Source organism: Streptomyces sp. NPDC004838 (assembly GCF_053600955.1).
On sequence record NZ_JBSGAW010000006.1, the window covers coordinates 57,672 to 112,976 of the forward strand.

A 55,305-nucleotide genomic window follows, 5' to 3' on the forward strand; every position below is an offset into this window, starting at 1 on the left:
CGACGCGACCCGCCGCGGCGGCACGCTGTGCCTGGTCGGAGTGGGCGCCAAGACGGAGTTCCCCCGGATCAACCTCTCCGAGCTGGTCATGCACGAGAAGAAGCTGCTGCCGTCGTTCTACGGCGGGACGGACGTCCTGAAGAACTTCGCGCAGATCATCGAGCTGTGGCGGGCCGGTGAGATCGACCTGGAGAAGATGATCACCCACCGGGTGCCGCTGGCGGAGGCGAACGAGGCGGTGCGCCAGATGCACACGGGCGAGGCCCTGCGGACGGTCCTCACCATCGGCTGAGCCGCCCCGGCGGGTTCGCACGGCGCACGCGGTGCTCCGCGCGAGCCCGCTCGCCGGGCGCGGTTCGGGAGCACCGCCGTGCCCGGCACAGCCGTGCTCCCGAACCGGGCCCGGACGAACGCAGACGCCTCCGGCCCGCACCGGGCCGGGGGCGTGCGCGGGACGGGCGTCGCGCGTCAGCCCCGTACGGGGCGGCGGGCCGTGCGCGGCCGGTACTCGACGACGGTCAGCGCGAGGGAGACGTACCGTTCCACCAGTTCGTCCACGGTGAGCGGGCCGTCCGGCCGGTACCACTGGGCGATCGCGTTGCACATCGCGATCACGGCGCGGCGCGCGTCGTCGGGATAGGGCGTGAGGAAGATCCCCTCCTTGACGCCCTGATCGACGACCTCACGGAACTGCGACGAGCCGCGCGCCTCGTTCTCGCGGTAGCGCGCGAGATGCTCCGGCTCCAGGCTGCGCCCCTCCGTGAGCACGATGCTGCTCTTGACCGGATGTCCGGTCCGGAACCGCACGGTCGCGGCGACCAGCGCCTCCAGGCGCTCGGCCGGATCCTCGCCGGCGGCTTCGAGCGCGGCGTCACAGGCGCTGAAGTAGGCGTCGAGCCCCTCGTCGAGGATGGCGACGAGCAGGTCCTGCTTCCCCTTGTAGTAGTAGTAGAGGGCGGACAGACTGACGCCGGCCCGCTGGGCGATGTCCCGGATCGATGTCGCTCCGTACCCCTGCTCGGAGAACTCGGCACGCGCAGCCTCGATGATGGCTTTGTGGCCGGCTGGTCGACTGGGCATCCTTCTCCGATCTCCTGCGGTCCGCCGACCCGCTCGCGGCGACTGAACGTTCGAACAGCATGATCTGCACACTCATACGGTCGGCAGCGACATCCTAGCGGCACCGGTCCCGTGATTGCTCCGATCAGGAGCCCGATACAGAACGAACGATCACTAGGGCTAGTGGTCGAGGCGAATAGGCTGGGCGTTATGCCCCTTATTACCCTTCGATCAGGGCTTCTCCGGCCGGACCCCTTGTGGCGCACACATCACTTAGCTAACGTTCGCTCAATTCCTCTCCCACGCGCTCAGCGATCGTCTGGAGACTCCCCATGCCCCGCACTCTCACCGACGGCCCGGCCGCGCCCCGCGAAACCCACACCGACGCGGTTCCGCCGAAGGGCAAGGCCGCCCTCGTCGTCGCTCTGCTGTTCTGCTTCATGCTCATCAACTACGCCGACAAGGTCGTCATCGGGCTCGCAGGCGTCGACCTGATCAAGGAACTCGGCCTCACCAAGGAGCAGTTCGGTGTCGTGCAGAGCAGCTTCTTCTGGCTGCTCGCCGTCGGAGCCGTCCTCGGCGGCATGCTGATCGGCCGCATCAAGGCCCGCTACCTGCTCGCGGGCACCGCCGTTCTCTGGGCCATCAGCCTCGCCCCCCTGCTCGGCAGTGTGAGCTTCGGCCTGCTGATCGCCTGCCGGGTGCTCCTCGGCTTCGCCGAGGGCCCTGCCACCGCGATGGCCACCGCCGTCACCCACAGCTGGTACGCGCCCGAGAAGCGGGCCATCCCCACCTCCGTCGTCGTGGCCGGCGCGGGCGTCGGCCCGCTGCTCGCCGCCCCTCTCCTGACCTGGGTGATGCTGCGCCACGACTGGCACGCGGCCTTCGGCGTACTGCTCGTGGTCGGCATCGCCTGGGTCCTGGCGTGGCTCTTCGCGGGCGGCGAGGGCCCGGTGCGGGCGGGGCACGCGCGGAGCGCGGCCGGCAGCCCGCTTCCGGAGTCCGCCCCGTACCGCACGCTCCTGGGCACCGGGACGATCGTCGGCCTGCTCGTCCTCTTCTTCACCACGTACTGGAGCGTCGCGGTCAAGGTCAGCTGGCTTCCCCTCTATCTGCGCGAGGGCCTCGGCTACACGGCGAGCGAGTCCGGAAAGCTGGTGGCGCTGCCGTACGCAGCCGCCGCCGTCTTCCAGATCCTGGTGGGCGTCGTCTCGGCGATGCTCTCCCGGCGCGGGGCGAGCAGCAGAGCGGCCCGCACCCTGTTCGCGTCCGCGCTGGCGGGCGCCGGAGGACTCAGCACCGTCGCCTTCTCACTGATGGACCGCGGGGTGGCGCAGATGCTGCTGATCGTGGTGGGCGCCTCACTGACGAGCGCCGGGTACGGCGTCGCCTTCGCCGCCGTCTCGGACGTCGTTCCCGCGCGGCAGCGCGGCGGGGTGATGGGCGTGATCGTCGCCGTGTACAGCCTGGGCGGAATCATCGCCCCGCTGGTCCTCGGCGGGCTGATCGACTCGGCCCCCAGCCCGGGCGAGGGCTACTCCCAGGGCTTCCTGGTGATCGGCCTCATCGTGGTCGCCGGAGCCATCGTCTCCGCGCTGCTCACCAACCCGGAGCGGGACGCGCTCAAGGTGGCGTCGCACGGCCGCCCCACCGCCGGGGAGGCCGACGCACGCTGACCGCGCGGTCGCGGGACGGCCTCCGGCTCAGTCGCGCACCGCGCGGGAGGGCTGCCCCGCCCCGGCGCGTACCGCTCCAGTGGCCCGCGCCCGACCGGTCCGGTCGCCGTCTTCCCCGGACGGCGACCGGACCGCCGGCGCGTGATGGCGGCCGGACGAACCGGACACGGTCCAGGGGTGCGGTGGCGGCTTCTCCTTTGGTCGTCTATGAGAACGGGCACGGCGCGGCGGAGCGGGATCAGTCGGTGTCGAGGCCGTCGATCAGGCGGTTGAGGAACCGGGTGAAGGTGGCTTCGGGCGTGAGGGGGCGTCCGGGGGCGGCGAGGACTTCGGCGAGTTCCGGGTGACGGCCGTCCGCGGCGACGGCGGCGAGGTAGCGGGCTTCGGCCGCGATGCGGTCGGAGGACTGCGAGGCCGCGGTCCGCGCGATCTCATGGGCGACGTGCCCGGCCACGAATGCGGTGAGCTGGGCGAGGACCTCCAGCTTCGCCGCACCGTCCAGTCCGGTGGGCCGCAGGACGGCGAGCGCGCGTTCCAGGAAGGCCAGGGCGTTGGGGCCGGGGGTGCGGCGGGCGGCCAGAGCGGCGGGCAGCCAGGGGTGTCGCAGCATGTGGGCGCGCTGGAGGTGGGCGATGGCCTTCAGGTCGGCGCGCCAGTCGCCGGCGGGGACGTTCGCCGCCGGCAGTTCGCCGCTGACGTGGTCGACCATCAGTTCCAGCAGCGTCTCCTTGTCGGGGGCGTAGCTGTAGAGCGACATGGCGCCGGCTCCGACCTGTGCGGCGACTCTCCGCATGGTGACCGCTTCGAGTCCTTCCGCGTCCGCCAGGGCGACGGCTGCCGCCGTGATCGCCTCTCGGCTGTAAGCGGGCTTGCGGCCCCTGCGGGGCTGGTCGGAGCCCAGCCAGAGCCGACCCGGGTCGACGCCCGGGGCGCCGGCCCCTCCTTCACGGGCCATGGTCCGCGCTCCCTCCCTTGATCGAGGCGGCCCTTGCGGGCCCCATCCAAGCATCCTCTATTCTCGTACAACGTACGGATATCAAGGAGGGCAACGATGGCTGCACGCACGCACGGTCCCGCGCCGAGGCCGACCTGGTCACCGCCGTCCGGTAGGCCGCCACTGGCCTCACGGTTGATGAGGGCGATCTGGCGCGGCCTCCCGGCCAAACGGCACGATGTCGGGTGGGAGCCGGGGCTGCCGGTGCCGGCCGCCGACGGCAGCCCGCTGATCACGGACCACTACTTCCCGCGCGCCGAGGGCGACTTTCCCACCCTCCTGGTGCGATCGCCGTACGGCAGGAGCCTGCCGTGGTCTCCCCTGTACGGCCTGCTCTTCGCCGAACAGGGCTTCCACGTGGTGCTGCAGAGCTGTCGCGGCACCGGCGGCTCCGGCGGTGACTTCGATCTCTGGCGCAACGAGGCCGCCGACGGCCGGGCCGCGGTGTCCTGGCTGCGCGGGCAACCCTGGTTCAACGGAACGCTGGGGACCGTCGGCCCCAGCTACCTGGGATATGTGCAGTGGGCCCTCGCCGCGGACCCGCCGCCGGAACTGAAGGCGATGGTGGTGCAGGTGGGCCTGCACGATCCGCACGCCCTGTTCCACTCGGGCGGTGCGCTGCGCCTGGAGAACGCCCTCGCCGTGGGCATGGGCATGAACTACCAGCACCAGGGCATGGCACCGTTCCTCAAGGCCACACTGCGCCTGCAGCGCCGCCTGCGCGACGCCATCACCGCGCAGCCGCTGCGCGGGTCGTACGTGTCAGCCCTGGGGGGCGAACTGCCCTGGCTGGACGACGTGATGACCCACCCGGACGCCGAGGACCCCTACTGGCACGGCGCGTCGTTGGCGGAGTCGGCGGAACGGCTCGGCGTGCCCACGGCACTGATCACCGGATGGCACGACGCACTGGTCGACCAGACTCTCGAGCAGTACGACCGGCTGCGCCGGGCCGGATGCGAGACGGCCCTGCTCGTCGGTCCCTGGACCCACACGTCCGCCCTGCAGCAGGGATGGCCCGAGGTGTTCGCCGAGAGCCTCGCGTGGTTGCGCGCCCACCTGGACGCCGACCCCTCCGGCCTGCGCCCCACCTCGGTACGTGTGCACATCGGCGGCACGAACACCTGGCGGGATCTCGACGACTGGCCGCCGTCCGCGGCCGCCACCTCGTGGTACCCCACTCCCGGCGGGCATCTCACCCGACTGGCCCCCGTGGACTCCGCGCCCGTGACGGCCTTCCGCTACGACCCGGCCGACCCCACCCCCTCCCTCGGCGGCCCGCTGCTCTCCCGTACCGCCGGTCCCCGGGACAACGCCGCCCTGGAGGCCCGGGACGACGTCCTGACCTTCACCGGCCCACCACTGACCGAGCCCTTGGACATCCTGGGGCCCGTCTCCGCACGGCTGAGCGTATCCACGGACACCGGCCACGCCGATGTCTTCACCCGCCTGTGCGACGTGGACGCACAAGGCCGCTCCGTCAACATCTGCGACGGGCTGGGCCGGCTTCGGACAGCCGAACAGGCGCCCTCGCACCTCACCGTGCCGATGAGTTCCACCGCCCACCGCTTCGCCGTCGGTCACCGCGTACGCTGGCAGATCAGCGGCGGCGCCCATCCGCGCTACGCCCGCAATCCCGGCACCGGGGAGTCGCCGGTGGACGCCACCACCTTCACACCGGTGCGCATCACGCTCCACGCGGACTCAGAGCTGACGCTTGCGACGCCTGCCCGCAGTTCCGGGCTCAGCCCCACGGAGAACAGCTGACGAGCCGGACCCGACGGGCTGACTGATCGGCACCGCCTACGTCGTCCAGGCAGCCCGCGTCCGGGTCGCGCACATGGGTCGGCGCCGGAGCGCCGATTCGCCCCGCACCGCCTCCTCCCGATCGGCGACGTATCCACGACTCCCACCATCACGCCGGATCCGCCCCACGGCCCCACCGGCGGTCGCGACTCGCGAGCGTCCCGGCCGCCGCTCGCGTCAGGACTCGGGAACGAGCCGGGGAAGCACGACGCCACGCCACTGGGCGTGGCGTGGCGCTGTTACGGCGTCGGCTACGGCAGAACGAGCGGGAACCCGACGCGCGGCGCCTGGAGCAGGGAGAAGAACATCCCCAGCACCTCCGTGTCGCCCTCCAGTACGGCCTCTCCCGCCTCGGCCGCCCCGGCGAGTTCGACGCGCCCGCCCAGGACGCCGAGCAGTACGTCGAGGGCCGTACGCACGGTCACCTGCGGCTGCTCGCCACCGGGCGCGTCACCGCGCATCGGTGTCAGCACTCCGTTGGACAGCAGCAGTGTCCACACGTCGGGTTCGCCGCCCCCGTCGAACTCCCAGCGCATGACGAGGCGGTGGGCCGCCGCGCGCGGGCCGTCCACGCGTACCGCTAGTGCCTTGAACACCTGGTCGGCGGGCAGGCCCCAGGCCAGGCCGCCGCCCGAACCCGAGCCGCTGCCGCGGGTCGGCTCTCCGGAGAAGTCGCGCAGATCGCGGGCGCCGGAGAGGTAGAAGTTGCGCCAGGTGCCGTTCTCGCAGGCGTACGCGAGCTTCTCGAAGGTCTCGGCCTGAAGCTCGCGGGCTTCCTTGTCGGTGGGGTCGGCGAACACGACGTGGTTCAGGACCTCGGCCGCGAACCGCAGATCGCCGGCGTCCGCCGTCTCACGGGCCTTGCGCACCACGGCACGCGCGCCTCCCATGAACTCCACGTACCGCTTGGCCGCCTCGACCGGCGGGTGCTGCCACAGGTGGGCCGGGTTGCCGTCGAACCAGCCCATGTAGCGCTGGTACACGGCCTTGGAGTTGTGGCTGAGCGAGCCGTAGTAGCCGCGGGCGTGCCAGGCCCTGGCGAGCTGCGGCGGGAACTCGGACAGTTCCTCGGCTATCTCGGGCCCGGTCAGTCCCTGGTTCATCAGGCGCACGGTCTGGTCGTGCAGATAGCCGTACGCGTCGCGCTGCTCCGAGAGCATCGACGTCAGCTCCGCGCGGCCCCAGGTGGGCCAGTGGTGGGAGCCGATGAGGACGTCGGAGCGGTCCGCGTACAGGGCGATCGTCTCGGTGAGGTACGAGGCCCAGGTCTGGGCATCGCGTACCAGCGCGCCGCGGAGCGTCAGCACGTTGTGCAGGGTGTGGCCGGCGTTCTCCGCGACGAGCAGGACCCCCCGGTCGGGCAGCAGGAAGTTCATCTCGGCGGGGGCCTCGGTGCCCGGGGTGAGCTGGAACTCCAGCCGCACGCCGCCGAGTTCGTACACCTGCCCGGTCTCCGTCACGAGGTCGGTGGGCGGAATCAGTCCGACCCTGCCGCTGGACGTTCCCTGCCCGAGCCCGAAGCCGATCGCGCCGTCGGGCGCGGCGGGGAGACCGACGCCGTACATGTACAGCGCGCGGCGCAGCATGGCGGGCCCGGCGACGATGTTCTCGCTGACGGCCTCCTCCATGAAGCCCTCGGGCGCGACGACGCGTACGCGCCCCGCCTTCACCTCGGCCTCGTCGACGACGCCGCGCACACCGCCGAAGTGGTCGGTGTGACTGTGGGAGTAGACGACGGCGGCGACCGGAAGGCCGCTGCCGCGGTTCTTCCGGTACAGGGCGAGTCCGGCCGCCGCGCACTCCTCGCTGATGAGCGGATCCACGATCACCAGGCCCGTGGTCCCCTCGATGATCGTCATGTTGGAGACGTCGAAGCCGCGGATCTGGTAGACGCCCTCGACGACCTCGAACAGGCCGTGCAGGGAGTTGAGCCGGCTCTGCCGCCAGAGGCTGGGATGAGCGGTCTCGGGGCAGTCCTCCGCGAGGAAGGACCAGCGCTCGTTGTCCCAGACGACCCGGCCCTCGGCGTTCTCGATCACGCACGGTGTGAGGGTGTCGAGCCGCCCCCGCGAGGCGTTGGCGAGGTCGGTCGGGTCGTCCCAGTCGAGTCCGGGCGCTGCGGTCATGGTGCCTCAATTCGTCGTGCGGACGGAGTCGGGCGTACGGAGTCGGGCGTACGTGTACGGAGTCGTGCGTACGGAGTCGTGCGGCAGAGGGCGGGCGCAGGGGCAACCGGCAGGGACTCCACGGACCGTGCGGCGAGGATCACGCCGGCGGTCATGGTGTCCCCCGGAACCGTCTGCTAATTTAACGAACGTTCGAGTAGCACCGCACACAACCACGGCCGCACGGCACTGTCAACAGATCCGGCGCGTCCGCACCCGCGCAGAGCGCCGCTCCCCGCCCGTGACGGCGATACCTCCAGGAGTCACGCATGTCGCACCTCGCCGGGGAACTGGCGCGCTGGGCCGCCGCCCACGAACCGTCACCATCGGACCTGCGCCTCGCCGACCACGCCCTCAGGGACACGCTCGCCGTGTCCCTGGCGGCCCGCGACCACCGCATGGCCCGGCTCACGGCCGGTCTTCCCGAGGCTGCGCGCTGGGCCGCCGTGGGCCACGTCCTCGATTTCGACGATCTGCACCTGCCGTCCACCACCCACGTCTCCGTCGTGTGCGTACCGGCCGTCCTGAGCACGGGCGGCGGCGCGCGCGAGTATCTGGCCGCGGCCGGGGTGATGGCCCGGCTCGGCACCGCCCTCGGCTGGCGGCACTACACCGACGGCTGGCACGCCACCTGCACCGCGGGCGCTCCCGCCGCGGCCATCGGTGCCGGCTTGGCTCTCGGTCTCGACACGGAGGGGCTGACGCGGGCCGTCTCGCTGGCCCTGCCCGCGGCGGGCGGTGTCCAGCGCGCGTTCGGCACCGACACCAAGTCGCTCCAGGTCGGTTTCGCGGCCGAGGCGGGGGTCAGGGCCGCCCGCCTGGCCGCAGCGGGCGCGGGCTCGGACCCCTCGGCGCTCGACGCCTGGCTGCCGTTGGTCGGCGGGTCCCGCGCGCTGCTGGACCACGACGCCTTCGACCCGAAGGGAACGGCGGTCCCCGGCGGACTCGCGACCAAGATCTTCCCGTGCTGCTACGCGATGCAGCGCCCGATCGGCGCGGTCCGCCTGCTGCTCGGTCGGCGGGCGATCGATCCGTCGGAGGTGGTGCGCATCGTGGTGCGCACTCCGGAGGCAGCGGTCCACCCGCTGATCCACTCCCGGCCGCGGACGGGCCTCCAGGGCAAGTTCAGCCTGGAGTACGCGGTGGCCGCGGCTCTCCTGGACCGCCATCCGGGCTTCGTGTCGTACACCGACGACCAGGTGCGGCGCACGGCCGCACAGCGCCTCGTCGCCCTGGTGGAGACCGTACGGACGCCGGGTGGCTCCGGCCTGCTCACCGGCGAGACGACCGTCGAGATCACCACCGGCGACGGCTCCGTGCACACCGCCTCGCTCGACCTGCCGCCGGGCTCCCCCCACCTTCCCGCCACCGAGGAGGAGTTCGCCGCCAAACTGGCCGACTGCGGCCCGGACGTGCCCGGTCTGCTGGCCGGCGTCGACTGGGAGGGGGCCGCCGCCCTCATGCGCGCGTCCTTCCCCGCCGCCCGGACGGAGGCGGACGCGTGAGGCGGCCACCGTGCGACGGGACCGCCGCCGTCACCCCTGAACAGCGCGTCACCACGGCGCACCACGACCGGCCGAGGAGGTCCCGGTGAGCGCGGAGCGGTACGAGCAGATCACCTACGCCGTCGAGGACCGCGTGGCCACGGTCACGCTGAACCGCCCCGAGGCGCGCAACGGCTACACCCGGCTGATGGCCGACGAGTTGGCCTCCGCACTGCGAGCGGCCGACGCCGACCACGCGGTACGCGTCGTCGTCCTCACCGGCGCGGGCAAGGACTTCTGCGTCGGGGCCGACCTCTCGGGCGGCGGCGGCACGGACCGGGGCTTCACCCGGACGGTGGACGACGACACCGCGGCGCGGATCGAGGCGGGCACCTACCAGGAACCGGCGGGCGTGGTGACGCGCGTCCTGTACGCGATGAACAAGCCGGTCATCGCGGCCGTGCTGGGCGCCGCCGTCGGCGTCGGCTCGACGATGCTGCTGCCCGCCGACTTCCGGCTCGCCGCGCACGACGCGAAGTTCGGTTTCCCCTTCACCCGCCGCGGCATCGTGCCCGAGGGCGCGTCGGCCTGGTTCCTGCCTCGGCTGGTGGGCCTCGGCACGGCCATGGACTGGCTGGTGTCCGGCCGGATCCTGTCGGCCGCGGAAGCGCTGTCCGCCGGCCTGGTGACGAGCCTGCACGACGCGGAACGGGTCCTTGACGCCGCGTACGAGCTGGCGCGGGAGATCGCCTCCACCACGGCCCCGGTGTCCGTGGCCGTCACCCGGCAGCTGGTGTACCGCATGGCCTGGGCGGAGACACCCGAGCAGGTGCACCGGCTGGACTCACGTCTGGTCTTCGACACGGTGCGCGGCGCGGACGCCCAGGAGGGCGTGCGGTCGTTCTTCGAGCGCCGCGAGCCGAAGTTCCCGGGCCGGGTGCCCGAGGATCTGCCGCCGTATCTTCCGTGGCTGGACGGCGACGACGGGTAAGCGCACGGGCGGTCCCCGGCCCTTCGCCGAGGTCCGCCCGCACTGCGGACGGACGCCTGCGATCCACGGGCGCTCGGCCCCGCATATACGCGAATCCGCCCGGCCGGCTCTCCTCGTGGAGGAAAGCCGGCCGGGCGGTCCGCTGTGCGCCGGTGCGCCGGATCCGGGGTTCCGGCCCCGGACGCGTGGCCGGGTCAGGCCCCGCCGGACCGGGGGGCGAGTTCCTCGCGGAGTACGCGCTTGAGGATCTTTCCGCTGGGGTTGCGCGGCAGTTCCTCGACGAAGTGGACGGTCCGCGGCTTCTTGTACGAGGCGATCCGCTCCCGGCTGAACTCGACGAGGTCGCTCGCGGTGACGGGCTCCGCGCCGGGCCGCAGGACGACAGCGGCGGTCACGGCCTCTCCCCATCGCTCGTCGGGGGTTCCGAAGACGGCTACGTCGAGGACCGCGGGGTGCTCGGCGAGCACGGACTCGACCTCGATGGGATAGACGTTCTCGCCGCCGGTGATCACCATGTCCTTGATCCGGTCGGTGATGAAGAGATAGCCGTCCGGATCGAGGTAGCCCGCGTCGCCGGTTCTGAGCCAGCCGTCGGCGGTGAACAGGGCCTCGTTCTCCTGCGGCCGCCTCCAGTAGCCGGGGGTCACATGGTGGGAGCGGGTGAGGATCTCCCCCACCACGCCCGGCGCCACCGGCTCCCCGGTGACCGGGTCGGCGATGGCGACCTCCACGTCGGGGCGGGTGTTGCCCGCCGAGCGCAGGAGCGTCGAGCGCGGCCCGTCCAGGACGTGGTCCTCGGGAAGCAGCCGGGAGGCGGAGCCCGTGGTCTCCGTCTGCCCGTACTTCTGGTAGAAGCCGCAGCCGAAGACCTCCATGGAGCGCCTCAGCAGGGCCGGGGTGATCGGCGAGGCACCGTAGACGATCAGCTGGAGCGAGGAGAAGTCGCGTTCGCGGATGCCCGGCAGGGCCGTGAGGACGTGGAGCATGGCGGGCACGAAGAACGCGTGGGTGACCTCGTGGCGCTCCAGCACCTCGACCGCGGTCTGCGGTACGAGATCCGGCAGCATCACCGTGTGGGCGCCCGCGGTCAGCGCGGTGACGAGCCAGCCCGTCCCCGCGATGTGGAAGACGGGCATGGCGTTCAGGGCGACGGACGTGTCGTGCCAGCCCATCTCGCGCAGCTGGAACTCGCCCGCGCTGACGTTCCGGAGGGTGAGCTGGACGCCCTTGGGCAGCCCGGTGGTGCCGGAGGTGTAGAGCTGAAGGAAGACGCCGTCACCGGTCACCGCGCCGCCGTCATCGCTCACCGCGCCGGGGTCGGCTGGGCTCGCGGCGAGGAGCCAGTCCTCGTAATTGTGCTCCGGCGCGGTCGCCTCTCCCTCGGTGACCAGCGGGATGCCGGGCAGTGCGGCGCTCAGGGCCCGCGCGGCGCGCAGGAACTCGGTCTGGGTGAGGACGATCCCGAGTTCGGCGTCCCGTGCGACGGCGACCAGTTCGGAGACGGCGAGCCGCCAGTTCAGCGGTGTGGCGACGAGGCCCGCCTTGGCGCAGCCGACGAGGAGTTCGGCGGACAGGGCGCCGGGGCGGACGAGATAGCCCACCCGGTCGCCCCGCCGCAGCCCCTCGGCGAGGAGGGCCTGGGCGACGCGGTTGCCACGCCGGTCGAGCTCGGCGTAGGTCAGCGTCCGCGAGCCCTCGGTGACGGCCGGAGCGCCGGGGCGCTCGATGGCGTGCTGGCGTACGGCGTCGGGCAGAAACGGGCCCATGCGGGTCCTCCATCGGCGTCGGCACCGGCGGCGAGGCCGGAGTGCGTGTTGCGGTGCGAACTGGGCCGGGCGGTCAGCGGAGCGCCAGGGCGTCGAGCGCGGCGGCCGGGAAGCGCCCGTAGTGCGTGCGCGGACGCCTGGGAATCCGGTCCGGCGAGCCCGCGGCGGACGCCCGGCCCGCTCCCACGCGGTTCGGAACGCTCTCGTGACCACCGTTGAACACCGTGCGGCGCATGCCGCTCCTCCGGCCCCTCGGGGCTCCGGAGAGTCGAAGGAACAGTGTTACAGGTCGAACGATCGTTAAGATATTCTCGGCGGACTCGGCGTGTCCACGAGCTGTGACGTGCCTCACGTGCCCCCGCGGGGCACGGGTGAAAGGAGCGCACCATCACCACCGACACCCACGCCACCGAACGGCCGGGGCTGCTCGACCTCCCCCGGATACTCGGCCTCGAACCGGCCGGGGCCGATGTCTGGCTCGGCAGGCCGCACGACGGTAGGCCCCCGCGGGCCTACGGTGGGGCCGTGCTCGCCCAGGCACTCCTCGCCGCGGGCCGCACCCTCGGCTCGGAGCGCCGCGCCCACTCCCTGCACGCGTACTTCCTCCGCTCCGTGGACCCCGGCGGCGAGCCCGTCGAGTACCGCGTGGACCGGTTGCGTGACGGAGCGTCCTACGCCGCGCGCCAGGTATCCGCACATCAGCACGGTCACGCCGTACTGAGCCTGCAGAGCTCCTTCAAGCGCCCCGAGACGGAACGGGACCGGCAGCCGCCGGCGCCGAGCGCGCCCCCGCCGCACCGCTGCTTCGACCCGTTCGCGGCCCTGGCCGGCGAGCAGCCCGAGCGCTATGCGTCGTACACCCTCGCGCGCGCCGTCGACCTCCGGTTCGTCGCGCCGAGCCCCTCGGAACAGGCGGCCACGCGGGACGAACTGGCCGAACAGCGTGCCTGGATACGGACGGCGCGACCGCTGCCGAAGGAGCCGCTGGTCCACGAGGCTGCCCTCGCCTACCTCTCCGACCTCACCCTCTCCCCCACCGCCGCGCTGCCCTGGGAACCCCACAGCTCCCGTCGCAGCGGGCCGCCCACGGTGATGCTCGCCTCGCTGGACCACAGCGTCTGGTTCCACCGGCCGCCGCGTGCGGACGCCTGGCTGCTCTACCGCCAGCGGGCCTCCCGCCTGGCCGACGGACGTGCGCTGACGCACGGCGAACTGTGGGACCAGGAGGGCCGGCTGGTCGCCACCGTCGCGCAGGAAGCGGTCCTGCGGCACCGTGCGCCCGCAGGCTGATCCCCTGTCCGTCTCCCGTGTCCACCGTCCTCACCCCTTCACCGAAAGGCGGGACCCTTCGTGACCACCATCCCCTGGGGAACCGGCTCCGGACTCGACCGGGTCCGTCTGATCGCCGAGAACCTGCACGCCTTCGCATACGTTCCCTACGCCCACCTCGGCATGGAGATCTCCCGGGCGGAGAAGGGCCGCGTGGAGATGCGCTGGGCTCCGGGCGAGGCGGTGCTCAACCGCGGCGGAATCGTGCACGGCGGCTATATCGCGACGGCGCTCGACGAGGTGTGCGGCGTCGCGGCGATCAGCGGGAGCGAGCCCGCTACCCCGTTCGTGACGATGAGCCTGAACGTCGACTACCTGCGACCGGTGCTGGCCGGCGAGGTCTACACGGTGACCGGCACCGTGCTCCAGTCGTCGCGCACCCGCACCCTGACGCACGCCGCTGTCACCGACGCGCTCGATCGGCTCTGCTGCCAGGCGTCCGGCTCCCTCACACCGAACCGGAGGCTGCTCGCGGCAGCACGGGAGACCACCGTCGACGAACAGGGTGGGGCGTGAGCGGTTCCTGAGCACGGCGGGCCTGCTGTTCGCCACGGCCGGCCCGTCGGTCCGGGTCCGTAGACGCGGACCAGCGGGCCGGGGGACGGCACAGGGGTACGGCGGGGCCCGGCCGGGGCGGGCCGTCGCCTGGGGTTGTCCACTTCGCCGGGCCCCCCTTGGCAGGCAGAGGGAGCGGGGCGTCCTGGGTGCTGCGGCGGGCCGCTCCCGAAGGGAGTGGACCGCGCGAAGGATCCGCCGCTGCCGAACGCCGTCCTGTGAAGGGCGGTGTGCGGGGAGCCGCCCGGTCACGACGACGGACCGCCGTGCCCCCGGCGGTCCGGACGGGCACGGCGGTCCGGTGCGGGACCGGCGGCGGTGCGTCAGGCCCGCGGGCCGCCCGCGACGTACAGCACCTGGCCGGAGACGAATCCGGCCTCCTCGCTCACGAAGTACGAGACGGCGGCGGCGATGTCCGCGGGCCGGCCGACCCGGGCGACCGGGATGTTCGCCGCGGCCCTGGCCTGGAACTCCTCGAAGGACAGGCCCACGCGCTCCGCGGTCTTCGCCGTCATGTCCGTGGCGATGAAGCCCGGGGCGACGGCGTTCGCGGTGACGCCGAACTTGCCGAGTTCGATCGCGAGCGTCTTGGTGAAGCCCTGGAGCCCCGCCTTGGCGGCGGAGTAGTTGACCTGGCCGCGGTTGCCGAGGGCCGCCGTGGAGGACAGGTTCACGATCCGGCCCCAGCTCGCCTGCGTCATGTGCTTCTGCACGGCGCGGCTCATGAGGAACGCGCCGCGCAGATGCACGCCGATCACCGCGTCCCAGTCCTGTTCGTCCATTTTGAACAGCAGGTTGTCGCGGGTGATGCCGGCGTTGTTGACCAGGACGAGGGGCGCGCCCAAGTGGGCGGCGACGCGCTCGACGGCCGCCTCGACGCGGGCGGCGTCGGCGACGTCCACCCCCACGGCCAGGGCGCGACCGCCCTCCTTCTCGATGGCGGCGACCGTGTCGGCGCAGGCGGCCTCGTCCAGGTCGAGGACGGCGACGGCGAAGCCGTCGGCGGCCAGCCGCAGGGCGGTGGCGGCGCCGATTCCGCGGGCGGCTCCGGTGACGACGGCGACCTTCTGGGCGGTCTCGGACATGGTGTCTCTCCTTGCGGGGTCGGTACGGAAGGCGGGGGTGCCGTGCGGTCAGCCGTAGACGCGGACGACGGTCTCGGCGACGCAGGCCGGCTTGTCGGAGCCCTCGATCTCGATGGTCACCTTGTTCACGATCTGGCGGCCGCCGCCGGGGACCTCCTCGGCGGAGACCACGTCCACCGAGGCGCGGACCTTCGAGCCGACGCGTACCGGGTTCATGAAACGCACCTTGTTGAGGCCGTAGTTGACGCCCATCTTCACGCCCTCGATGCGGTACACGCCCTGGGTGAGGACGGGGATCAGGGAGAGCGTGAGGTAGCCGTGGGCGATGGTCGCGCCGAACGGGCCGTCGGCGGCGCGCGCGGGGTCGACGTGGATCCACTGGTGGTCGCCGGTGGCCTCGGCGAAGGTGTCGATGCGGTCCTGCGTCACGGCGACCCAGTCGCTGACGCCGACGTGGGCGCCGGCCGCCGCGGCGAACTCTTCGGGGGAGGAAAAGACCTTGGTCATCTCGTATCGTCCAGTTCTCGGAGAAGGGGGATTCGGCGCGAGGTGTCGGCGGGAGGCGTTTCCGGGCGCGCGGCGGTGCGGGAACTGCCGGTACGGGAACTGCCGGGGCGGGAACTGCCGGTACGGGCCTCGTCGACCGCCCGGAACATCCCGGAAGCCGTGGTCGCCGCAGCGGTCATCCCAGCGTCTCCGCCGTGCCGAGCAGCGCCGTCGCCTGGCTGGACAGGACGCCGCCGTTGCCGTTGACGAGCGCGACCCTGGTGTCCGCCCGCTGGCGTTCGCCGCACTCGCCCCGGAGCTGTCGCACGGCCTCGATGATGAGGAAGATCCCGTACATGCCCGGATGGCAGTACGACAGCCCGCCGCCGTTGGTGTTGACGGGCAGTTCGCCACCCGGCGCGATCCGCCCGCCGGAGACGAAGGCGCCGCCCTCCCCCTTGGCGCAGAAGCCCAGGTCCTCCAGGAAGAGCAGCGTGTTGATGGTGAAGGCGTCGTAGAGCTGGACGACGTCCACGTCGGAGTGCTTCAGTCCCGCCATCTCGAAGGCTCGCCGCCCCGATTCGGCGGCGGCGGTCGTCGTCAGATCGGGCATCTGGGAGATCGAGCGGTGCCAGGTCGCCTCGCCGCCGCCCAGGAGGTACGCGGGCGTCACGCCAAGGTCCCGTGCGCGCTCGGCACTGGTGAGGATGACGGCGCCGCCGCCGTCGGTGACCAGGCAGCAGTCCTTGCTGGTCAGCGGGTAGCTGATCATCTGTGAGGAGAGTACGTCGTCGACGGTGAGCGGCCCTCGTCCGTAGGTGAACGCCTTCGGGTTGAGCTGGGCCCAGTCGCGGGCGGCGACCGCCACTTCGGCGAGCTGCTCGCGTGTGGTCCCGTACTCGTGCATGTGCCGAGAGGCGGCGAGCGCGTACATCGAGACCGGGTAGCGGGGCCGGTACGCCTCCTCCCAGGGCAGCAGCTTGGTCGGGGAGACCAGGCGGCCCCCGTCGGAGCGCTGAGTCGAGCCGTACGCGATCAGGGCGGTCGTGCACAGCCCCGCTTCGATGGCCATGGCCGCGTGCAGCAGGTGCGAGACGAACGAGCTGCCGCCGATGTTGGTGGAGTCGGCGTAGCGGGGGCGGATGCCCAGGTACTCGGCGACGTCCAGGGTGGGGAACGGCAGATAGGAGGAGGCGCAGAAGAAGCCGTCGATGTCGGACTTGCGCAGCCCGGCGTCCCGGAGCGCGCGGACGGTGGCCTGTCCCATCAGGTCGAAGTGGGTGAGGCCGGGGGCGACCTTTCCGAGGTCGGATTCGGCGACGCCGACGACGGCGACCCTGCCGCGCAGACCGGTGTTCACGCGCGTACCTCCAGCGGGCGGAAGACGGCGAGCGGGGCGCCGTCCTCGGTGATCACGGCGAGGGCGACCCGTTCGCCGATCCGGACGTCCTGCGGGCTCACGCCCTCGACGCGGCTCATCATGCGGAAGCCCTCGTCGAGGTCGATGAGCGCCACGTTGTAGGGGTCGGCGTCCCGCTGGTGCAGGACGGTCGTCGCGTAGACGGTGCCGAGTCCCGCGCTCACCCGCCATTCGAGGGACTCCGAACCGCAGTGCGGGCAGAGGACTCGCGGGTAGAAGACGGCGCGTCCGCAGTCGGAGCAGTGCTGGAACCGGAGTTCTCCGGCGGCCAGCCCCTCCGTGTAGCCGTGGGCGGGGGCGGTCATCGGCGGCCTCCGGTGTCCGGGCGGCCTCCGGTGTCCGGGCGGGCGGCGGTGTCCAGGGGGAGCGGGTGCGCGGGCAGTGCCTCGGCGAGGGCGTACTCGTCCCCGGGGCGTTCGGCGACGGGCGGGGTCCCGGTGAGGGGCATGGTCACTTCGCCCCCTTCTCCCGGGCGTCCTTCAGCAGGGCCCGGCCGATGATCAGCTGCTGGATCTCGCTGGTGCCCTCGTAGATCCGGAACAGCCGGGCGTCGCGGAAGCAGCGCTCGACGACCGTGCCGCGCATGTAGCCCATGCCGCCGTGGATCTGTACGGCGAGGTCGGCGGCCTTGGAGACCATCTCGGAGCAGTACAGCTTGGTGGCCGAGGGGCGGATCCTGCGGTCCTCGCCGGAGTCGTACTGCCGCGCCGCGTCCAGGACCATGGCGCGCCCTGCGAGCACCCCGGTCTGGATCTCGGCGAGCATCGCCTGCACGAGCTGGAACTCCCCGATGGGCCGTCCGCCCTGCTTGCTGGCGGCGGCGTACGCGACGGACTCCTCCAGGATGCGCTCGGCCATGCCGACGCACAGTGCGGCGATATGGATCCGGCCGCGGATCAGGGACTTCATCGCGGCGCCGAAGCCCGCGCCTTCCCGGCCGCCGACCAGGGCGGACTCCGGGACCCGGACGTCGTCGAAGGCGACCTCGGCGGTCCAGGCGCCCGCCTGGCCCATCTTGTGGTCCTTGGGGCCGACCGTGACCCCGGGCAGGTCCGCCTCGACGAGGAAGACGGAGATGCCCTTGGTGCCATGGCTCTCCTGGCCGGTGCGGGCGAAGACCACGAACAGGTCGGCGAGCGGGGCGTTGGTGATGAACCGCTTCGAACCGCTGATCACATACGCGTCGCCGTCGCGCACCGCCCGGGTGGTGAGGCCGGAGGGGTCGGAACCGGCCTCGGCCTCGGTCAGCGCGAAGGAGGCGACGGCGCCCTCGGCGAGCCGGGGCAGCCAGTGCTTCTGCTGCTCCTCGGTGCCCGCGTTCACGAGCACCTTGCCGGCGATGCCGTTGTTGGTGCCGAACATGGACCGGAAGGCGGGAGTGGTGTAACCGAACTCGAAGGCCAGTCGCACGTCCTCGTACAGCGTCGCGCCGAGGCCGCCGTGCTCCTCGGGGAGGGCGTAGCCGAAGAGGCCCATTTCGACGGTCTTGCGCCGGATGTCGTCCGGTATGGCGTCGGTCTCCTCGATCTCCTCCTCGCGCGGCACGACGTCCTCGCGTACGAGGCGGCGGACCGCGTCCCGTACCGCCTTGAAGTCAGCGGCGTCCATGTCTGGTGTCCCTTCTGCGGGTGAAGCGGGTGCTGCGGCTGCCGGGGCGGACCGGTGCGGCCCGTCCCGGCGTCGTAACCGGGTCAGTCGTAGCCGGGTCAGTCGTAACCGGATCAGAGGAGTTCGAGGATCGTGGCGTTGGCCATGCCGCCGCCCTCGCACATCGACTGGAGGCCGAACCTGATGCCCTGGTCCTTCATGTGGTGGACGAGGGTGGTCATCAGGCGGGCGCCCGAGCCTCCGAGCGGGTGCCCGAGGGCCATGGCGCCGCCGTTGGGGTTGAGCAGTCCGTAGTCGGCGCCCGTCTGGCGCTGCCAGGCGAGGGAGACCGAGGCGAACGCCTCGTTGATCTCGAAGGCGCCGATGTCGCCGAGGCTGAGGCCGGAGCGCTCCAGTGCCTTGGCGGTGGCCGGGATCGGGCCCTTGAGCATGGTGATCGGGTCGACGCCTGTCACCACGCCGGTGTGGAAGCGGGCGAGCGGGGACCAGCCGTTGCGCTCGGCGATCTCGCTCGTGGTGATCAGCAGCGCCGCCGAGCCGTCGGAGATCTGCGAGGCGTTGCCGGCGGAGACGACCCCGCCCTCCTTGAACGGCGTCTTGAGGCCGCCGAGCGCCTCCAGGGTGCCGCCGCGCCGGACTCCTTCGTCGGTGTCGAAGACCCGCTTGACGCCTTCGGCGTCCGTGACGGTGACGGGGGTGATCTGGCCGGTGAACCGGCCCTCGTCGATGGCCCGTGCGGCGCGGGCGTGGGAGTCGAGGGCGTGCTGGTCGAGTTCCTCGCGGGTCAGCCCGAACTCCTCGGCGATCATCTCGGCGCCGACGCCCTGGTTGAACCGGTAGTGGTTGTAGCGTTCGCCGACGAGGGGGCCGTACGGTTCGCCGAAGCGGCCGTCGGCGCGGGTGGAGCCCATCGGGACCCGGGACATCGACTCGACACCGCCGGCGACGACGATGTCGTAGTGGCCCGCGACGACTCCGGCGGCGGCTTGGTGCACGGCTTGCTGCGACGAGCCGCACTGGCGGTCGACGGTCAGTCCGGGTACGTGCTCCGGCCAGCCGGCGGCGAGCACGGAGTACCGGCCGATGGAGCCCGCCTGCTCCCCGACCTGGGAGACGCAGCCCCAGATGACGTCGTCGACGGTGCCCGGGTCGAGCTGGGTGCGCTCCGCGAGGGCCTTGAGGACGTGGGCGGACAGGTCGGTGGGGTGGATGCCGGACAGGGCGCCGCCCGGCTTCCCCTTGCCGACCGGGGTGCGTACGGCATCGACGATGACTGCGTCACGCATCGTGAACTCCTGCTGTGAGAGGGGGTGTCCAGTGCTGTGGCCGGAGAGGTCAGCGGGTGCGGGTCTCTCCGGTCGCGGCGCTAGCGGGGGGCCATGCGGATCGAGCCGTCGAGGCGGATCGTCTCGCCGTTGAGCATGGGGTTGGCGATGATGGCCTCGGCGAGCTGCGCGTACTCGGCGGGAAGTCCGAGCCGGCTCGGGTGCGGTACCTGAGCGCCGAGGGAGTCGCGGGCCTCCTGCGGAAGGCGGCCGAGCAGCGGGGTCTCGAAGAGGCCGGGCGCGATGGTCATGACGCGGATCTGCGAGGACGCCAGGTCGCGGGCGATCGGCAGGGTCATGCCGACGATCCCGCCCTTGGAGGCGGAGTACGAGCACTGGCCGATCTGGCCGTCGTAGGCGGCCACGGAGGCGGTGTTCACGATGACGCCGCGGTCGCCGTCCAGCGGTTCGTTGCCGGTCATGGCCGCCGCGGCGAGGCGGATGACGTTGAAGGTGCCGACGAGGTTGACCTCGACGACCTTGCGGAAGCGGTCGAGGTCGTATGGGCCGTCCTTGCCGACGGTGCGGCCCGCGCCGCCGATGCCGGCGCAGTTGACGGTGACCCGCAGGGGGGCGAGCGCGGTGGCCGCCGCGACGGCGGTGGTGACATCGCTCTCGCTGGTGACGTCGCCGGGGACGAACACGGCGCCCATCTCCTTGGCGACGGCCTCGCCGTCGGAGGAGGGCAGGTCGAAGACGACGACCTTGGCGCTGGCGGCGGCGAGCCGTTCGGCGGTGGCACGGCCGAGGCCGGAGGCGCCTCCGGTGACGAGGGCGGAGGAGGTGCTGTCGATGCGCATGAGTGTCCTTCGCGGAGTTGGGGGGTCGGGGGGGCGCGCTTAGGTCGTTTCCGGTGGATCAGGCTGGGTCAGGGAGCGGGGTCTGGTGCCGTGGATCGCAAGGCGGAGGAGGGAGTCCATGCGGTGGGGGTACCTCCCGGGCCGCCAGGCCCAGGGTGGGGGCACCTCCCGGGCCGCCAGACCCAGGGGGAGCGGTGCCAGGGCACGCGAGCCCAGCGAGATCCATCAGAAGCGGCCTAGAGTCCGAGGTCCTTGGCGATGATCGTCTTCATCACCTCGCTGGTGCCGCCGTAGATGCGGGTGACGCGGGTGTCGGCGTACAGGCGGGCGATCGGGTACTCGGTGACGTAGCCGTACCCGCCGTGCAGTTGCAGGCACTTGTCGATGACGCGGCCCGCGGCCTCGGTGCAGAAGAGCTTCGCCTTGGCGGCGTCGGCGGACGTCAGCTCGCCGGTGGCGTGCAGTTCCAGGGCGCGGTCGGCGAACAGGCGGGCGGCCTCCGCCTCGGTGGCGCACTCGGCGAGCACGAACTTGGTGTTCTGGAAGGCCGCGACCGGCTTGCCGAAGACCGTACGGTCGGTGACGTACTGCGTGGCGAACCGCAGCGCGGCCTCGGCCGCCGCCGCACCGCCCAGGGCGATGGCGAGGCGCTCCTGGGCCAGGTTGTGGGACAGGTACGAGAAGCCCTTGCCCTCCTCGCCGAGGAGGTTCTCGACGGGTACCCGCACGTCCACGAAGGACAGTTCGGCGGTGTCGGACGCCTTCATGCCGATCTTCTGCAGCTTGCGGCCGACCGAGAAGCCCTCGGACGCGGTCTCGACGCACAGGATGGACAGCCCCGCGCGGCGGTCCTCGGGGTCGAAGGGCGTGGTCCGCGCGACGACCAGGATGAGGTCGGCGAGGGCGCCGCCGGTGATGAAGGTCTTCGCGCCGTTGAGGATGTAGTGCTTGCCGTCCCCGGAGAGCTCGGCGCGGGTCTGGATGCTGGCGAGGTCGGAGCCTGTGCCGGGTTCGGTCATCGCGATGGCCGTCATCAGGTCGCCGGTCACGAAGCCGGGCAGCCAGCGCTTCTTCTGCTCCTCGGTGGCGTAGGCCATGAGGTAGGGCAGGATCAGGTTGGCATGGACGGAGAAGCTGCCGAAGCCGACGCCCGCCCGGGCGGTCTCCTCCATGACGACGGCCTGGTACTTGAACCCCTCGCCGGCGCCCCCGTACTCCTCCGGTACCTCGATGCCGAGAACGCCCAGCTCGCCGAGCCTGCGGTAGAAGTCGCGCGGAGGGTGCCCCGCCTCCTCCCACTCGTGGTGGACGGGGACGACCTCCTTCTCGATGAAGTCCCGCAGCGTCTGACGGAACGCTTCGTGATCCTCGTTGAACACCGTACGGCGCACGGCAACCTCTTCTCACGCTGGCTGTCTGCTCGTCTCCGCGAAGCCGGTGTGGCCGACATCGCAGACGGACTAATCGAACGCTCGTTAAGCTATGCCTTCAGTGCGGGCCCTGTCCAGGTGACCTGCTTCACGCGGACCATCGGCGCACCCTCTGGGACGCCCGCCGACGTCCGCCCCCGAGAGGATCCAGCCCCATGACCGGACGCACCGGCCTCGCCGGACGCACCCTCCTCATGTCCGGCGGCAGCCGTGGCATCGGCCTGGCCATCGCCCTGCGGGCCGCCCGCGACGGGGCGAACGTCGCACTGCTCGCCAAGACCGACACGCCCGACGCCCGCCTGCCCGGCACGGTGCACACCGCCGCGGCCCAGATCGAGGAAGCGGGCGGCAAGGCGCTGCCGATCGTCGGCGACGTACGCGAGGAGGAAGACGTCCAGCGGGCCGTGCAGGCCGCTGTAGAGCGGTTCGGCGGGATCGACGTGGTCGTCAACAACGCCTCGGCGATCACCTTGCAGAATCCGGGTGAACTGCCCCTCAAGCGCTACGACCTGATGATGGACGTCAACGTGCGCGGCACCTTCCTGATGACCTCGCTGGCGCTGCCGTATCTGCGCGCCTCCGGCCATGCGCAGGTACTGACGCTCTCGCCGCCTCTCAACCCCGACGCCCGCTGGCTGCGCGAGCACGCCCCGTACACCGTGAGCAAGTACGGGATGACCATGCTGACCCTGGGCGTCGCCGAACAGCACCGGGCGGACGGACGGCTCTCCGCCAACTGCCTCTGGCCCCGGACCACGATCGTCACGGCCGCCACCACGAACCTGCGGGGCGCGGCCGAGGCCGCGCGGGTCAGCCGCACCCCGCGGATCATGGCCGACGCGGCCCATGCGGTCCTCAGCCGCCCTGCGGGACACACCACGGGTCAGTGCCTGATCGACGAGGACGTGCTGCGCGGCGAGGGGGTCACCGACTTCGACGGCTACCGCGCCGACCCGGCCGGCACCGAGCCGCTGCGCGAGGACATCTTCCTCTGAGCGGCCCGCCGACGGCGAGAGGCCCGAGGGCCGCCCGGGATCTCCAGGGATCTCCGGGCGGCCCTCGGGCCTCCAGCGCTCTCATGGCCCCGTCCCTCGGCGTGTCAGGACGCGCGGGCCTCGGTGTGTCAGAACGCGCGCCGCCCTGAGTCGGACCGGACCGGACCGCCGGCCGTGTCTGCCCGTCCGACGATCGTGGGGAAGGCCCACAGGGCGGCGGCGCGGTGACACGCGCCGCTCCCGACCCCGGCCGCGACCGGCCCCTTCAGGCAGGCGTCGACCCCGCCGACCGCCGCCTCCCCCGGCCCCGGCGATGCACCGCTCGCTCTCCGGGAGCCCGGAGCGCGGCGCTCAGCGTTCCCCGCGCCGGGGTTCCCCGCGCCGGGCCGGAGGGTCCACCCCGAACACCGGCAGCCCGTCGGGGGCTATCTCCCGGACGCTCACCGCCGCCCCGTACGGCACCGCCCCCGGCGGCGCGCCCACGACGGTGGCGCGCATCCGGACGCCCTCGCCGAGGTCCACGACGCTGACCATGCGGTGCCGGTGGCCGTCGCGCCGTACTTCCACCGTGCAGACCGTGCCCCGGCCCTCGCTGCGCACCCAGCGCAGTTCGGTGGAGCCGCACGCCGGACAGAGCAGGGAGGCGCGCAGCACGACGGTCGAGCACCAGGCGCAGCGCTGGAAACGGAGTTCGGCGACCCGCGTCGGGTGGCCGGTGGACTCCTCTCGCCGGACGGTTCGCACGTACATGGGGAAGCGGCTTTCTCAGTCGCCGGCCGGGGCCGGGAGGTGGTTGCGGCGCAGTTCGGTCTTCAGGATCTTTCCGGCCGCCGAGACGGGCAGGGCCCCCATGAACCGGATCTCGCGCACCCGCTGGTAGGGCGCGACGTGTTCGCCGACGTACTCCATCAGCTCGGCGGCGAGTGCGGGCCCGGGTTCGCGGCCTTCGCGCACGACGACGTACGCGACGGGAATCTCGCCGGCCTCGGCGTGCGCTACGCCGATCACCGATGCCTGCGCCACAGCCGGGTGCCGGTGGAGGAGGTCCTCCAACGGCGTCGGGTACACGTTGTACCCCTTGTAGATCAGCATGTCCTTCGCCCGGCCGACGAGGAAGAGCCAGCCGTCCTCGTCGAGACGGCCGAGGTCGCCCGTGCGCAGCCAGCCGCCTTGGTACTGCTCGGCGGTCAGCTCGGGGTGGCCCTGGTAGCCGTCGGTGATCTGCGGGCCGCGCGCCCACACCTCGCCCGTCTCGCCCACGGGCACGGCGGGACCGCCGTCCAGACGGCGGATCTCGATCTCGGTGTCGAACACGGGCGCGCCGACGCTGCCGAGGGGGATCACGCCGCCGCGTTCCATGGGATGGGTGGTGAGCGCCATGGTCGCCTCGGTCAGTCCGTAGCCCTCGATGACGCAGGCGTTGGGGAACAGGGCGTGCAGTCGGCGCAGGGTGTGGGAGTCGATGGGGGCCGCGCCGGAGTTGACGACGCGTACGGAGCTCAGGTCCGCCTCCTCGATGCCGGGCAGGGCGAGCAGCGCGTGGAAGAGGGACGGCGAACCGGGTACGGAGGTGACGCGGTGCCGCTCGACGGCGCGAACGTACCGTTCGGCGTCGAACCGTCCGAAGACGATCACGGTCGTCCCCAGCAGGGTGCTCAGGTTCTGGCTGACCAGGCCCATGGCGTGGAACATGGGTGCGAGGGCGACGGTGACGGAGCCGTCGACGGGGAAGGTGTGCGGGGTCTGCGCCGCCGCCACCGGCTCCAGGTAGACACCGCCCTCGGCGTCGACGCGCGGGAGCGCGCCGCCGCGCCAGCACGCCATCTGGAGGGAGTTCGCCACCACGTTGCGGTGCAGTACGCGGACGGCCTTCGACCGGCCGGTGGTGCCTCCGGTGAACGAGAGGTGCGCGACGTCGTCGCCCGTGACGGCCGTGGCGGCGGCCCGTGGGCCGGCGAGCAGGTCCTCCAGTCGTACGCCGCCGCGTCCCGCCTGCTCGGGGGCGGGCGCCATCGCCGTGGCGGGCACCTCGACCACCAGCCGCAGACCGGGCACGCCCGCACTCTCCAGCGCGGCGCGGGTCGTGGGGTGGGTGAACGCGGCGACGGCCGCCGCCTCGGTGAGCTGCTCGCGCAGCGCCGCCGGGGGCAGAGCGGGGTTGACGGGCGTGACGGCGGCGCCCGCGAGGAGCACGCCGTAGTACGTGACGGTGAACCAGGCCGAGTTGGGCTGGTGCAGCGCCACGGCGTCGCCCTTGCGCACACCGCGTTCGCGCAGTCCCCGTGCGACGCGCAGGGCGTGGTCGTACAGTTCGGCGAAGGTGAGGGTGAGGTCGCCGTCACGCAGCGCCGTCCGGTCGGCGTGCCGGCGCGCGGCCCCGGCGAGGAGGTCGCCCACGGTGCGGTCGGGGTAGTCGAGCCGGTCCGGCATGCCCGCCGGAAGATAGTGCTTCACCCGATGATCCCCTTTTCGCGCATAGCGGTGATGTGCTGGTCGTCGAAGCCCGCCGCGTTCAGTATCTCGTCGGTGTGCGCGCCGACGCGCGGAGCCGGCGCGGGGGCTCCCGCGGCGGTCACGCTGAACCGGGGGGCGGCCGCGGGCTCATGGCCGCCGTGCGGACCGGGCCGGTGGGTGCCGCGGGCGATGTTGTGCGGGTGCTCGGCGGCTTCGGTGAGCGAGAGGACCGGGGTGACGCACGCGCCCCGACCCGCGAACTCGGCCGCCCATGCGTCGCGGGGGCGGCTTGCGAAGATCTCCGTGAGGCGCTCTCGCATCGCCGGCCAGGCCGCGCGGTCGCGCTGCCTGGCGAAGTCGGGGTCGTCGCTCAGGCCGAGGACGTCCAGCAGTGAGGCGTAGAACTGCGGTTCCAGTGCGCCGAGGGCGACATGACCGCCGTCGGAGCAGCGGTAGACGCCGTAGAAGGGGGCGCCGCCGTCCAGCAGGTTCACTCCGGGCCGGTCCTGCCACTGGCCCTGCGCGAGGAACCCGTACGTCATGGCGAGCAGCAGCGCGGTGCCGTCGGTCATCGCGGCGTCGACGACCTGCCCCTGTCCGGTGGCGCGGGCGTGCAGCAGGGCGCTGACGAGGCCGAGGGCGAGCAGCATCCCGCCGCCGCCGAAGTCGCCGACCAGGTTCAGGGGCACCACGGGGTCGCCGCCGGAGGGACCGATGGCGTGCAGCGCTCCCGCCAGGGCGATGTAGTTGATGTCGTGACCGGGCTCCTGGGCGAGCGGCCCGTCCTGGCCCCAGCCGGTCATCCGTCCGTACACCAGGGCGGGGCGGGCGGCGAGGCAGACGTCGGGGCCGAGGCCGAGGCGTTCGACGGCACCGGGCCTGAACCCCTCGATGACGGCGTCCGCGCCGCCGATCAGCCTCCGTACGACCTCGACCCCCTCGGGGTGCTTGAGGTCGACCGTGACGGAACGCCTGCCGCGGTGCAGCACGGGGAACCTGGCGGGGCCGCCGGCCTCCGCGGGGCGGTCGACGCGGATGACCTCGGCGCCCAGATCGGCGAGCAGCATGCCGCAGAACGGGCCGGGCCCGAGCCCGCCCAGTTCGACGACGCGAACCCCGGCGAGCGGTCCGGCGCTCACCGCCCGGTCCAGCGCGGGGCGCGCTTCTCGGCGAAGGCGCGGGGGCCTTCGGCGGCGTCCTCGGAGGCGAAGACGGGTGCGGTGATCTCCCGCATGCGCGCCCACTCCTCGTCGGCGCTCCAGGCGGCGGATTCGGTGAGGATCCGCTTGGTGGCGCGTACGGCGAGGGGACCGTTGGCGGCGATGGTGCGGGCCAGTTCCAGTGCGCCGTCCAGTGCCCCGCCCGCCGCGGTCAGCCGGTTGACGAGTCCGAAGGCGTGGGCGCGCTGGGCGTCGAGGAAATCGCCGGTGAGAGCGATCTCCATGGCGATCTGCGGGGGGATGCGGCGGGGCAGCCGCAGCAGTCCGCCGGCGGCCGCGACGAGCCCCCGCTTCACCTCGGGGATGCCGAACCGCGCGTCGTCGGCGGCGACGACCATGTCGCAGGCCAGGACGATCTCACAGCCGCCGGCCAGGGCGTACCCCTCGACGGCCGCGATCAACGGCTTCCGCGGCGGCGCCTCCGTGATCCCGGCGAGCCCGCGCCCCTCGATCACGGGCCGCTCCCCCGCCAGGAACGCCTTGAGGTCCATACCGGAGCAGAACGTCCCGCCGGCCCCGGTGATGACGCCGGCGACCTGCTCCTCTCTGCGGTCGAGTTCGTCGAGCGCCGCGGCGACGCCCTCGGCGACCGCCCGGTTGACCGCGTTGCGGGCCTCGGGTCGGTTGATGGTGATGACGGTGATTCCGTCATCACGGAACTCGGTGAGTACTGCGTCGGCCATGGGGGCTCCCGGCTCTGGATCACGGACTGCGACGTGCACGAGGTCGGCCTCGGTTTCCGGGTGACGCGGACACCCGGAAGCCTGGTCGAACATTCGTTAAGTTACGAGGCTCGTGCCGGTGTGTCCACCCCCTGTGATCCACCCCGCACCCTTTCACCTGCCGGAAGGGTGGCCATACGGGCCCGCGGGCAGCTCCCGCCGCCGGAAGACGAACGCCCCCCGACACGCTGGATCAGCGATAACAGATTTCTGTTGTCATTGAATACAGCCCCTGTTATCGTCGATCGCATGGATACGAGGTCATCGATAATCGAGGCGGCTGCGGAACTGCTCGCCCGCTCCCCCAGCGGTGACGTGTCGACCCGCGCGATCAGCGAGGCCGCCGGTGTCCAGCAGCCCGTGCTGTACCGACTCTTCGGCGACAAGAACGGGCTGCTCAATGCCACGGTCGACTACGTCTGGGATCAGTACCTGAGCACCAAGAGGGCCGCCGGGGAGTCCGAGGACCCGTTGCGGGATCTGCGGGCGGGATGGGACAGCCACACCGCGTTCGCGCTGGCGCATCCCAACGCCTACAAGCTGATGTTCTCCTCGGCGCCGGGTTCGGCTCCCGAGGCGGCGGAGGAGGCGATGCGCATCCTCCGCCAGGTCCTCGACCGGCTCGCCAGGCAGGGGCGTCTGCGCGTCGCACCGGACGCGGCGGCGCGCATGGTCATGTCGGCGAACACCGGCGTCGCCCTCGCCCTGATCACGCGTCCCACGCTGTACCCCGACATGGACGTCTCCGTCATGGTCCGCGACGCGATCCACCGGGCCATCCTCCTCGACCCGGCGGCGGACACCGCGGTGCGTGACGCACGGCGGGCAGCCGCCACCACGCTGCTGTCGTCCATGGACGAGTTCACTCCCGAGCCCTTCACACCCGCCGAGTCCGCGCTGCTCCAACAGTGGCTGGCCCAGATCCCGGGATCCGGTGCGCAGAGCTGACCCGGCCGACCCACGCCGTCGAAGTCCGCACAACCCTCCCTCCTGAGTCCATACCGTCCGCACCGCCGCGGCCCACAGGGGTCGCGACGCCGGACGAACACGCCCGCAGCCGGGCGCACGCACCCTCCCACGCCCCGTTCGACAACACCGAAGGACACATCATGAGCAACGACACGACCCGAGTCGCCCTCGTCACCGGCGGCTCCGGCGGGATCGGCCGTGCGGTCTCGGAGCGCCTGGCCGCGGACGGCATGGCCGTCGGCGTGCACTACGGGGGCAACAAGGCCAGGGCCGACGAAACGGTCGCCGCCATCACCTCGGCCGGAGGCAGAGCCGTGGCGGTGGGCGGCGACATCGCCGACGAGCACGCCATGTCCGCCGCCTTCGACGCGGTGGAGCGGGAGTTCGGCGGCGTCGACGTCGTCGTCAACACCGCCGGCATCATGATCCTTACACCTGTCGCGACGCTGGACCTCGACGACCTCGACCGTATGCACCGCACCAACATCCGCGGCACCTTCGTGGTCTCCCAGCAGGCGGCCCGGCGCGTACGCGGCGGTGGCGCGATCATCAACTTCTCCACCTCCGTCACCCGGCTCCGGCCCCCGACCTACGCCGCGTACGCGGCGAGCAAGGGAGCGGTCGAGGCCATGACGCTCGTACTGGCCCGCGAGCTGCGGGGCAAGGACATCACCGTCAACGCCGTGGCCCCGGGACCGACCGCCACGCCGCTCTTCCTCGACGGCAAGGACGAAGCCACGATCGACAACCTGGCCAAGGCGGCGCCGCTCGAACGCCTGGGCGCACCGCAGGACATCGCCGAGGCCGTGGCGTTCCTCGCCGGACCGGCCCGGTGGGTCAACGGTCAGATCCTGTACGCCAACGGCGGCATCGCCTGACCGCCGCGCGCGCAAGCGCCGTCGTCGCCACGGCGGCGGCCCGAGCCCGTTCCTCCAGAAACCAGGAGACAGTGACCATGAGCAGAATCGTCCTCATCACCGGCGCCTCCAGCGGTTTCGGCGCTCTCACCGCTCGCGCCCTCGCGGACGCCGGGCATGTCGTGTACGCCGGGATGCGCCAGACCACCACCCGCAACGCACCCCAGGCCGAAGCCGCCGCCGCGTACAGCGATGAGCGCGGCGTCGACCTGCGCTCCGTCGAACTCGACGTCACCTCTCAGGAATCCGTCGACACCGCGGTCGGCCTGATCCTCAAGGAGCACGGCCGTATCGACGTCCTCATCCACAATGCCGGTCATCTGGTCGCCGGGCCCACCGAGGCGTTCACTCCTGAGCAGCTCGCCGCCCAGTACGACGTGAACACGCTGTCGACGCAGCGTGTCAACCGCGCCGCTCTGCCCAGCATGCGTCACGCGGGCCGGGGTCTGGTGATCTGGGTCTCCAGCACCAGTGTCTACGGCGGCACCCCGCCCTACCTGGCGCCGTACTTCGCCGCCAAGGCCGCGATGGACTCCCTCGCCGTCAGCTACGCGGCCGAACTGGCCCGTTGGGGAGTGGAGACCTCCATCGTGGTGCCCGGGGCGTTCACGAGCGGCACCAACCACTTCGCCAACGCGGGGCATCCGCTGGACCACGAGGTCGCGGCGGAGTACGAGGCCAAGTACGCCGGTCTGGTCGGTCAGGTGGGCGAGAAGCTCGCGGCGCTCTCCCCCGAAGGCGCCGAGGCGTCCCTCGTCGCCGACGAGATCGCCCGTATCGTCGCGCTTCCCGACGGACAGCGCCCCCACCGGGTCACCATCGACCCGATCGACGACGGATCCGAAGAGGTCTCGGACGTCGCCGACCGGGTCCGAAGCGAGTTCCTCACCCGCGTGGGCCTCGCCGACCTTCTCACGCTGAACCCGGTGAACCAGGTGAACCAGGTGAACCAGGTGAACGGCTGACGCGGCCTGAACCCCACGTGGGGCGACCGGGAATCTCCCGGTCGCCCCACGTCTTTCCTCGCCCGCTCCTCAGCGCGCCGCGCACGCGGCCCGCCCTCACGGGTGGCTGGAGACCATCCTGTCCGCCAGATCTTCGGGCCTGATGAAGGAGGGCGGGGGCGGCGGACCCCACTGGAAGAGCCCGCGGGCTCCTTCGAGCTCCTCAGGAGTCCACAACGCGTCTTCGGGGATGCAGTCCATGTCGCTGTGGTACTCGGCGAAGTTGCCGGCCGGGTCCTTCAGGTACCAGAAGAAGTTACTGCCGGCGTAGTGGCGGCCGAGCCCCCACACATGGCGGCCGGGGTCCGTCTCCAGCATGCTCATCGCACCGCGGCCGACCTCGTCGACGTCGTCGACCTGCCAGCTGGTGTGGTGCAGAAAGGGCACGGGGGCTCGCTGGACCAGCAGGTTGTGATGGTCGGTGGAGCACCGCAGGAACACTCCGACGTCCTTGACGATGTCGCTGACCTTGAACTCCAGCCCTTCGGTGAAGAACCGGCGCGTGGTGTCGAAGTCCGTGGTGCCCAGGACGAAGTGGCCCAGCCGGCGCGGCCGGACCGGGTCGGGACGCAGCAGGGCGGGAGAGCGCTGAGCTGTGCGGGGCGTGCGGCCGGGTCCGTTGTACACGGGAGCCGGTACGGGCGGCTGCACCAGGCGGGAGCGGACGACCACACGGACGACGACGCCGGTGGCCGGCTCCACCGCCACGCACTCGGTCTCCGCCCCGGTGCCGGTCGTGGTGACCGGCGCCGGGAGGTCCAGACGCCGCAGGGCGCTCGTGACGCGTGCCAGGTCGTCGGGATCGTCGGCGGCGAACGTGGCCTCCATCAGCCGGCGCCGGGGGCTGTGCACCAGGCGGAGCTGGTCGCCGCCGTCGGTGGTCCCGAAGACGAGGGCGCCGTGTTCGGCACCGGGGGTGGTCGTGGTGCGGCTTCGGTGGAGGCCGAAGTCCTCGTAGAAGACGGCCGCGGCGGCGACGTCGGGCACTCCGAGGGTCAGCTGCTCAATCCTGTGGAGTGGCACGGGTTCCTCCTCTGCGGGTGGTCGTGCGGGACGGGGCGGTGCCGGTCGGTGCTCATGCTCGGCCGCTTCCCAGGACCGCGGTGCCGGGCTCGCGGTCCCGGTCGGCGGGGGCGGGCCGCACGGCGGCGGTCTGGCCGAGGAGGTCGTCGGCGAGCGCTGCCAGACCGGCCAGGTCCCCGCCGCCGAAGACATAGAAGTCCGGCCTGTTGACGACGACCTCGATGCCCCGGGTGCGGAAGTACTCGGCGTAGGTTCCGTCGACGTCGACGATGTCGGTGGTGCTCGGTGTGCCGGAGCCGCTGTCCGGGCCGGAGGCGGCGGGGCGCACCGTGAAGAAATGACAGCCGAGGCTTTCCAGAGCGGCGGTGCGCCGGGGTCCGAGTGCGGTGCGCGGGTCGCCGGCGATGCTGACGACGGTGAAGCCGGTGGTGGGCAGCAGGCGGTCGAACAGGTCGGTCCGGTCGCCGATCCGGACGCGCCCTTGGAGCCCGAGTTCCCCGGCGGGTCCCGCCGGGCCGCCGTCGGGTCCGCGGTGCAGGACTCCATGGACGAGTTGCGGAAAGTCCGGCATGGGCGGGCGGAAGCCGGCGCGGAACATCTCGTCGCGTTTGCGGGCCTCTTCCGGGTCGATGATGCAGGGGATCTTGCCGCTCTCCAGGGAGATGACCGTCCAGTCCCTGACATGGGGGTCGCGCTCGACCTGGTAGGTGTCGAGCAGCGTCTCACCGGCCGCGCCGGAGAGCACCAGATCGAGTTTCCAGGCGAGGTTGCGGGCGTCCCGCATGCCCGAGCACATGCCCTGGCCCATGAAGGGCGGCATGGTGTGGGCGGCGTCACCGGCCAGGAAGACACGGCCGGAGCGCCAGCGGTGGGCGATGCGTGCTTCGAAGGTGTAGACGAGCTGCCGGACCGGTTCGACGTCGTCCTCGGTGACGTCGAACGGCGCGAGAAGTTCCCATGCCTTGTCGGGTCCGAGGAAGTCCTCGGGGTTCTCGTCCGGCCGCAGATGCCACTCCCACCGTCGGTGGTCCTTGCCCAGCGGGAGTACGGTCGTCGGCCGGCGCGGGTCGCAGACCTGGCCGGAGTCGAAGGCCAGCGAGAACGGGCGTTTGATCCGGGCGTCGACGACCAGCCACTTCTCGTTGAAACCCAGATCGTCCCGGTCGATGCCCAGCAGTCGGCGGGTCCGGCTGCCGGCTCCGTCGCAGGCGACGACGTACCGGCCGCGGAACCGGCGCTGCTCACCGGTGAGGACGGGCCGTGGCTCACCCGGAGCCGTGCGGGTGCGTTCCACGGTCAGTTCGACGTGGTCGTCGTGCTGGACGAGGTCCACGACCTCCCAGCTCGGCATGTGCGCGACGGTCTGGGACCGGAGCACCCGGTCGAGCAGGCTGCGTTCCAGGATGGCGGAGTTCTGCATGTAGTCGGAGTGCCAGCCGGAGATGCCCTCCTCGCCCCAGGGGAACTCCAGCAGGGTCTCGCCCTCGGCGTTGATCCAGGTGTAGCTCGTCGTCGCGTAGGCGTCCTCCAGGGTGGGGCCTTCGGCGCCCAGTTGCTGGAGCATCCGCATGATCTCGTGATCGATGTGGCCGACCCGGGGCAGGCCGTACAGGTGCGGCTGCCGGTCGAAGACGACGGCGTCGCGGCCGAGCATCGCCCAGGTCGCGCCCAGCGTCAGGCCCACGGAGCCGCCGCCGACGATCAGAAGGTCGTGAATCCTGTCGCCGTCCGCTGTGGCGGAGGCATCGTTGCGGGATCGCGGTTTGGTGGGCATCAGGCTCCTCCGGTGAAGGTCTGCCGGAGGTCGCCCAGGCCGGCGACACGGCTGTGCAGGGTCTGCCCCGGCCGCAGGTAGAGCGGCGGGGTCCGGCCCGCGCCGACTCCGGCGGGCGTACCGGTGAAGATCAGGTCGCCGGGGTGGAGGGTCACGATGGACGAGAGGTAGGCGATCAGCTCCCGCACCGGGAAGATCATCTGGCTGGTGCGTCCCTTCTGGAGCACCACGCCGTCGACCTCGCAGCTCAGCGCCAGATCGTCGGGGTCGTCGAGTTCGTCCGCCGTGACCAGGAACGGGCCGGTCGGCGAGAATCCGGGGAAGGACTTGGCAAGACTGAACTGCGGAGCGGGGCCGGCGTGCTGGGAGGTGCGTTCGGAGAGGTCCTGGCCGACGGTGAGTCCGGCGACGTAGGACCAGCTCTCGTCCGCGGAGACATTCCGGGCCTCGCGCCCGATGACGGCGACCAGTTCCACCTCCCAGTCGACGGTGTCCGTGGGCAGCTCCACGGTGCTCACCGGCCCGGTGAGCGAGGACTGGTACTTGGTGAAGATCAGTGGCGTGGCCGGGCGCACGAAGCCGGATTCACGGGCGTGCTCGTCGTAGTTCAGTCCGACGGCGAACACCTGCCGGGGGGCCGGAACGGGCGGTCCCAGGTCTTCCGGCCGGAACGGGAGCACCTCGGCGCCCTCGAGCTCGGCCGTCGCGATCCAGCGGGACAGTTCGTCCCAGCGCTCGAGGGCCTGCTGCGGGTCGGGTCCGAAGCGCCCTTCGCTGAGCCGCTCGATGTCGACCAGGCCGTCGCCGTGGACGAGGGACAGCCGTCCGCCTAGATTCGCCAACCGCATGGGAAGCCTTTCGGAGAAGGAACGCGGGAAGTGCCGGTGGGCCGCACGACAGGGGCGTCACACCGGCGTGACGCGAGTCTCCGGCCTGACCACCGCCCCGCACATCCGACGGCTGACGCTCAGCGCACGCGCGGACCCGGCCTCATCGGCCGACCTGCCGGGCAACCGCGGACAGGACATTTGCCCTATGCGAAAGGGGGGCACATGGGGCACGCTTCGATCGTGTCCCTCGAGAACATGGGTCTTGCGGTACTCGTCGAACTGGTGGAGAGCGCCGTCGACGGAATCGCCGTGCTCGGCCCGGACGGAGAGCACTTTCAGCACGTCAACGAGGCGGGCTGCCACATTCTGGGCCGTGGGCTCCAGGAGCTGTGCGCCCTGCCCGCCGCCGACTTCCCACTCCCCGTCGTCGATGCCGAACCCGGTGTCATGGCTGTCGTGGCCCTCGGGGACCGGGAGATCGAGTACATGCCGGCGCTGGTACGGGCGGCGGCCAGCGTCGTTCGTATCGTCCGGTTCCGCGATGTGACCGACGCCCGGCGCCAGGAGCGGCGGCTCAAGGCGTTCAGCCGGACTTCCGCGAGCATCGCCTTCGCCGAGTCGCTCACCACCGGCCTCGACTCCCTGGCGCGGGACGTGCGGCATGCGTCCGGTATGGAGGCGTGCACGTTTCTGATCATGGATGACCAGGGCGAGCTGCGGCAGGTGGGCACGTGCGGTGACTACCCGGGCACCCCGGACTATGTGGACCGTCTCAAGGCATGCCGGGAACTGGGGGCGCCCCTGCTCTCCGCGGAGGTCTTCCGGACCGGCAAGCCCGTCGTGATCGAAGGATGGCGGGACTTCACCCTGGCCGATAAACGTTTCGCACCGCTGCACGCGATCAGCCAGCGGCAGAGCTGGCACACCATCGCCGTACTGCCGCTCATCGTGCGCGACACGATCGTGGGAGTCTTCAACGGCTTCTACCTCAAGGGAACGCACCCCTCCGAATCCGACCTGGCGTTTCTGTCGGCCATCGCCGACCAGGCCGCCGTGGCCGTCGACAACGCGCGGTTGCTGGTCCAGGTCGAGGCGAAGGCCGCCCTGGACGAACGGCACCGTCTGGCCCGTGATCTGCACGACTCGGTCAGCCAGGCGCTGTTCTCCATGACGCTGCGCAGCCGTGCGGTGCAGATGCTGGCCGAACAGGCCGCTCCCCCGATGCCGGAGGTGACGGCGGGCCTCGGCGAACTGCGCGACCTCGTGCAGGGCGCACTGGCGGAGATGCGGGCGCTGATCTTCCAGCTCCGTCCCGAAGCCCTCCATGAAGAGGGACTGGTCTCCGCCGTGCGGCGGAGCGCCGCCGCCATCGAGGCCCGGCACTATCTGCCCGTCGTCGTGGACAGCCCGCAGCTTCCCCTGCCGCTGCTCCCCGAGCAGGAGACCGACCTGTACCGGATGGTCAGCGAGGCGATGATCAACGCGGTGAAACACGCCGAGGCGGGGCAGCTGGACGTCCGTATCCGGTGCGAGGGCACGGATGGGCGGGATCTGCTGATCGAGGTTCACGACGACGGCCGGGGCTTCGACCCGGACATACCGTACCCGGGCCATCTGGGACTGGTCTCCATGTCCGAGCGGATCACCCGCCTGGGCGGCACGTTCACGGTGGACTCCGCCCCCGGCGGGCCGACCACCGTACGGGCCGAGATTCCAGGTGTACTGCGTTCCCCCGACGACGGGGAGAGAGAAGGGACGGCGCGATGAGCGGGCAAGCGGGACCTGAACCGATCAAGGTGCTGGTCGTGGACGACCACGTCGTCGTGCGGCAGGGCATGAAGGCGTTTCTGTCCCTGCAGGCCGATATGGAGGTGGTCGGAGAGGCAGGCGACGCTCAGGCCGCACTCGACTTCCTCGCCACGGCGGCGCTCCGGGACGTCATGCCGAACGTGGTGCTGATGGATCTGGTGATGCCCCGGCTCGACGGGGTGTCCGGCATCCAGGCGATCAAGAAACGCCACCCCGGCGTCGAGGTGGTCGCGATGACGAGCTTCAGCGAGACCGAACGGGTCCGCGCCGCGCTGGCCGCCGGGGCGTCCGGCTATCTGCTCAAGGACGCCGAGGCCGACGAGGTGGCGACCGCGATCCGGGCCGCGACAGTCGGCGAGACCCACCTGGACACGGCCGTGGCACGCAAGATCACACGCGCGCTGACCGGGGTGTCCGAAGGGCTGTCGTCCCTGAGTCAGCGCGAGCGCGAGGTGCTGGTCCTGGTCGCCGACGGCTACAGCAACCGGGACATCGCCGATGCCCTGACGATCAGCGAGCGTACGGCACGCACCCATGTCAGCAGCATCCTGCTGAAGATCGGGGTGACGTCCAGGACGCAGGCGGCGCTCTGGGCCATCCGCCAGGGAATGACGTCGGCGCAGTGAAACGGCCTGGCGTCGGCGCGATGCGCCGACGCCAGGCCGTGCCGCCTCCGGGCTCTCAGCGGGCGATCATCCCGGCCGAGAGGTCCACGTCGGCGCCCGTCATTCCGGGCATCCCCAGCATGGCCACCACCGCGGCGGCCACTTCGTCCTCCTCGACCATCCGGCCCAGGGCGGAACGCGACACGAAAGCCTCCTCCGCGGCGGCGGCGTCACTGCCCGTGCGCTCCGCTTCCAGACGGAAGTTGCGTTCCATGCGCGGTCCCTTCACCGGCCCCGGTGAGAGGCTGTTCACGGACACGCCGTACGGGCCGGCCTCGAAGGCCAGGGTCGCGGTGAGTCCGAGTACGGCGGTCTTCGAGGCGGCGTAGGGCGTGCGGCGGGCCAGCGGTCGCTTACCGGTCACCGAGGCGATGTTGATCACGTCTCCGCGCCCGGCCGCCATCATGGCCGGCAGAAACGCCCGGCAGACGAGGAAGACCCCGCGTACGTTGACGGCGAAGACGTCGTCCCAGTCCTTGGGGTCGATGTCGATCAGCGAGGCCACCGGCCCCGCGACCCCGGCGTTGTTGACCAGCGTGCAGATCGCTTCATCGGCCAGTTCCGCGCGCAGCCGTTCCACGGAGGCCGGATCGGAGGTGTCGCAGACCGCCGTGCGTGCGGCGCCTCCCTTCTCGCCGATCTCCCGTGCCACCCTCTCCAGCTTCTCCGGGGTGCGGCCCGTGAGGATCACCCGTGCCCCGGCACCGGCCAGGGCGAGCGAGATGGCCCGCCCCAGGCCGTTGCCGGCTCCCGTCACCAGGGCCGTCCGCCCTGTGAGCAGGCTCATGCCGACTCGGCCCGGTAGACGTCCGGGGCCCACGGCAGGGCGGCACCCGCGTACTTCGCCGCCCGGACGTCACCGGAGCGGGCGTGGCCCTCGAAGAACTCGACCCGTGCGGCGCGTCCGCACAGCTCCCCCAGCTCCGCGCTGGAGGCGGTGTTCACCACCTCCTGATAGGTGACCGTCTTGAGGTACTTGCCCACCCACAGACCGCCGGTGTAGCGGGCCGCGCCCCGCGTGGGCAGGGTGTGGTTGGTGCCGATGACCTTGTCGCCGTAGGAGACACAGGTGCCCTCGCCCAGGAACAGCGCCCCGTACTGGCGCATCCGCTCCAGCGCCTCCCGGGGCCGCCGGGTGAGGATCTGCACGTGCTCGCTGGCGAAACCGTCGGCGACGGCGTACGCCTCGTCGAGGTCGGCGACCACGAGGACCTGTCCGTGGTCCCGCCATGCGGGACCGGCGTAGTCCCGGGTGGGCATCGTGGGAAGCAGTGCCTCGATGTGCTCGACCGTCTTCCGCGCCACCTGCTCACTGGTGGTGACGAGCACGGCGGGCGAGTCCGGTCCGTGCTCCGCCTGGGAGAGCAGGTCGACCGCGACCACGAAGGGGTCGGCGTGCTCGTCGGCGACCACGAGCGTCTCGGTGGGGCCGGCGAACAGGTCGATGCCCACCTCGCCGAAGAGCTGCCGCTTGGCCTCGGCGACATAGGCGTTGCCGGGTCCTGCCAGCAGATCGACGCGCCCGATGGTCTCGGTGCCGACCGCCATGGCGGCCACCGCCTGCACGCCGCCGAGCAGGTAGATCTCATCGGCGCCCGCCAGGGACATGGCGGCGACGGTGGCGGCGGGGATCTCCCCCTTGATGGGCGGAGTGCAGGCCACCGTGCGTTCCACTCCGGCGACCTTCGCGGTCACGATGGTCATATGGGCGGAGGCGACCAGCGGATACCGTCCGCCGGGTACGTAGGCGCCGGCCGCCCCGACGGGGATGTTGCGCTGGCCGAGGAAGACGCCCGGCATGGTCTCCGTCTCGAAGTCGCGGATGGACTCGCGCTGCGCCTTCGCGAACGCGCGTACGTTGCCCTGCACGGTGCGGATGTCGTCCAGCGTCGTCTCGGGCACGCCCGCGGTGATGCGGCGGATCTCGTCCTCGGAGAGCCGGAACGAGGCGGGAGACCAGTTGTCGAACTTCTCCGAGTAGGCGCGCACCGCGTCGTCGCCCCGGGTGCGGATGTCACTGATGACTCCGGCGACGGTCTCCTTGACGCGGTCGTCGGTGACGCGGGCGCCGCTGGGCGAGGTCGCGGCCTTGATGGTCTGGGGCATGGAAACTCCTTGTGGGTGTACGAGGGTGTGGGGTACGCGCCGGAGGCACGGTGCGGGAGAGCGGGATACCGGCGGCGGTCAGGGCCAGCCGGCGCCGGGCGCCGCGCCGAGGGTGTGGATCCGCCCGCTGCTCACACCGCGGGCGAGGTCGGCCATGGTGGTGGCGGCCGAGCAGAGGAAGAGCGTCCGCCGGTCGGGCCCGCCGAGGGTGCACGCCACGGCGAGCCGTCCGTCCGCGGACACGATGTCCGTCGTGGTCCCGTCGGCGCCGATCCGCCGGAACTCCCCACGCCGCAGCAGGGCCACCCACAGGGCGCCGGTCGCGTCGAGGCAGAGGCCGTCGGGCATGTCGGGCAGCTCGGCGAAGGTGCTCCGTTCCACGAGGTCGCCGTCGGCGGTGACGCGGAAGCGGGAGACACGGCGGGCGGCCGTCTCCGCCACCCAGTACGCGCGGCCGTCCGGGGAGACGGCCGCCCCGTTGGGGAAGACCACGTCACGGGTCACGACCCGGGTCCGGAACTCGCGTGTACGGGGATCCTCGACGGCGAGGATCACCTGACCGGGCCGTGGGTCCTCGCCCGCCATGAGGTCGAAACCGGTGTCGCCGACGAACGCCCGTCCATCGCCGTCGACGACCATGTCGTTGAGCAGACCGCGGGTCAGCCCGCTCAGGTCCGCGGCCAGGGCGAGGTCCTTGCCGTCCCACGTCCACAGACACCGGTCGAGCGCGCCGGCGATCAGCAGACGGCCGTCGGGCAGGAAGCCCAGACCGGCCGGGCGGCCGGGGACCTTCACGACCGTGTGTACGGTGCCGTCGGCGGTCGCGCGCTTGACGGCGTAGTCGTGCACATCGGAGAACCACAGCGCGCCGTCCCTCCACCGGGGCGATTCGGGGTAGACGATGTCTTCGCCGAGCCGGAGCGGAGCCGGGGCGGAGGTCGGCCGGGCGTCGCTCATACCTGGTCCTCCCGGTTCTCGCCGCGCGGTGCCGTCGGCGCGCCGCGGTGGGCGGCCGCGACGCTGCGGGCTGCTTCCAGGACCTCGTCGGGTCCGGAGCCCTTGTCGACGAAGGCGGCGGCTCCGGCCTTCAGGGCCAGTGCTCCGACCCGCTCCCGCGGGGTCAGTGCGAGCACCGCCACCTCGTGCCGGCACAAGGCCGTGACCATATCCAGTCCTCTCGAAATCTCGTCGGCGGAGGACCAGAGATCCACGATGCCGATGTCCGGTGTGTGACGGGCGGCGTGCTCTACGGCCTCGGCGGGATCGGCGACCGCCGCGACCAGCCGGAAGCCGGCCGCCGCGGACAACAGGTCCCTCATCGCCTCCCGCACACGGATGTCGTCGACGACGAGCAGCGCCGTCACGATGCCGTCGGGCATCCGGTTGATCCTCACGGTTGTCCCCCTGGACGCTTCGAACTCGGCACCTCACCCTGTGGGAGGGCCGCTCCGGTCAAGTCCGCGTCGCCCTCGGGGAGATCGTCTTGCCGACGGCCTGAAGGGCGGCTCTCGCGGACAGTGCCGACCGGACATTTGTCGTGCCGGTCATGGGTCTGAACTCGGGCGCTGCGGGCGCGGCTGCCGCGGCCCGCGGCAGCGCCCCGGATGTGTGCCTTCCTGCACCCCGGCACCGGGGCGGCCGCGCTGCCTCCGTCCCGGCACCCGCACCCACCCGATGAACCGGTACGGGGTGGGTGGCTGCGGGCCGGGGGCCGTGTCGCGGCGGGCCGCTCCCGCGCGGGGCGGGGCGGCCGACCCGTCATGCCTCCTGCGCCGACTTTCGCCGCCGCAGGAGACGGGCGATCGCCGAGGTACGGCTCGTGGTGTCCCGCCGCACGGCCATCCCGACGGCGAGCAGCAGCGCCAGCCCGTTGAAGAGGTCCGGAATCCACACGGGGGCCCCGGCGAGTTGCAGTCCCTTGACTCCGGTCGCCAGGACGTAGACCGCGATGACGGTGCCCCACACGTTGTAACGGCCGCCTCGGAACTGCGTCGACCCCAGGAACGCCGCCGCGAACGCGGGCAGCAGATAGCCGGGGCCGATGCTCGGGTCCCCGGTGGCCAGCCGGGAGGAGACCAGGGTGCCGGCGGCGGAGGCGATCACTCCGCAGGCGATCAGCGTGAGCACGATCGTGGTGGAGGTGCGCACACCGGCCAGGCGAGCGGCGTCCAGGTTCCCACCGGTGGCGTAGACCCGGCGGCCCGCGGGAGTGCGTTCCAGGACGTACCACACGGCCAGCGCCACGAGCACCAGGAAGTAGACGGGGTAGGTGACGCCGAACAACTGCCCGGTGGCGAGTTTCTGGTAGGCGGCCCCGAGGTCGAGGATCTGCTGGCCGTCGGAGATCCAGGTCGTGAGCGCCAGGAGCACCGAGGACACACCCAGGGTCGCGATGAAAGAGTCGATCCGGGCGCGCACGATCAGCAGTCCGGTCGCCAGGCCGATGGCGGCGCCCGCGACCAGGGTGAGCGTGACGGCGGCGGGAATCGGCAGATGCTCGGAGAGCAGCCACGCCGACAGGATCGAGCCGACGGCGACCTGGGACCCGATGGCCAGGTTGAAGACACCGGCGGACAGCGGGATGACCAGGCTGACCGCGGTCAGCGCCGTGACGGCCTGGTCGTCCAGCATGGCCTTCCACGTGTCCGCGTCCAGGAAGGTGTCGGGCACCCAGAGGGAGAACAGCAGGAACAGCGCGGCGAAGATGTAGAGGGCGCTGATGCTGCGGAAGGACAGGGCCTCACGGAGTCGGTTGCGCGGGCGCGGGGGTTCGGGTGACGGGCGCTCGGTGCGCGTCTCGGTGTCGTCGATGACGGTCATGTGGCTCATCTCAATCACGTGGGTCGCTGGGCGCGGACGTCGTGGACAGTCCGAGGCTTTCGCTGATCAGGCGGGCTTCGCTGAGTTCGTGCCGACCGAGTTCGGCACTCACCCTGCCGTCGCGGAGGATGAGGACCCGGTCGCAGAGATCGAGGATCTCCCCCGTGTCCGTGGAGGAGACGAGAACGCCTGTGCCGGCCGCCCGGGCTTCGGCGATCAGTTCGTGAATGCCGGCCTTGGCGGCGATGTCGACGCCCTGGGTGGGCTCGTCCAGCAGCAGCACGGCAGGTGCCACGCGCAGCCATTTGGCCATCACGATCTTCTGCTGGTTGCCACCGGAGAACAGGCGCAGCGGCCGGTCCGGCTGCGGCGGGCGCAGCGCGACGCGCTCCGTCCAGGTCCTCGCCTCGCTCCGTTCCGCGGTCCGGTCCAGTCGTCCGAACGCGCCGCGCAGCGGACGCAGCCGGGGAAGCGTCAGATTCTCCGTCGCCGTCATGGTCATGACGGCGCCCTGGCGCAACCGGTCGGCGGGCACGTAGGCCAGGCCGTGCCGGATGCTGTGGGCGGGGTCGGCGTTTCTGAGGGGGGTTTCGGCCACGGTCACCGAACCGGCGTGCCGGTCGATGGCGCCGAAGAGGGCTGCCGCCAGATGCTCGCGCCCCGAGCCGAGCAGCCCGCAGACTCCGACGATCTCGCCCTCGTGGATGTCGAGGTCCACGCCGTGCAGGACGTCGGTGACCAGGCCGCGGGCCCGCAGGGCGCGGCGGCCTCGCTCGTCGGAGTGTTCCATGCGGAACTCGGCCGGCTCGTTTCCCGCGATCAGGGTCACCAGCCTGTCGTGATCGACCTCGCCCGCCGGGACATCGGCGACGAGCCTGCCGTCGCGGAGGGCGACGACGCGGTCCGACAGCCCGAGTACCTCGTCGAGTCGGTGGGAGATGAAGACGACTCCCGCGCCTTCGGCGGCCACCCTGCGTACCGCGTCGAAGAGCAGACCGGCCTCGGCCGCGCCGAGCGCCGCTGTCGGCTCGTCGAGCACCAGCACATTGCCCGTCGGCGACCAGTCGCTCATGGCGCGGGCGATGGCCACGATCGTCCGCTCGGCGGCCGTGATCCCGGCGATGGGCGCGGTGACGTCGAAATCGCCGCCGAACCGGCGGATCATCCGTTCCGCCGCGAGGCGTTCCTCGCGTGCCCTGGCCGGCCGGAAGCCCCGCCGCCCGAGCGGGCGGGCGATGTCCAGGTTCTCGATCGTCGACAGACCGGGCACCAGGCCGAGGTCCTGGTGGATGAACCGCAGGTCCTGGTGTTCGATCACGGCGCCCGGGTCGGGCGTGTGGATGCCCGCCAGGACCTTGACGAGCGTGGACTTGCCGGAGCCGTTCTGTCCGACGACCGACACGACCTCACCGGCGCAGACCTCGAAGCCGACGCCGTCCAGGGCTCTGGTCCCGGCGAAGGACTTGGACAGCCCGTGAACGCGCAGCAGCGGTCGCGCGCCGCCGCTGCGGTCCCGGCCCGTCGGCGTGTCGTTCTCGTGTGCGGTGGGAACCGAGGCGCCGGCCGTGTCGGCGGTGCGGGGGGCCCGGGATGCGGATCCGCCCATCAGCCGGCCTTTCTCGCATTGGCCCACAGCTGGGAGAAGCGCTGCACGAAGTCCGGGTACGCCGAGAAGCCCTTGCTCACGTCCGCGGGGAGGTTGTCCTTGGTGATCAGCTGCAGGGGTACGTCACCGGCCTTCTGCGCATCGGTGAGGGGCTGGTCGGTGGCCAGGCGTACGGCCGCGTCGAGCTGTGTGAAGGCGAGGACGCCCGCGTCCAGGCCGACCGCGGCGTCGATGCCTCCGTTCTTCATGTCCTGGAGATTGGCCGGCACGGGTGCGGAGCCGGCGATCTTCACATCGGTGATGCCCGCGCTGCGCAGCGCGGGCGGCAGCCCGGTGGCGGTCTCCAGGCTGCTGAAGAGGGCGACGTCGGTGTCCGGATTGGCCTGGAGATCGCTCACCACTCGGCTGGGCGCGGTGGTGCCGATGGCCGACAGGGGAATGTCGACGTAACGCACCGTGCACGCGGGGCAGTTCTTCTTCAGCTCCTTCGTGAACGCGTCCGTGGCGACCTTCGTGAAGTCGAGTTCCGGATTGCGGTACCAGACGATGTCCGCGTCGCCGCCCGCGGTGACGATCGCCCAGTCGGCGAGGATCGTGCCGTGCCGCTCGTAGTTGACCGGACCGTTGACCGGTGCGTCGATGCCCTGCTCCGGGCCTCCCATCACACCGGCTCCGATGATGGGGATGCCCTCCTGGTCGAGCTTCTTGATGCTCGCGCCGACCGCGCCGAGGTTGACCGCGGGCAGCAGCAGCGCGGCCGGGTCGTCGGCGGCGATCGAGGAGAGAGCGGACTGCACACCGTCGGCGGAGTGGCCGCTCTTGACGGTCTCGACCGGCTCCGTGCCCATGGTCTCGGTCCCCATGTCGTAGAGCTGGTCCAGCAGGGCGCAGAACGGGGAGGCGCACTGCAGGAAGGAGATGCGCTGGCCGGGCGCCAGTCCTCTGGCCAGCGGCTGGTCGACGGGGAAGCGGGTGGGCTCGGAGTAGGTGTCGACGACCTCCTGGGCCGCCGCCATGTTGGCGTCACCCTTCGACGCCCCGGAGCCGCCGGCGCCGTCGCCGCCCGCACAGCTCGTCACGGTCAGAGAGACCGCGACGGCGATGGCCGCCACGGCGTGGGTCCTCCAGGAGCGGGGGAAGGCTCTTGACACTCGGGGCGTACGATCATCGCTGGTGATGGACACGGTTGCCTCTTCTCGCCGGTGGCTGCGGTCCGCGGCGGGAGCCGCCGCCGGTGGTCCGGGCGAACTGCCCGGAACCGCCGACCGCGTCGTCGTCCCTGCCGACGGGGTGTAACGGTCAGCTTGGCCGCACCGGCGAGCCGCGACATCGTCCACGCGACGCGCCTGAATCGGCTGTTTCGGTGGAAGGACCCGAGATTCCCGGCAAGGCGCCCTACGACATTCGTCGCACCGGGAAACGGCCGCCCCGAAGGGCCGGATCCCCTGCGCGGCCCTGGTCAGCGGGGCCAGGGCATCGCCGCCGGCCGCACCGAGGGCGCACCTGTCCACCGGCCGGGCCGCGTTCAGGCCGCCTTCCCTGCCATCGGTGAGGCTCCGGAAGGCGCCTCCTCGGACGTGCCGGCCTCGGGAGTTCCCGCGCTCCCCGCGCGAACGGGCCTGTCGGGGGTCCGCCTGGCCGGTCGTCGCCCCGCAGCCGCCGCGTCCGGGCCGCCGACGCCGCCCTACAACTGTCGAACAGTTGGGGTCGGGCCTTCGAACGCAGTCCGTCGCCGCACCCGGTCGTCCTGATGAGACTGAGGTCGCATTCGGACTCGAGGAGGATCTGCATGGGTACGACGGTTGACGCGATCATCGTCGGAGCAGGTGCAGTTGGAGCGTCGACGGCCCTGGAGCTCAGCCGGCGATGCCTGAGACGGGGACGGCTGTGACGGGGATGGCCTGCCCCGTCTTCGACAGATGACGAGGGGGGCCACCGGGACGTTCTACGGCTGTCTATCGCCCTCGGACAGGTGCCGCGGTTAGCTGGGGATCCCTACCAGAGGAGCAGTCAGATGGCACAGCGGGTCAAGGCAGTCGTCGCACGGAGCAAAGGCGCTCCCGTCGAGGTCGTCACCGTCAACGTCCCGGACCCCGGTCCGGGAGAGGCCGTGGTGAGGATCCAGGCGTGCGGGGTGTGCCACACCGACCTGCACTACCGCGAGGGCGGCATCAACGACGATTTCCCGTTCCTTCTGGGACACGAGGCCGCCGGTGTCGTGGAAGCGGTCGGTCCGGACGTCACCTCGGTCGTCCCCGGCGACTTCGTCGTCCTGAACTGGCGCGCGGTCTGCGGCGACTGCCGCGCCTGCGACCGCGGCGAGCCGCAGTACTGCTTCGCGACGCACAACGCGAAGCAGAGGATGACCCTCGAGGACGGCACCGAACTGTCGCCGGCCCTGGGAATCGGCGCTTTCGCGGAGAAGACGCTCGTCGCGGCCGGTCAGTGCACCAAGGTCGACCCCGCCGCCCGCCCCGCGGCCGTCGGTCTGCTCGGCTGCGGTGTGATGGCGGGCCTCGGTGCCGCCATCAACACCGGCGGCGCCACCCGCGGCAAGTCCGTCGCCGTCATCGGCTGCGGCGGTGTCGGAGCCGCGGCCGTGGCCGGCGCCGCGCTGGCCGGAGCAAGCCCGGTGATCGCGGTCGACATCGACCCCAAGAAGCTCGATGCCGCCAGGAAGCTCGGTGCGACGCACGTCGTGAACTCCTCCGAGGAGGACGCGGTCGCGCGCATCCGACAGATCGCGGCAGACCGCTGCCCCGGAGCCGAGGGTGCGGACATCGTCGTGGACGCGGTCGGCCGGCCGGAAACGTGGAAGCAGGCGTTCTACGCTCGCGACCTGGCCGGGACCGTCGTTCTGGTCGGCGTGCCGACCCCGGACATGCGGGTTCCGGACCTTCCGCTCATCGACGTGTTCGGTCGCGGCGGGGCCCTGAAGTCGAGCTGGTACGGCGACTGCCTTCCCTCGCGGGACTTCCCGATGCTGGTCGACCTGTACCGGCGGGGACGCCTGGATCTGGACGCGTTCGTCACCGAGGAGATCGGCATCGACGACATCGAGGCGGCGTTCTCCCGGATGCACGACGGCGACGTACTGCGCTCGGTGGTGGTCTTCTGATGGCGGCGCGGGTCGACCACGGCGTCAGCGCCGGGACGTTCTCTCTGGACGGGCAGACCTTCGAGGTGGAGAACAACATCTGGGTCGTCGGCGACGACGTCGAGTGTGTGGTCGTCGACGCTCCGCACGACGTCGACGACATCCTCGCGGTGGCCGGGGACCGACGGGTGAAAGCCGTCGTGTGCACGCATGCGCATGACGATCATGTGCGGGCGGCGCCGGAACTGCGCCAGAGGACCGGCGCGCCTCTTCTGCTGCATCCGGCCGACAGGCCGCTGTGGGAGCTGACCCACGGTCCCGAGGAGTCGGGGAACACCTGGGATGTCGACCTTCACGACGGAGACGTCATCGAGGTCGGCGGTACCGCGCTGCACGTCATCCACACACCGGGGCACGCGCCCGGTGCGGTCTGTCTCTACGCGCCCGGCCTCGGCCGCGTCTTCACCGGTGACACCTTGTTCAACGGCGGCCCGGGCGCCACGGGGCGTTCGTTCTCCGATCGCGGTGTCATCGAGGCATCGATCCGGGAGAAGCTGTTCCGTCTCCCGCCGGAGACGGTGGTGCACACCGGTCATGGCGCGGACACCACCATCGGGGCCGAGATGAAGAACCTCGTCTGACGGAGACGCTCACGGCCCCGGATCCGTCCGCCGCGCAGGATCGGCGGACGGCTCCGGGGCCGTCGGCTGTTCAGGGCCGCCCGCCGGATGGTGATCCGGCCGGGCGGGAGGCGGTCGCGGGTCAGCCCTTGAGGACGAAGGCGGGCTTGAAGTCCGGGTCGGTCAGAGCGGGCCGATCGGCACGGAAGTCCTGGATGGGATGGGAGGACCGGCCCTTGACGGCGAGTTCGGAGACGATCTCGCCCAGGAGGCCCGCGAACTTGGCGGCGTGACCGGCGCCGAGCCCCAGGATGATGTCCGGATGGCCCGGCATGGCGTCCACGATGAAATCCCGGTCCGGCGGCATGTCGTAGACACAGGTCTTGCTGTAGAGCTCGCGGGCGAGGCCGGTGGGCAGGTGCTTGCGGACGAACTCGGCGAGGAACTCGGTCTCCGCGGCGATGGGCTCCGTCGTGCGGGTCTTCTGGGTGACGAAGTTGCCGGTGACGTCACGGGAGACCTTGATGGCGACTTCGCCGTAGACGGGGAAGCCGTAGAACATGACGTCGGCGTGCCAGACCCAGAGCGGGAACGTGCCGATGGCGTAGTCGGGGAGGGACTTGGGGACGAAGTAGGCCACCTGCTCCTGGCTGATGGTGGTGTTCCAGGTGCCGCCGAGGGGCCCGAGGAGGTCGTCGCTCCAGGAGGCGGTGGCGACGACGACCTTGTCCGCGGTGAACACTTCGTCGTCGGTGTGCACGCGGACACCGACGACGAAGCTCTCCAGGCGGCGGACGGGGGTGTCGGCCCGGACCGTGACACCGAGGGACTGCGCCATGCCGATGTGGGTCTGGACGGCGCGGCGGATGTCGACGATGCCGGAGTCGGCCTGGATAGGTGGCGGTGACGTCCTCGTCGATGTTCCACTGCGGGAACTTCTCGATGAGCCCGGCGGTGTCCAGGACCTCGTAGGGGTGGCCGTTGTCGGCGAGGGTACGGCGGTAGTTCTCGACGGACTCGACGCCCGGGGTGCCGTTGATCGCGATGTCGAGGCCACCGGTCTTGAACAGGAGCTGCTGGCCGCTCTCACGGTGGAGGCGGTCCCAGTTGTCGTAGGCGGCCTGGGTGAGCCGACCGTAGGTGTTGTTGTGGTAACTGTGCCGGATGATCCGGGAGTGGTCGTTGGATGCGCCGCGGTGGTGATCGAGGTCGAACTGCTCGATGAGGAGGACGTTCGTCTGCCCACGCTCGGCGAGCCAGTACGCGGTCGCGGAGCCGATCGCCCCGGCCCCGATGACGATGGTCTGGAACTGGTTTGACATACATCCCCCTCACTGGCTGCGAATATGATCGCCACAGTGAAGCACCGGGACAGGGCAGCCGACAGTTGACGGCTGACGAGTCCCGGGGGCGGTGGAATTCGACATCTGTAGCAGACACGCTCTTGCGTTCGCATGCCCGACGGACGTCGGACGCGGGCGTTCTGCTCTCGACCATGCCGAGATCCTGTCGTGACGACACGGCAGTCGCCCGCACGCCGCGTTCGGAGAATCCGCCGCCCCGGCGTCCGCCTCCGCGCCCGGCGGCCCGTTATCGGGACCCGGGGTGAGAACGTGGGCGTCCTCACCCCCGTGGATCGGGCTCAGGCCCCGGGCGGTTTCAGGGGCCGACCAGGTGGTTCACGAGTTCGCCGATGCCCTCGACGCTGACCCGGACCTCGTCGCCGGCGCGCATGAACACCGGAGGATTGTGGCCCATGCCGACTCCGGCCGGCGTACCGGTGCTCAGTACATCGCCGGGTTCGAAGCTGAAGTACTGCGACAGATCTCCGATGAGGTCGGCGATGCCGGTCAGCAGGTCCGAGGTGTTTCCGTCCTGCATGAGCCGGCCGTTCAGGGTGGTCCTGATCGCCAGGTTCTCGGGGTCGGCGATCTCATCCGCGGTGACCACGGCCGGCCCCATCGGACAGAAGGTCGGATACTGCTTGCCGAGCAGCATGTCGGTCCAGGCCCAACGCCCGTCCTCCGGTGTGGTGGCGCTGGTGACCTTGGGGACCGCGTCGCGGGCGGACACATCGTTGATGATGGTGTATCCGCCGATGTAGTCCATCGCGTCCGCCGGCTTGACGGCGTGGCACCGGCGTCCGAAGACCACACAGAACTCGCCCTCGAAGTCGACCATGTCCGGGGCTCCGGCGGGGATCCGGACCGCTGCCCCGGTACCGACCACCGAGTGCGGCGACTTGACGAACCACGCGGCCTTCCTGGGCGGCTCCCCGCCCATCTCCAGTACGTGCGAGCGGTAGTTGACGCCGGCGGCCACGATCAGGACCCGCTCGCCCAGTGGTGCCAGCAGGGTGGCGGGCTGAGGGACGAGCCACCCCAGTTCCTTGGCACGCCGGGGCTCCGCGCCGACCTTCGCCAGCACCCCCCGCACGGTGTCCTGGTAGTCCTGTCCGCGCCGGAAGACGTCGGCGACGGTCGAGGGCGCCACGACGCCGTGGGCTTCCAGGACGCGGGACAGGTCGACCACACCCAGGTCCGGCAGGTCGACGCCTGGTGCCGGTCGTCCGGACGGGTCCGCGTAGCTGACGAGACGCATCGAGTCTCTCCAAAATGGTGTCGAGAAGGCAGTTCGTTGTCGGGAGGGGCCGGTCTTCCCCGCCGTGCGCGGCGCCAGTCCCCCTCTGCGAGGGCGGGACTGGCGGACCGGACATGAGCGCTCGGGGGGGCTGCCGCTATTTGAAGCTCTCCGGCGGGAAGGTGCCCCACTCGTCCGCGGACCGCGGGTCGGTCACCGACCAGTGCATCGGCGAGTAGTTCTCGTCGTCGAGGATGGTCATCTCCTCCGAGGAGAACTCCATGATGTGCCCGACGTGGTCGCGGAAGTAGATCGCGACGTTGTGGCCGGGACCGTGGCGCACCGGCCCCCAGAGGATCTCGACGCCGTTCTTGGTCATCGACTCGGACGCCTCCAGCACGGCGGCCGCGTCCTTGACCGTGAACTGCACGTGGTGCAGCCCGTTCACGTCGGCGCGAGCCAGCGCCATGCAGTGGTAGAGCTTGCTGCCGCGGAAGAAGGCCATCAGCGCGGACGAGTCGGGCAACTGGATCTGCGAGCTCTCCATCAGACCCAGGCTCGTCTTCACGTACTCGATCTCGCCTTCCATGTCGACCGTGCGCAACACGACGTGGTCGGAAGCGATCGGCGCCGGTGCCACCGAGGGCCGGCGGGTCGACGCGGCGACGGGAACGTCCGGTACGAACCCGGTCCTGAGCTCGATCGGGTGACCGGCGGGGGTCCGGAAGCTCAGGGTCGGTCCCGGGCGGAACGGAGAGGTCTCGTCGTTGCGGGTGACGTCCACACCCGCCTCGGCGAGCATCGACGCGGCCTCCTCGAACGCCGCGTCGTCGGTGACGATGTAGGAGATGGTGTCCAGACCGCTCACACCCGGCGTGTAGACGAGCGAGTAGGCGTCCGGCCCGTGGCCCGCCAGGTAGTACCGGCCGTCGTCGTCGTGACCGGCGTGCTGGAAGCCCAGGTGCGTGACCGCGTACTCGGCCGAGGCGGCCGGGTCGGGGCTGAACAGCGAGACGTGGCCGGTGCGGTAGATGCCCAGGCCCTTCGGCTTCGTGGTGGGTTCGACCGGTCGGGGGATCTGCAGCGGTTCGGTTTCGACGGACATCGTGCGGCTCCAAACGGTGGTGGGGTCGGTCTCTGGTGTGTCGTTGTGTTCGATGGGTCGGTACGGTCGGCTCAGCCGACCGCGGTGTGGAGGCCGTTGGTGATGACCTTGGCCGACTCGGACTCCAGGACCGAGACGAGGACGGCGATGTCCTCCTCGCCGTGGCCCTGGGCGCAGGCGGCTTCACAGATGTTCCGCACCATGCTCAGGAGCGGCATCGCCGCGTCGGCTTCCGCGGCTGTGGCCATGATGGCCTCGACGACCTCGACCGCGCCGGAGACGGTTCCCTTCACGGGGCGGGTCTGGCCCTCGGCCATCATCGGCGCGCGTACGTTGAACATCGTCGACGCCGCGGCGGACGGCCTGATCGTGTCGATGACCAGCTGAGTGTCCAGGCCCACGGCCTTCGCCAGCGCGATCGCCTCGGCGGCGGCCGTGATGTGGACGAACGTCAGCGTGTTGGCCACGAACTTCATCTTCGAACCCGACCCGAAGTCGCCGGTGGAGATGACTCTGCCCAGAGCCGCGAGGGCCGGGCGGACCCGTTCGAGCGCGCTCTCCTCGCCGCTGGCGAACACCGTTCCCTGGCGCTGGGCGACCATCGGCGGGGTGCCGCTGACCGGAGCGTCGATCATGGTGATGCCGTGGGACCGGAGAACGTCGCGCGCGGCCTCCTTGCGGCTGAGCGCCATCGCACCGATGTCGACCACGAGCAGGTCGGACCGGCCGGCGGCGAGCAGTCCCCGTTCGCCGCTGATCACCTCGTCGAGCGCGTCCGCCGAGGTGACGCAGGTGAAGATGACGTCGGCCCGTTCGGCGACCTCTTGTGCCGAGCCGGCCGCCTTGCCTCCGAGGGCCTCGAAGTCCGCCATCGAACTGCGTCGGTAGCCCCACACGGTGTAGCCGTCGGCGATGAGATTCGCCGCGAACGGCAGCCCGATCTTGCCGGGGGCGATCAGACCGACGGTGAGGTCGGAGCCTTGCGTCGTCACCATGTGTCTCCTTGGTAGGTGCGCCGTTCGCGCGGGTGGATGAGGGTTGTGATCAGCGCAGGTGGTAGCTGCGGTCCGAGAAGTCGACGGCGATGTCGATGCGCCCTTGGTGCACCTGCCACTCCTCGACACGGAACGTCCGGGCGCCGCTGCTGTGGAATGGATCGGCCGCGGCGAGGGCTGCGGCCTCCTCGGCGCTCGTGGCGCGGACGATCAGCATGCCGCTGGGCCCGGGGTTGCCCGTCGCGTCGAGGAACGGACCGGACATGAGCAGCGCGCCCTGCTTCTCCAGGCCGATGAGGTACGCCAGGTGCGCGGGGATCTGGGCGGGGAGCTCCGCGGGCCGGGGTCCGGGATCGGAGAAGATCACGAAGAACTGCTTGTTCAGCGAGCCCGCGGTGGGGCTCGCTCCCGCCCCGGTCATGGCCGTCGGCCCTTTTCGGCCGCCAGTTCCATGATGCGCGGGTTGCCGTCGTTCCACAGCAGCGTCATCGTCACCGATTCGAGCAGCCAGCCGGTCTCGGCGCGGACCAGGCCGAAGGTGTATGTCCCGTTGGTCGCCGTGTAGGGGCTGCCGCCGGGGTTCGCCAGTCGCATCTCGACCCGGGCGTGCACGACGCAGGTCGCGTGCTCGCCGTCGACGCTGATGTGCGGCAGCGACAGGAAGTGCTGCGAGGCGTCGGTGTGCACGATGGTGGCGTTCCATCGGGCTTCGAGGTCGTCGGGGCTGAGCACGGCGGCCGGTCGGCCGGTCACGGACTCGTAGTTCCAGGTGACCTGTTCGGCCAGGTACCCGACCGCGCGCTTGATGTCCCGGGTGTCCAGGGCGAGGACGAAGGCCGCGACGGTGTCCTCGACTTCGGCGCGGTCCCGCGCGTAGTCGGTCCGTGCTGCGGAGTCTGTCATCGGAACCTCCTCGTGTTGTGTCGGCCGGCGGTCACACCTGCTGTGGGCACGCCCGCTCCTGGTAGTAGCCGAGTGCCTTGAGTACGGGGATGTCCGTGTGCGAGAACAGGATCGCGGGCTCGTTCTCGGTGTTGATGTGCTCGTGCACCGACCATCCCGGCACCGTGAAGGTGTCGTGTTCGGACCAGTCGAGCACCTTGCCGTCGACGATGGTCTGGCCGCGGCCACGCACCACGTGGTAGATCGCGCTGCTGGTGTGCTGGTGCGCGGCGGTGTGCATCCTGGCCGGCAGCGCCTGGATGTAGGCGCCCATGGTCGGCATGATGGAACCGCCGCTGTGCGGGTTGGTGAACTCGAAGATGACGCCGTCGGTCGGGGATCCGCTCCCGTCGTCGAGGGCGGTCTTGAGCAGCTGCTCGGTCTGGCTCCACGGGTAGTTGATGACGGGCGAGTACGGCTTGTCCCAGGTCTGCCAGGCCGGGTTCAGCCGGCTTGTGGCGTAGAGCCGCTCGGTCGAGTCCGCGGGGCGCGACTCGTCCTGGACGCGGTCGGGTCCGTCGACGAAGAAGTTCGCTTCGAGCTTGTTGATCAGCGGCAGATCGAGTCCGTCCAGCCATACCACCGGCTCGTCGGTGAAGTTGCCGTGGTCGTGCCAGGCCCAGGACGGGGTGAGGACGATGTCGCCGGGGTGCATATGCGCCCGCTCGCCGTTCACCGCGGTGTAGGCGCCCGACCCTTCGATGACGAAGCGGAACGCCGCCGCCGCGTGCTTGTGCATCGGCGCGATCTCGCCCGGCAGCACCAGCTGGATGCCGGCGTAGAGGTTGTTCGCGGTCTCCACCTCGGGCGCCAGAGCGGGGTTGATCAGCATCAGGACGCGTCGCTCCGCCTCCTCGGCGCTGATCAGCCGGCCCGCGGTCATCAGCTGCGCGCGGACGTCGTCGTACCGCCAGACGTACGGCACCGCACGGCTCTTCGGCTCGGTCGGCAGCAGTCGCGGATCGGTGTTGCGCCACAGGGGCTCGACGCTCAACGAGCCGAGGCCCGCGTAGTACTGCTCGGCGTCGACGGCGGATGCCGTGCTCTCTTCGCTGGTCTGAGTCATGTGCTCTTCTCCTGGCTTCTTCTGTCCGGCACCTGCGCCGAAGGGGTTCACCAACTGCGCTTGACGACGGGCAGGTTCAGTTCACCCAGGCCGTCGATCTCGGCACGTACGACATCGCCCGCCTCGATCGGGCCGACGCCTTCCGGAGTCCCGGTCGCGTAGATGTCGCCGGGCCGCAGGGTGACGACGTTGCTCGCCTGTTCGATCAGCTCGCCGATGCCGACGATGAGGTCGCGGGTGTTGGCGTCATGACGCAGTTCGCCGTTGACCCACAGTCTCAGGCCGAGGTTGTCCGGGTCGGTCACCTCGTCGGCGGTGACGATGAACGGGCCGATCGGTGTGAAGGTCTCGAACGACTTGCGCATCGTGCGCTCTTCCTGCCGGTCGCCCTCGGTACGCAGGGTCAGGTCGAGCAGGACGAGGTAGCCGAAGATGTGCTCGGACGCCTGCGCGGCCGGGACGGCGCGGGCGGGCTTGCCGATGACGACTCCCAGTTCCACCTCGTGGTGGAAGGCGCGGCCCGGCATGGGGGGCAGTTCGATCGCGTCGGCGGGTCCGGAGATCGATCCTGAGCTCTTGACGAAGAAGCCCACGTCGCGAGGCGACTGCAACGCCTGCTGGTTGGTCGGACGGTACTGCGAGTCGCTCATCTCGTCGACGTGGGCGTGGTAGTTGGCCGGCGCCGCGAGGACCTGCCCGGGACGCGGGATCGGAGGCAGCAGCGTCACATCGGTCAGCGAGTGCTTCTCCGCCGAGGCCAGCGCCGTCTGGAGCGGCTCCTTGAGCTCGTCGAAATGCTCGATCAGCTCGTTGATCACATACGGAGTGCCGTGCCAGCGGCTGTCGACGACGTCGGTGACATCGCGCACCGTCGCGCCGTCGACGATGCCGATGCGGAATTGGTCGAAGAGTGCGATACGCATGGAGTGGGTGGTTCCTTCGCGGTTCGGAGTCGGGGCGCCGGGGTGGGCCGGGCGCCGGTCGGGCTGGGCGAGTTCCCAGGGAGGCTGGTGGGCTTTCGTGCGGATCGGGCTGGATCAGGGAGTGGGACCGCGCGGTGCGGGTGTCTCCATGGCGGGTGAGCTGGAGGGGCGCGCGGGTGTCGAAAGGGGAGAGCGCGCGGAGGTCCCGGGGTACGAGGGATCGGGCACGGTCGACCGTCGACACCCGCTCAGAGCGCCCCGTGGGGGTCCCCCGGACGGAGTCCGGGGGAGAACCGAGCCCCGAAAAAGCGGCTTAGTGGTCGCCCGGCTGCGGGGGCGGCGGGGGTCCCCAGCCCGGTGTGACACCGGCCGTCTCCAGCAGAGCGACCGCGGTGTCGGCTGCCCTCCGGCTGAGCTGTGCCACGTCCACCCCGACGAGTGCGCCGTCGCGCTTGACGGCCTTGCCCGCGACGAAGACGGCGTCGACGGTCTGCCGGCTCGCGTGATGCACGATCGAGGCGATCGGATCGAGCACCGGGGCCATCGAGATGTGATCGGTACGGATCATGACGATGTCGGCCTGCTTGCCCGGAGTGAGGCTGCCGGTGGTGTCCCCCATCCCCAGTGCGCGGGCGCCCTCGATGGTCGCGAATTCGAGCACGTCACGGGCGGAGATGTCGAGCTGCCACGGGTTGACCCCGTTCTCCAGCGCACGGTGGTTGGCCAGGCCGCGCGTCACCGCCAGTGCGAAGCGCATCGCCGTGAACGGGTCACCGCCGACCGCCATGCAGGTGTCGATGCCGATGTTCGGCCTGATGCCCGCCTTGAGCAGCTGGGCGATCGGCGGCCAGCCGTGCCCCATCGCGGACTCGTCCTCGGGAGTCACCGAGGCCGACACGCCGGCGTCGGCCATCAGCCGGAACTCGTCCTCCGTGAGCAGGTTGCAGTGACCGAAGATCAGGTCGTCGCCGAGCAGACCTTCCTTGTGCAGCCGGGTCACGTTGGGCCGGCCCTCCGGGTCGAGCACCCCCATGCCGATGTGGGTGTTGATCCGCAGACCGAGTTCGCGTGCGAGCGCGAAGTC

The 55,305-nt window shown here is 71.2% G+C and carries 52 protein-coding genes and 1 pseudogene (2 of these 53 running past the window's edge); 15 read left to right on the plus strand and 38 right to left on the minus strand.

Going from position 1 to position 55,305, the window contains the following annotated elements; genetic code table 11:
• Nucleotides 1-292 carry the final stretch of an aldehyde dehydrogenase family protein gene (locus ACWEFL_RS09100; RefSeq protein WP_451709613.1) on the plus strand. The gene continues 2,264 nt to the left of window position 1, outside the view, so 292 of the gene's 2,556 nt are visible here — the last part of the coding sequence; its start codon lies beyond the left edge, outside the window; its stop codon occupies nt 290-292.
• Between the two features lie 176 nt (nt 293-468).
• Here the strand turns inward: ACWEFL_RS09100 and ACWEFL_RS09105 are convergent, their stop codons facing one another.
• On the minus strand, nt 469-1,080 hold the full coding sequence (locus ACWEFL_RS09105; protein ID WP_451709616.1) for a TetR/AcrR family transcriptional regulator: 612 nt from the start codon (nt 1,078-1,080) through the stop codon (nt 469-471).
• Between the two features lie 311 nt (nt 1,081-1,391).
• Between ACWEFL_RS09105 and ACWEFL_RS09110 the strand changes: the two genes are divergently transcribed.
• Nucleotides 1,392-2,735, plus strand: a complete 1,344-nt coding sequence (locus ACWEFL_RS09110; protein WP_451709619.1) for an MFS transporter — start codon at nt 1,392-1,394, stop codon at nt 2,733-2,735.
• Between the two features lie 238 nt (nt 2,736-2,973).
• Here ACWEFL_RS09110 and ACWEFL_RS09115 read toward each other — a convergent pair whose 3' ends face one another.
• Nucleotides 2,974-3,690: a TetR/AcrR family transcriptional regulator C-terminal domain-containing protein gene (locus ACWEFL_RS09115; RefSeq protein ID WP_451709621.1), complete on the minus strand. Its 717-nt coding sequence runs from the start codon at nt 3,688-3,690 to the stop codon at nt 2,974-2,976.
• A gap of 177 nt (nt 3,691-3,867) precedes the next feature.
• Here ACWEFL_RS09115 and ACWEFL_RS09120 point away from each other — a divergent pair, with 177 nt between their 5' ends.
• Complete coding sequence (locus ACWEFL_RS09120) at nt 3,868-5,496, plus strand: CocE/NonD family hydrolase (protein ID WP_451710019.1); 1,629 nt, start codon at nt 3,868-3,870, stop codon at nt 5,494-5,496.
• 290 nt (nt 5,497-5,786) lie between these two features.
• Here the strand turns inward: ACWEFL_RS09120 and ACWEFL_RS09125 are convergent, their stop codons facing one another.
• Complete coding sequence (locus ACWEFL_RS09125) at nt 5,787-7,661, minus strand: alkyl/aryl-sulfatase (RefSeq protein WP_451709624.1); 1,875 nt, start codon at nt 7,659-7,661, stop codon at nt 5,787-5,789.
• Between the two features lie 308 nt (nt 7,662-7,969).
• On the opposite strand from ACWEFL_RS09125, the gene ACWEFL_RS09130 reads away from it, so the two are divergent.
• Both ACWEFL_RS09130 and ACWEFL_RS09135 read left to right on the plus strand, forming a co-directional pair.
• Nucleotides 7,970-9,205 (plus strand): MmgE/PrpD family protein, encoded by a 1,236-nt coding sequence (locus ACWEFL_RS09130; protein WP_451709627.1) that lies wholly within the window; start codon nt 7,970-7,972, stop codon nt 9,203-9,205.
• A gap of 85 nt (nt 9,206-9,290) precedes the next feature.
• Nucleotides 9,291-10,175, plus strand: a complete 885-nt coding sequence (locus ACWEFL_RS09135) for an enoyl-CoA hydratase-related protein (RefSeq protein WP_451709630.1) — start codon at nt 9,291-9,293, stop codon at nt 10,173-10,175.
• Nucleotides 10,176-10,369: 194 nt separating this feature from the next.
• On the opposite strand, the gene ACWEFL_RS09140 is transcribed toward ACWEFL_RS09135, so the two are convergent.
• Both ACWEFL_RS09140 and ACWEFL_RS09145 read right to left on the minus strand, forming a co-directional pair.
• The gene (locus ACWEFL_RS09140) at nt 10,370-11,941 is read right to left on the minus strand and encodes a long-chain-fatty-acid--CoA ligase (protein WP_451709632.1); all 1,572 of its coding nucleotides are present in this window, start codon (nt 11,939-11,941) and stop codon (nt 10,370-10,372) included.
• 73 nt (nt 11,942-12,014) lie between these two features.
• Complete coding sequence (locus ACWEFL_RS09145; protein ID WP_451709635.1) at nt 12,015-12,176, minus strand: hypothetical protein; 162 nt, start codon at nt 12,174-12,176, stop codon at nt 12,015-12,017.
• Nucleotides 12,177-12,382: 206 nt separating this feature from the next.
• Between ACWEFL_RS09145 and ACWEFL_RS09150 the strand changes: the two genes are divergently transcribed.
• Complete coding sequence (locus tag ACWEFL_RS09150; RefSeq protein WP_451710021.1) at nt 12,383-13,231, plus strand: acyl-CoA thioesterase; 849 nt, start codon at nt 12,383-12,385, stop codon at nt 13,229-13,231.
• 60 nt (nt 13,232-13,291) lie between these two features.
• Nucleotides 13,292-13,786 (plus strand): PaaI family thioesterase, encoded by a 495-nt coding sequence (locus ACWEFL_RS09155; RefSeq protein WP_451709639.1) that lies wholly within the window; start codon nt 13,292-13,294, stop codon nt 13,784-13,786.
• Between the two features lie 362 nt (nt 13,787-14,148).
• Here ACWEFL_RS09155 and fabG read toward each other — a convergent pair whose 3' ends face one another.
• The 9 genes from fabG to ACWEFL_RS09200 form a co-directional block, all read right to left on the minus strand.
• Nucleotides 14,149-14,910: a 3-oxoacyl-ACP reductase FabG gene (gene fabG, locus ACWEFL_RS09160; protein ID WP_451709640.1), complete on the minus strand. Its 762-nt coding sequence runs from the start codon at nt 14,908-14,910 to the stop codon at nt 14,149-14,151.
• Between the two features lie 48 nt (nt 14,911-14,958).
• Nucleotides 14,959-15,417, minus strand: coding sequence for a MaoC family dehydratase (locus tag ACWEFL_RS09165; protein ID WP_451709642.1), 459 nt, complete (start codon nt 15,415-15,417; stop codon nt 14,959-14,961).
• A gap of 175 nt (nt 15,418-15,592) precedes the next feature.
• Nucleotides 15,593-16,756 carry a thiolase gene (locus tag ACWEFL_RS09170; protein ID WP_451709645.1) on the minus strand — a complete coding sequence of 388 codons (1,164 nt, stop codon included), beginning with the start codon at nt 16,754-16,756 and terminating at the stop codon, nt 15,593-15,595.
• Nucleotides 16,753-17,121: a Zn-ribbon domain-containing OB-fold protein gene (locus ACWEFL_RS09175; protein WP_451709647.1), complete on the minus strand. Its 369-nt coding sequence runs from the start codon at nt 17,119-17,121 to the stop codon at nt 16,753-16,755. Before ACWEFL_RS09175 ends, ACWEFL_RS09170 begins: the two co-directional genes overlap by 4 nt.
• Nucleotides 17,118-17,270, minus strand: coding sequence for a hypothetical protein (locus ACWEFL_RS09180; protein WP_451709649.1), 153 nt, complete (start codon nt 17,268-17,270; stop codon nt 17,118-17,120). Before ACWEFL_RS09180 ends, ACWEFL_RS09175 begins: the two co-directional genes overlap by 4 nt.
• Entirely contained in the window at nt 17,267-18,424 is a 1,158-nt protein-coding gene (locus ACWEFL_RS09185) for an acyl-CoA dehydrogenase family protein (protein ID WP_451709652.1), read from the minus strand. The genes ACWEFL_RS09180 and ACWEFL_RS09185 overlap by 4 nt, the downstream gene beginning before the upstream one ends.
• A 113-nt stretch (nt 18,425-18,537) precedes the next feature.
• The gene (locus ACWEFL_RS09190; protein WP_451709654.1) at nt 18,538-19,710 is read right to left on the minus strand and encodes a thiolase family protein; all 1,173 of its coding nucleotides are present in this window, start codon (nt 19,708-19,710) and stop codon (nt 18,538-18,540) included.
• A gap of 80 nt (nt 19,711-19,790) precedes the next feature.
• Nucleotides 19,791-20,549, minus strand: coding sequence for a 3-hydroxyacyl-CoA dehydrogenase (locus ACWEFL_RS09195; protein WP_451709657.1), 759 nt, complete (start codon nt 20,547-20,549; stop codon nt 19,791-19,793).
• A gap of 236 nt (nt 20,550-20,785) precedes the next feature.
• Complete coding sequence (locus ACWEFL_RS09200) at nt 20,786-21,940, minus strand: acyl-CoA dehydrogenase family protein (RefSeq protein ID WP_451709660.1); 1,155 nt, start codon at nt 21,938-21,940, stop codon at nt 20,786-20,788.
• Nucleotides 21,941-22,134: 194 nt separating this feature from the next.
• Between ACWEFL_RS09200 and ACWEFL_RS09205 the strand changes: the two genes are divergently transcribed.
• Entirely contained in the window at nt 22,135-22,974 is an 840-nt protein-coding gene (locus ACWEFL_RS09205; protein ID WP_451709662.1) for an SDR family oxidoreductase, read from the plus strand.
• Between the two features lie 351 nt (nt 22,975-23,325).
• Here ACWEFL_RS09205 and ACWEFL_RS09210 read toward each other — a convergent pair whose 3' ends face one another.
• From ACWEFL_RS09210 to ACWEFL_RS09225, 4 genes are read right to left on the minus strand one after another with little or no spacing between them, the layout of a single operon-like run.
• The gene (locus tag ACWEFL_RS09210; protein ID WP_451709665.1) at nt 23,326-23,724 is read right to left on the minus strand and encodes a Zn-ribbon domain-containing OB-fold protein; all 399 of its coding nucleotides are present in this window, start codon (nt 23,722-23,724) and stop codon (nt 23,326-23,328) included.
• A gap of 15 nt (nt 23,725-23,739) precedes the next feature.
• The gene (locus ACWEFL_RS09215; protein WP_451709667.1) at nt 23,740-25,428 is read right to left on the minus strand and encodes a class I adenylate-forming enzyme family protein; all 1,689 of its coding nucleotides are present in this window, start codon (nt 25,426-25,428) and stop codon (nt 23,740-23,742) included.
• Nucleotides 25,425-26,567: a CaiB/BaiF CoA transferase family protein gene (locus ACWEFL_RS09220; RefSeq protein WP_451709670.1), complete on the minus strand. Its 1,143-nt coding sequence runs from the start codon at nt 26,565-26,567 to the stop codon at nt 25,425-25,427. Before ACWEFL_RS09220 ends, ACWEFL_RS09215 begins: the two co-directional genes overlap by 4 nt.
• Nucleotides 26,564-27,331: a crotonase/enoyl-CoA hydratase family protein gene (locus ACWEFL_RS09225; RefSeq protein ID WP_451709673.1), complete on the minus strand. Its 768-nt coding sequence runs from the start codon at nt 27,329-27,331 to the stop codon at nt 26,564-26,566. Before ACWEFL_RS09225 ends, ACWEFL_RS09220 begins: the two co-directional genes overlap by 4 nt.
• A 288-nt stretch (nt 27,332-27,619) precedes the next feature.
• Here ACWEFL_RS09225 and ACWEFL_RS09230 point away from each other — a divergent pair, with 288 nt between their 5' ends.
• The 3 genes from ACWEFL_RS09230 (at nt 27,620) to ACWEFL_RS09240 (ending at nt 30,221) form a co-directional block, all read left to right on the plus strand.
• On the plus strand, nt 27,620-28,318 hold the full coding sequence (locus ACWEFL_RS09230; RefSeq protein WP_451709676.1) for a TetR/AcrR family transcriptional regulator: 699 nt from the start codon (nt 27,620-27,622) through the stop codon (nt 28,316-28,318).
• A gap of 161 nt (nt 28,319-28,479) precedes the next feature.
• Nucleotides 28,480-29,217 (plus strand): SDR family oxidoreductase, encoded by a 738-nt coding sequence (locus tag ACWEFL_RS09235; protein ID WP_451709678.1) that lies wholly within the window; start codon nt 28,480-28,482, stop codon nt 29,215-29,217.
• A gap of 77 nt (nt 29,218-29,294) precedes the next feature.
• Entirely contained in the window at nt 29,295-30,221 is a 927-nt protein-coding gene (locus tag ACWEFL_RS09240; RefSeq protein WP_451709681.1) for an SDR family oxidoreductase, read from the plus strand.
• Between the two features lie 96 nt (nt 30,222-30,317).
• On the opposite strand, the gene ACWEFL_RS09245 is transcribed toward ACWEFL_RS09240, so the two are convergent.
• From ACWEFL_RS09245 to ACWEFL_RS09255, 3 genes are read right to left on the minus strand one after another with little or no spacing between them, the layout of a single operon-like run.
• Complete coding sequence (locus ACWEFL_RS09245; RefSeq protein ID WP_451709683.1) at nt 30,318-31,283, minus strand: VOC family protein; 966 nt, start codon at nt 31,281-31,283, stop codon at nt 30,318-30,320.
• A gap of 52 nt (nt 31,284-31,335) precedes the next feature.
• Complete coding sequence (gene mhpA / locus ACWEFL_RS09250; RefSeq protein ID WP_451709686.1) at nt 31,336-33,057, minus strand: bifunctional 3-(3-hydroxy-phenyl)propionate/3-hydroxycinnamic acid hydroxylase MhpA; 1,722 nt, start codon at nt 33,055-33,057, stop codon at nt 31,336-31,338.
• The gene (locus tag ACWEFL_RS09255; RefSeq protein ID WP_451709689.1) at nt 33,057-33,905 is read right to left on the minus strand and encodes a fumarylacetoacetate hydrolase family protein; all 849 of its coding nucleotides are present in this window, start codon (nt 33,903-33,905) and stop codon (nt 33,057-33,059) included. Before ACWEFL_RS09255 ends, mhpA begins: the two co-directional genes overlap by 1 nt.
• Nucleotides 33,906-34,109: 204 nt before the next feature.
• Between ACWEFL_RS09255 and ACWEFL_RS09260 the strand changes: the two genes are divergently transcribed.
• Both ACWEFL_RS09260 and ACWEFL_RS09265 read left to right on the plus strand, forming a co-directional pair.
• Nucleotides 34,110-35,654 carry a histidine kinase gene (locus ACWEFL_RS09260; protein ID WP_451709690.1) on the plus strand — a complete coding sequence of 515 codons (1,545 nt, stop codon included), beginning with the start codon at nt 34,110-34,112 and terminating at the stop codon, nt 35,652-35,654.
• Nucleotides 35,651-36,322, plus strand: a complete 672-nt coding sequence (locus ACWEFL_RS09265) for a response regulator (protein WP_451709692.1) — start codon at nt 35,651-35,653, stop codon at nt 36,320-36,322. Before ACWEFL_RS09260 ends, ACWEFL_RS09265 begins: the two co-directional genes overlap by 4 nt.
• 55 nt (nt 36,323-36,377) lie before the next feature.
• On the opposite strand, the gene ACWEFL_RS09270 is transcribed toward ACWEFL_RS09265, so the two are convergent.
• The 7 genes from ACWEFL_RS09270 to ACWEFL_RS09300 form a co-directional block, all read right to left on the minus strand.
• Nucleotides 36,378-37,148: an SDR family NAD(P)-dependent oxidoreductase gene (locus tag ACWEFL_RS09270; RefSeq protein WP_451709694.1), complete on the minus strand. Its 771-nt coding sequence runs from the start codon at nt 37,146-37,148 to the stop codon at nt 36,378-36,380.
• Nucleotides 37,145-38,467 (minus strand): histidinol dehydrogenase, encoded by a 1,323-nt coding sequence (hisD, locus tag ACWEFL_RS09275; protein WP_451709696.1) that lies wholly within the window; start codon nt 38,465-38,467, stop codon nt 37,145-37,147. The genes ACWEFL_RS09270 and hisD overlap by 4 nt, the downstream gene beginning before the upstream one ends.
• Before the next feature lie 78 nt (nt 38,468-38,545).
• A complete protein-coding gene (locus ACWEFL_RS09280) occupies nt 38,546-39,424 on the minus strand; it encodes an SMP-30/gluconolactonase/LRE family protein (protein ID WP_451709699.1) in 879 nt (292 codons plus the stop codon).
• Complete coding sequence (locus tag ACWEFL_RS09285) at nt 39,421-39,846, minus strand: response regulator (protein WP_451709702.1); 426 nt, start codon at nt 39,844-39,846, stop codon at nt 39,421-39,423. The genes ACWEFL_RS09280 and ACWEFL_RS09285 overlap by 4 nt, the downstream gene beginning before the upstream one ends.
• Before the next feature lie 379 nt (nt 39,847-40,225).
• Entirely contained in the window at nt 40,226-41,296 is a 1,071-nt protein-coding gene (locus tag ACWEFL_RS09290) for an ABC transporter permease (RefSeq protein WP_451709704.1), read from the minus strand.
• 1 nt (nt 41,297) lies between these two features.
• Complete coding sequence (locus ACWEFL_RS09295; protein ID WP_451709707.1) at nt 41,298-42,893, minus strand: sugar ABC transporter ATP-binding protein; 1,596 nt, start codon at nt 42,891-42,893, stop codon at nt 41,298-41,300.
• Nucleotides 42,893-44,005, minus strand: a complete 1,113-nt coding sequence (locus tag ACWEFL_RS09300; protein WP_451709710.1) for a sugar ABC transporter substrate-binding protein — start codon at nt 44,003-44,005, stop codon at nt 42,893-42,895. The genes ACWEFL_RS09295 and ACWEFL_RS09300 overlap by 1 nt, the downstream gene beginning before the upstream one ends.
• A gap of 902 nt (nt 44,006-44,907) precedes the next feature.
• Between ACWEFL_RS09300 and ACWEFL_RS09305 the strand changes: the two genes are divergently transcribed.
• Together ACWEFL_RS09305 and ACWEFL_RS09310 are read left to right on the plus strand one after the other, a co-directional pair.
• Nucleotides 44,908-46,011, plus strand: a complete 1,104-nt coding sequence (locus ACWEFL_RS09305; protein ID WP_451709711.1) for an S-(hydroxymethyl)mycothiol dehydrogenase — start codon at nt 44,908-44,910, stop codon at nt 46,009-46,011.
• Nucleotides 46,011-46,631, plus strand: a complete 621-nt coding sequence (locus ACWEFL_RS09310; RefSeq protein ID WP_451709714.1) for an MBL fold metallo-hydrolase — start codon at nt 46,011-46,013, stop codon at nt 46,629-46,631. The genes ACWEFL_RS09305 and ACWEFL_RS09310 overlap by 1 nt, the downstream gene beginning before the upstream one ends.
• A 121-nt stretch (nt 46,632-46,752) precedes the next feature.
• Here ACWEFL_RS09310 and ACWEFL_RS09315 read toward each other — a convergent pair whose 3' ends face one another.
• The 10 genes and pseudogenes from ACWEFL_RS09315 to ACWEFL_RS09360 form a co-directional block, all read right to left on the minus strand.
• The gene (locus ACWEFL_RS09315) at nt 46,753-47,448 is read right to left on the minus strand and encodes an FAD-dependent oxidoreductase (protein WP_451709716.1); all 696 of its coding nucleotides are present in this window, start codon (nt 47,446-47,448) and stop codon (nt 46,753-46,755) included.
• Nucleotides 47,449-47,587: 139 nt separating this feature from the next.
• A pseudogene (locus tag ACWEFL_RS09320) lies at nt 47,588-47,932 on the minus strand (FAD-dependent oxidoreductase); the annotation flags it as partial.
• 337 nt (nt 47,933-48,269) lie between these two features.
• Nucleotides 48,270-49,211: a fumarylacetoacetate hydrolase family protein gene (locus ACWEFL_RS09325; RefSeq protein WP_451709719.1), complete on the minus strand. Its 942-nt coding sequence runs from the start codon at nt 49,209-49,211 to the stop codon at nt 48,270-48,272.
• 136 nt (nt 49,212-49,347) lie between these two features.
• Nucleotides 49,348-50,295: a VOC family protein gene (locus ACWEFL_RS09330; protein ID WP_451709722.1), complete on the minus strand. Its 948-nt coding sequence runs from the start codon at nt 50,293-50,295 to the stop codon at nt 49,348-49,350.
• Nucleotides 50,296-50,366: 71 nt separating this feature from the next.
• Nucleotides 50,367-51,290 carry an NAD(P)-dependent oxidoreductase gene (locus ACWEFL_RS09335; RefSeq protein ID WP_451709724.1) on the minus strand — a complete coding sequence of 308 codons (924 nt, stop codon included), beginning with the start codon at nt 51,288-51,290 and terminating at the stop codon, nt 50,367-50,369.
• 49 nt (nt 51,291-51,339) lie between these two features.
• Nucleotides 51,340-51,711 (minus strand): YciI family protein, encoded by a 372-nt coding sequence (locus ACWEFL_RS09340; RefSeq protein WP_451709727.1) that lies wholly within the window; start codon nt 51,709-51,711, stop codon nt 51,340-51,342.
• Nucleotides 51,708-52,193: a nuclear transport factor 2 family protein gene (locus tag ACWEFL_RS09345; protein WP_451709729.1), complete on the minus strand. Its 486-nt coding sequence runs from the start codon at nt 52,191-52,193 to the stop codon at nt 51,708-51,710. Before ACWEFL_RS09345 ends, ACWEFL_RS09340 begins: the two co-directional genes overlap by 4 nt.
• Before the next feature lie 31 nt (nt 52,194-52,224).
• Nucleotides 52,225-53,298: a cupin domain-containing protein gene (locus ACWEFL_RS09350; protein WP_451709731.1), complete on the minus strand. Its 1,074-nt coding sequence runs from the start codon at nt 53,296-53,298 to the stop codon at nt 52,225-52,227.
• A 47-nt stretch (nt 53,299-53,345) separates the two neighbouring features.
• Entirely contained in the window at nt 53,346-54,221 is an 876-nt protein-coding gene (locus tag ACWEFL_RS09355) for a fumarylacetoacetate hydrolase family protein (protein ID WP_451709734.1), read from the minus strand.
• 313 nt (nt 54,222-54,534) lie between these two features.
• Nucleotides 54,535-55,305: the 3' portion of an amidohydrolase family protein gene (locus tag ACWEFL_RS09360; RefSeq protein ID WP_451709737.1), read on the minus strand. 639 nt of this gene lie beyond the right edge of the window; 771 of the gene's 1,410 nt are visible here — the last part of the coding sequence; the start codon falls outside the window, past its right edge; its stop codon occupies nt 54,535-54,537.

What these genes read in the sequence shown, in the direction of transcription:
- ACWEFL_RS09105 (WP_451709616.1), bottom strand. Translation starts at nt 1,080, where the DNA reads ATGCCCAGTCGACCAGCCGGCCACAAAGCCATCATCGAGGCTGCGCGT.
- ACWEFL_RS09110 (WP_451709619.1), top strand. Translation starts at nt 1,392, where the DNA reads ATGCCCCGCACTCTCACCGACGGCCCGGCCGCGCCCCGCGAAACCCAC.
- ACWEFL_RS09115 (WP_451709621.1), bottom strand. Translation starts at nt 3,690, where the DNA reads ATGGCCCGTGAAGGAGGGGCCGGCGCCCCGGGCGTCGACCCGGGTCGG.
- ACWEFL_RS09120 (WP_451710019.1), top strand. Translation starts at nt 3,868, where the DNA reads ATGAGGGCGATCTGGCGCGGCCTCCCGGCCAAACGGCACGATGTCGGG.
- ACWEFL_RS09125 (WP_451709624.1), bottom strand. Translation starts at nt 7,661, where the DNA reads ATGACCGCAGCGCCCGGACTCGACTGGGACGACCCGACCGACCTCGCC.
- ACWEFL_RS09130 (WP_451709627.1), top strand. Translation starts at nt 7,970, where the DNA reads ATGTCGCACCTCGCCGGGGAACTGGCGCGCTGGGCCGCCGCCCACGAA.
- ACWEFL_RS09140 (WP_451709632.1), bottom strand. Translation starts at nt 11,941, where the DNA reads ATGGGCCCGTTTCTGCCCGACGCCGTACGCCAGCACGCCATCGAGCGC.
- ACWEFL_RS09145 (WP_451709635.1), bottom strand. Translation starts at nt 12,176, where the DNA reads ATGCGCCGCACGGTGTTCAACGGTGGTCACGAGAGCGTTCCGAACCGC.
- fabG (WP_451709640.1), bottom strand. Translation starts at nt 14,910, where the DNA reads ATGTCCGAGACCGCCCAGAAGGTCGCCGTCGTCACCGGAGCCGCCCGC.
- ACWEFL_RS09165 (WP_451709642.1), bottom strand. Translation starts at nt 15,417, where the DNA reads ATGACCAAGGTCTTTTCCTCCCCCGAAGAGTTCGCCGCGGCGGCCGGC.
- ACWEFL_RS09175 (WP_451709647.1), bottom strand. Translation starts at nt 17,121, where the DNA reads ATGACCGCCCCCGCCCACGGCTACACGGAGGGGCTGGCCGCCGGAGAA.
- ACWEFL_RS09185 (WP_451709652.1), bottom strand. Translation starts at nt 18,424, where the DNA reads ATGGACGCCGCTGACTTCAAGGCGGTACGGGACGCGGTCCGCCGCCTC.
- ACWEFL_RS09190 (WP_451709654.1), bottom strand. Translation starts at nt 19,710, where the DNA reads ATGCGTGACGCAGTCATCGTCGATGCCGTACGCACCCCGGTCGGCAAG.
- ACWEFL_RS09195 (WP_451709657.1), bottom strand. Translation starts at nt 20,549, where the DNA reads ATGCGCATCGACAGCACCTCCTCCGCCCTCGTCACCGGAGGCGCCTCC.
- ACWEFL_RS09205 (WP_451709662.1), top strand. Translation starts at nt 22,135, where the DNA reads ATGACCGGACGCACCGGCCTCGCCGGACGCACCCTCCTCATGTCCGGC.
- ACWEFL_RS09210 (WP_451709665.1), bottom strand. Translation starts at nt 23,724, where the DNA reads ATGTACGTGCGAACCGTCCGGCGAGAGGAGTCCACCGGCCACCCGACG.
- ACWEFL_RS09225 (WP_451709673.1), bottom strand. Translation starts at nt 27,331, where the DNA reads ATGGCCGACGCAGTACTCACCGAGTTCCGTGATGACGGAATCACCGTC.
- ACWEFL_RS09230 (WP_451709676.1), top strand. Translation starts at nt 27,620, where the DNA reads ATGGATACGAGGTCATCGATAATCGAGGCGGCTGCGGAACTGCTCGCC.
- ACWEFL_RS09235 (WP_451709678.1), top strand. Translation starts at nt 28,480, where the DNA reads ATGAGCAACGACACGACCCGAGTCGCCCTCGTCACCGGCGGCTCCGGC.
- ACWEFL_RS09240 (WP_451709681.1), top strand. Translation starts at nt 29,295, where the DNA reads ATGAGCAGAATCGTCCTCATCACCGGCGCCTCCAGCGGTTTCGGCGCT.
- mhpA (WP_451709686.1), bottom strand. Translation starts at nt 33,057, where the DNA reads ATGCCCACCAAACCGCGATCCCGCAACGATGCCTCCGCCACAGCGGAC.
- ACWEFL_RS09255 (WP_451709689.1), bottom strand. Translation starts at nt 33,905, where the DNA reads ATGCGGTTGGCGAATCTAGGCGGACGGCTGTCCCTCGTCCACGGCGAC.
- ACWEFL_RS09260 (WP_451709690.1), top strand. Translation starts at nt 34,110, where the DNA reads ATGGGGCACGCTTCGATCGTGTCCCTCGAGAACATGGGTCTTGCGGTA.
- ACWEFL_RS09265 (WP_451709692.1), top strand. Translation starts at nt 35,651, where the DNA reads ATGAGCGGGCAAGCGGGACCTGAACCGATCAAGGTGCTGGTCGTGGAC.
- ACWEFL_RS09270 (WP_451709694.1), bottom strand. Translation starts at nt 37,148, where the DNA reads ATGAGCCTGCTCACAGGGCGGACGGCCCTGGTGACGGGAGCCGGCAAC.
- hisD (WP_451709696.1), bottom strand. Translation starts at nt 38,467, where the DNA reads ATGCCCCAGACCATCAAGGCCGCGACCTCGCCCAGCGGCGCCCGCGTC.
- ACWEFL_RS09280 (WP_451709699.1), bottom strand. Translation starts at nt 39,424, where the DNA reads ATGAGCGACGCCCGGCCGACCTCCGCCCCGGCTCCGCTCCGGCTCGGC.
- ACWEFL_RS09285 (WP_451709702.1), bottom strand. Translation starts at nt 39,846, where the DNA reads ATGCCCGACGGCATCGTGACGGCGCTGCTCGTCGTCGACGACATCCGT.
- ACWEFL_RS09290 (WP_451709704.1), bottom strand. Translation starts at nt 41,296, where the DNA reads ATGAGCCACATGACCGTCATCGACGACACCGAGACGCGCACCGAGCGC.
- ACWEFL_RS09295 (WP_451709707.1), bottom strand. Translation starts at nt 42,893, where the DNA reads ATGGGCGGATCCGCATCCCGGGCCCCCCGCACCGCCGACACGGCCGGC.
- ACWEFL_RS09305 (WP_451709711.1), top strand. Translation starts at nt 44,908, where the DNA reads ATGGCACAGCGGGTCAAGGCAGTCGTCGCACGGAGCAAAGGCGCTCCC.
- ACWEFL_RS09310 (WP_451709714.1), top strand. Translation starts at nt 46,011, where the DNA reads ATGGCGGCGCGGGTCGACCACGGCGTCAGCGCCGGGACGTTCTCTCTG.
- ACWEFL_RS09315 (WP_451709716.1), bottom strand. Translation starts at nt 47,448, where the DNA reads ATGGCGCAGTCCCTCGGTGTCACGGTCCGGGCCGACACCCCCGTCCGC.
- ACWEFL_RS09325 (WP_451709719.1), bottom strand. Translation starts at nt 49,211, where the DNA reads ATGCGTCTCGTCAGCTACGCGGACCCGTCCGGACGACCGGCACCAGGC.
- ACWEFL_RS09330 (WP_451709722.1), bottom strand. Translation starts at nt 50,295, where the DNA reads ATGTCCGTCGAAACCGAACCGCTGCAGATCCCCCGACCGGTCGAACCC.
- ACWEFL_RS09335 (WP_451709724.1), bottom strand. Translation starts at nt 51,290, where the DNA reads ATGGTGACGACGCAAGGCTCCGACCTCACCGTCGGTCTGATCGCCCCC.
- ACWEFL_RS09340 (WP_451709727.1), bottom strand. Translation starts at nt 51,711, where the DNA reads ATGACCGGGGCGGGAGCGAGCCCCACCGCGGGCTCGCTGAACAAGCAG.
- ACWEFL_RS09345 (WP_451709729.1), bottom strand. Translation starts at nt 52,193, where the DNA reads ATGACAGACTCCGCAGCACGGACCGACTACGCGCGGGACCGCGCCGAA.
- ACWEFL_RS09350 (WP_451709731.1), bottom strand. Translation starts at nt 53,298, where the DNA reads ATGACTCAGACCAGCGAAGAGAGCACGGCATCCGCCGTCGACGCCGAG.
- ACWEFL_RS09355 (WP_451709734.1), bottom strand. Translation starts at nt 54,221, where the DNA reads ATGCGTATCGCACTCTTCGACCAATTCCGCATCGGCATCGTCGACGGC.